We start from the raw sequence: 53,337 nt of genomic DNA on the forward strand, positions 1-53,337 counted from the left end.
CGCCCGCGTCACGAGGTCCTCGTAGGCGTCGTACACGTCCTCGTCCGCGACGCCGACCTTGACGCCGCCGATGTCCGACTTGTGCAGGATGTCCGGGCTCACGATCTTCATCACGACGTCGCCGTCGACGTCGGCCGCCGCCTCCTCGGCCGCCGTCGGCGAGTCGACGATGGCGCCCGCGGGCGTCTCGATGCCGTAGGCGTCGAGCAGCCCCATCGCCTCGACGCCGAGGCGGTTGTCGTCGCGGCCTCTCACGCTCTCGAGTACCTCGCGGGCGCGCTCGCGGTCGACGTCGAACGCCGTCGGCGCCTCGTACTCGCGCTCGCTGATCCCGCGGTACCGCCGCAGCGCGTCGAGCGCCCCGACGGCCCGCGCGGGGTCGAAATAGTTCGGAATCCCCGCCTCCCCGAGGATCTCGGCCGCGGGGGCGACCCGCTCGCCGCCCATGAAGCAGGCCGCGACGGGCTTGCCGTGCTTTTCGCGCATCTCGACCGTCGCCTCCGCGAGGTCCTCGTAGTCGAGGACCGCCGTCGGACACGAGAGCACGAGCGCCATGCCGACGTTCCCGTCGCCGAGGGCGACGTCGAGCGCGTCTCGGAACCGGTCGATGTCGGCGTCGCCGACGATGTCGACCGGGTTGTAGATGTTCCCCTCCTCGGGGAGTTTCTCCTCGAAGGCCGCGAGGGTCTCCTCGGAGAAGGAGGCCATCGAGAGGCCGGACTCGCCGACCGCGTCGGTCGACATCACGCCCGGTCCGCCGGCGTTCGTGATGACGGCGACGTCGTCGCCGTCGGGCAGCGGCTGGTTGGCGAGCATCTGCGCCGCGTCGAAGAGCTCCTGGACTGACTCGGCGCGGATGACGCCCGCCTGGTCGAGGCCCGCCTCGTAGGCCTGCTCACTTCCGGCGATCGTGCCGGTGTGCGAGGAGGCGGCCTGCGCCCCGGCGTCCGTGCGACCCGACTTGACGAGGACGATCGGCGTGTCCCCCGTCACCTCGCGGGCGGCGTCGATGAACTCCCGGCCGTGCTCGATCCCCTCGAGGTACCCGATGACGACGTCCGTGTCGGGGTCGTCGCCCCACTCCCGGACGAAGTCGGACTCGTCGAGGACGGCCTTGTTGCCCAGCGAGACGACGTCCTTGAAGCCGATCCCCTCGTCGTTCGCCCAGTCGAGGACGGCCGTGATGAACGCGCCCGACTGGCTCATGAACGACATCGACCCCGGCTCGGCGTTCTCGGGGCCGAACGTGGCGTTCATGCCGTTCGGCGTGCTCATGATTCCGAGGCTGTTCGGCCCGACGAGGTCGAGGTCGTACTCCGCCGCGACGTCGGTGAGCTCCCGCTCGCGGTTCGCGCCCTCGCTGCCGGTCTCGCCGAAGCCGGCCGTGATGACGACGGCGCTCCCCACGCCCGCCTCGCCGGCCTCGCGGACGGCGTCGACGGCGATGTGCGGGGGAACGACGACGACCGCGAGGTCGGCGTCCGCGTCGGCGACTTCGGGGACGCACGGCAACCCGAGCACCTCGTTGTAGTTGGGGTTGACCGGCACGACCTCGCCATCGAAGTCGGTGACGAGATTGTCCATGATGGCGCGGCCGACGGACCCCTCGCGCTCCGTCGCGCCGATGACGGCGATCCGCTCCGGCGCGAATAACTCGGCTAGCTCTCCCATCGGACGAGAGTTGCCGCCGTCTCCGCATAAAACTGGGCATGTGCGGCGTCTCACGGCACCTGTCACCACTTTTCAGCCGATCGAAAAATCGTTGCAGATGGACGGCGAGCGCGCGGTCCGCGGACGATCTTCGGACGGGCGGAGAGGGATCGGCGGTGAGTCGGGGACCGGTCGAGGAAAGCCGGTCGCGGCGGACCGGTGGCGAGTCGGCCGACCGGCCGATGCGCCTCACCCACTGGCGAGGAGGCGTCCGCCCCACGCGTACAGACCCAGCGCGACGAGCGCGGCGACCAGGTGGAGCTCGGACACCCAGTACGGCAGCGCGACCGCGTGTCTGAGTCCGGCGAGGAGCGTCGACAGGACCGGAACGTCCCGGCCGCCCGTCTCGTCCGGGTCGACGCCGTCCGAGGACGCGGGGTAGGGGTTTCTCGCGGACTCCTCGAAGGGGACGCGGTCGGCCTCGTAGGGCAGCGCTTCCACGGTGTAGCTCGCCACGACGCTCCCGTCGCGGCGGACCTCGACGATCCGGTTGTTCCGGCTGTCCGTGATCAGGGTGTTGCCGTTCGGCAGTCGATCGGCGTCCCGCGGCCAGTCGAACGCGATCCCGTCCGCCTCCGTGAGCACCCAGACCACCTCCCACTCGCCGTCGTCGTTTCGGTGGAGCTCGACGACCCGGTCGTTCTCGCTGTCGGCGACGACCACGGCCCCGTCGCCGAGCCACTGCGGGTTGTGCTGCTCGTACATGACGGACGGGTCGCGGTCCTCGTTGATCACCTCGACGACGCCCTTTCCTCGTTCAATAACGAGGAGCTGGTTCGTGTTGCGGACGGAGACGAGGTAGCGGTCCTCGCCGATGCGATCGACGTCGTTGATGTGGAGCCAGTCCTCCCGCGTGGGATCCTCGGGGGCCTCGTAGTAGCTGCTCGCGTTCCACGTCCACGTCCGCTCGCCGGTCGACATCTTCATCGTGAAGACGCTCTCGTACTCCATGTCGGCGACGAGCAGCTCGCCGGAGGGCGTGATCTCGGCGTCGTGGACCTCGCTGTCCTTGCGCGTCCGGACCGGGTAGGTCCACTCGTAGACGACGTGCGGTTCGGGCTGCGGTCGGATGATGCGCACGCCCGTCCGCTTGCACGGCGGTTCGTACGGTCCGCACTCCCGGTAGCCGCCGGCGGCGAACGTCGCCAGCACCGATCCGTTGTCCAGGTAGGTGACGTCCGTGTAGCCGATCGCGTTCCCGTGCGACCACGAGACGTTGCCGTCGCCGTCGAGCATGGTCACGTTTCCGCCCCGTGCGGGCCCCTGCACGCCGACGATCGTGCCGTTTTCGGTGTCCGCCTCGGAGGTGACGTTCGTCGTGTCGGCGGCGAGGACCCAGCTGCCGCCGAACGTCAGCACGACGAGCAGCGTGCCGGCGGCGACGAGGATCACCCCGCGCCTGCGGGGGTCTGTCAGCGCGCCCATGAACGGCGTGCGGGCCCGGGCTGTTCCGGACCGGAGGGCGATTCGGCGTCGGTCGTCGGAGCTGACGGATGCATCGTTCGGAGTGTCCGACCCGCCGACGCATAAATCTCAGCCCCCGGAACGGGGTCGAATCGACTCGCCCGGGCGAGAAAAATCAGATGAGGTCGTCCGGATCGTGCTTCGCTCGCATCCGCTCGGCCTCCGACGCGTACGCCTCCCGCGTCTCGGGATCGTCGACCCGCCCCAGGTTTCCCGGCTCCGCGTCGATCGCGGCCGTCGTGTCGCGGGCGTCGTCGAAGCTCGTCAGCGCGCGCTCCTTGCGGAGGTAGCGCGTCCCGTCGGGGGTCGCGTACACGAGGATGACGACGTTCTGCTCGTCGTCGGAGTAGGTGCGCTCGACGAGCCAGGCGCGGACCGCCTCGCTCTCGGCGGACGCGTCCCCGGTCATCCGATCACCCCGAACTCGAACATCGGCCCGAACAGCAGGTGGAGCCCGACGCCGACGACGAGCGCGGGGATCGTCGTGTAGATGCTGGCGACGACCGCGGCCCGCTTGTCGATGGCCAGGAGCGGGAACAGCGCGTCCCCATCCTGGCTGATGGCGTTCGCCACGAGCGCCGAGAAGGGGATCGCCCCCTGCGTGTACGCCGTTGCGAGGACGATCTGCGGCCCGCAGCCGGGGATCAGCCCGACGGCCGCCGCGCCGAGGGGCGCGAGCACGCCCGCGGCGGCGGCGAACGCCTGCATGTCGATACCGGTGAACACGATCCCGTACTCGTAGAGGAGGTACGCGGCGATGACCCAGACGGTGACGAACGACGTCTCCATCGCCGCGTGGGTCAGCGTCTCGTACACCGTGCCGAACGTGTCGCGGGCGCGCCCGACGTGGCCGTGGCCGATGTAGCGCCGGCCGACGAAGTACAGGTAGAACGACAGCACCGTGCCGGCGATGCCGAAGACGGTGAACGCGCCGGCGAAGCTGAGTCCCAACGCCAGAGGAACGTCCGGCGCGCCGATCGCGAGGAACACGACGCCGATCGCCAGCCCGCCGGCGGCGGCGAGCCACCAGAGGCCGAGCGCCGCCTCGCTCACTCTCGCCATGACCGGCGAGTCGCGCGTCGTCCCGACGCCGTCGTCGCACCCGCAGCCCTGCGCCTCCTCGTAGTGGTGGACCTGGCTGCCGATCGGCGGGGTGGCGAACCCGCCGTCGGTCGCGGCGCGGCCGATGCGGCCCACCGCGCGGTCGATGCGCCCCACGCCCATCCCGAACGCGTCGATCGCGTAGCCGAAGACGACGGCGGAGACGAACGCCAGGCCGTACGCGTACAGCGCCGCCTCGGGCGCGAGCACCAGGATGACGAACGCCGAGTCGCCCGCGGTCGCGACGAGCGTCGCCACGACCGTCCCGAAGCTCACGCTCCCGCGGACGTACAGCGGCATCATCACGATCGCGCCGCCGCACCCCGGCGTGAGCCCCATGAGCGCCCCGACGAGCGGCTGTATCCGTTTGCTCTTCTCCAAGCGCTTCACCAACCGCCCGTCCGTCCGGTACTGCAGGTAGCTGAACAGGAGCACCGTCACCGCGACGAACACGCTGACCTGAATAAAGCCGTCCCGTACGGACGTGACAAAGATATCAACTAGCTCTTGCATCTCTCCCCTCACTGATTTCGACTCATCTAAACTCTACTTTAGCTTGCTGGAACTTATTTGTTACTCCGGCTCCAACGCCGGCCGTCCGCGCCGAATCCCCCGATAGATCCCTCGGCCCGAGGCCACACGGGACCGTTCGGAACTGTCTTCGACGGTTCAGAGTCGGCGGCGCGGCCCGAGCGGGCTCTACCGCCTCGGCGTCGATCCGGCGCTCGGGGAGAACTCGTCCGTCGCGACGAGCAGTTCGCCCGGCGAGAGGAAATCGTTTGTGGCGACGATTCCGCGGCGAGAACGACTCCGACGGGGCCCGAAGCCGGCGTCGAACGCGCCGAGCGGCGCAAACGGCGCGTCTCGACGCGCCGAAAGCGAGCGCGCCGTCGGCGCGCTACTCGGCCACGTCCGCCGGATCGGCGTCCGCGAGCCGCGCGAGCGAGTCGGGATCGAGGGGAAAGACCGCGGTCGGCGTCCCTGCGGCCGCCCAGACCGTTCCGTACGCGGTCAGGGACTCGTCGAACAGCACGGGCGGATCCGCGGCGTGACAGAGCGGTGGCACCCCGCCGATGCTCCAGCCGGTGACTTCCCTGACGGTCTCCGCGTCGGCCATCGACACGCGTTCGGGGGCCGCTCCGAGCCGGGCCGCGAGCTTCTCCTCGCTCACGCGGTTCGCGCCGCTCGCGACGACGACGACCGGATCGCCGTCGACCTCGAAGACCAGGCTGCTCGCGATCTGGCCCGTCTCGCAGCCGACGGCCTCCGCGGCGGCCGCGGCCGTCTTCGTCCCCTCCGGAAACTCGCGGACCTCGATGTCGACGCCGTACTCCTCGCGGACGCGGGATGCGAACTCCTCGGCTCGCGGGTGCATGCCGGGTCGTATTCCCGCCGATCGGCATAGTTCCGACGGTCCGCCGGCCGCGCCGCGAAAGCCCGCGGGTCGCGCCGCGACGTCGCCTCGCCGTCCGCGATCCCGCGCTCGCCGCCGGGACGAAACGCCGGGAGAACGAATATGCCCGAAGGCCGCCTACGAGAAACGTGACCCGTCGACGAACCGACCCCGCAGGTCCTCCCGCCTCGCTCCGGCGATCCGAGCCGTCGAACCGGGCCGCGAGCGCGCGTGATCTCCGGTGACGCTCGCGCTCTCGGAGCTCGGGTTCGTGTTCATCGCGGGGCTGTTGACCGCGTGCGCGACGGGGATCGGCGCGCTCCCGTTCTTCTTCGTCGACGACCTGAACGTCCGCTGGAACGTCGCCCTCTGGGGCGTCGCCTCGGGCATCATGCTCTCCGCCTCCGTGTTCGGGCTGCTCTCGGAGGGGCTCGCGAACGGCGCGGCGGTCGATCTCGCCGTCGGCCTCGTCGCGGGCGTCCTGCTCGTGGTCGCGGCCCACGCGCTCATCGAGGGCTACGACGTCCACCCGCGGAAGTACGAGGAGGCGAGCTACCGGAAGCTGCTTTTGATCCTCGGGGTGCTGACCGTCCACAGCTTCCCCGAGGGCGTCGCCGTCGGGGTCTCTTTCGCCGAGTTCGGGCTGACCGGGGCCGACACCGTCCCCGTGCTCGGCGTCGGCGTGCCCGTCCTCGCGGCGTTCATGACGGTCGCCATCTCGATACACAACGTCCCCGAGGGCGTCGCGGTTTCGATCCCGCTGCGGTCGATGGGGGTGCCGAACTGGAAGCTCGTCTGGTGGGCCGTCTTCTCCAGCCTCCCGCAACCGATCGGCGCGGTCGTCGCCTTCTCCTTCGTCAGCGTCGCCCGCGACCTCGTCGCGGCCGGGTTCGGCTTCGCCGCCGGCGCGATGATCTACCTCGTCGTCTCGGAGTTCGTCCCGGAGGCGCTCGATCTCGGCAGATCGCTCCCCGGCCGCGGCCGGCGGGAACTGCTGTTCGGACTCGCCGTCGGCTTCGCGCTCATGATTCCGCTCGCGTTCGTCTGAACGGTCGGCCGTTCAGTGCTGGTGGCCGGTCGCCTCGGCGAACGAGACGCCGAACCGCTCTTCGAACAGCTCCTCGGCCCTCTCGTTGATCTCGCGCAGGTCCGCCGGGGCGTCGCCCTCGGCGTGGTGAACGATCGCGTGCGCGCGCTGGACGAACGAGAGGACCGCGACGTCGGCGACGACCGTCGCCCCCGACTCGCCCTGCTCGGAGAGCACGTCGACGAGGCCCGCCGGGAGGTCGAACGTGTCGGTGTCGCCGCTCGGGTCTTCGACCGTGTAGGTTTCCGTGTCGACCATACCCCTGCCTGGGTGACGGCGACGTAAGGATCTGTGGGTATGGGACGCCGTCGGTCGCCGGACGGGCAAGTGGCTGTCCGCGCCGCGATCGTGGCGACGGCGCGCGTGCCGGGCTACGCGAGCGCGACGGCGGGGGCGAGCTTGGACACCGCGTAGAGCGCGCCGACGAGCACGGTCGCGACGGTCACGACCCGCCACGCGACGCTCAGGAAGAGCCGGGCGACGGAGAGGACCACGCGGGCGACGACGACCGCGACCCCCGCGGCGAGCAGCAGCCAGAGCCACTGTTCGAGCGGCAACCCGAGGAGGCCGCCGATCTGGAGCGTCGGTGCGAGGGCGGTAGCGGAGGCGGACGGGAGACCCATACGGGGGTCCACGGGTCGCCGCTCCAAGGAGGTTACGACCGACTTCACGCCGCGAAGTCGCCGCGCCCGCCGTCTCACAGGGGGTATCGTAGCTGTTCATAGATTCGGCGACAGGGTTCGAACCGCGGTGTCGAGTCTCGTCGCCCTCCATGCACGGATGGCTACGATACCCCCTCTCAGTTCACCTGGACGAAAATCGTGCTTCCGCACTCGCCGCACTGCCGCTTGTTCGACCAGTACTCGCGTCCGCAGTGCTTGCAGCGCCAGTTCGCCCCGATGATCCGCGTGACGAGGCTCATACGGCCGATAGCGACCGAGCGTACTTACGGCTATCGTCGCCCGGCCGCGCGCCCCGGGGCGCGAGATCCGCTCAGTCGTCCGATTCGGCGGTCGCCGGCGCGTCCGCCCCGGAGTCCGCGCGTTCGAGGGATTCGAGGTACTCGTCCGCGTCGATCGCCGCCTTACAGCCCATGCCGCCGGCCGTCACCGCCTGCTGGTAGTGGAAGTCGACCACGTCGCCCGCGCCGAAGATGCCGGGGACGGCTGTCTCGGTGTGCCCGCCGCCGACGCCGCCCTTCGTCTCGATGTACCCCTCCTCGTCCATCTCGACGCCCGTTCCCGCCAGGTACTCCGTGTTCGGCGTGTGGCCGATGGCGTAGAACACGGCGCCGGCGTCGAAGTCGAACTCCTCGGTCTCGGGGTCGTCGAGCTTTTTCGTCGGGTGGCCCTCGGGGTGGCGGACCATGGTGACGCGGTCGACGCCCTCCTCCTGGGTGCCGTGGATCTCCGTCACCTCGGTGTTGAGCAGCAGTTCGATCTCGCCGTCGTCGACCTTCTCCATCACGCGGTCGATCCAGTAGTCCTCGGCGCGGAACTCCTCGCGCCGGTGGACGAGGTACACCTTCGAGGCGAAGCGCGTGAGGAACGAGGCCTCCTCCATCGCCGCGTCGCCGCCGCCGATCACCACGATCTTCTCGTCGCGGAAGAACGCCCCGTCGCAGGTCGCACACGTCGAGAGCCCGTAGCCCATGAGCGTCTCCTCGCCCGGGATGCCGAGGGTGCGGGCGCTCGCGCCGGAGGCCGCGATGACGGCGTCCGCCGTGTACGCGTCGCCGTTCGTGAGCTCGACGCGGAACGGCCGTCGATCGGCGTCGCCGGTACCGGGGGCGCTCCTGCCCGCGGTCGAACTCGGTTCGATCCGCTCGACGGACTCCAGGACGCCGTTTTCGATCTCGGCCCCGAAGCGCTCGGCCTGCTTTTTCATGTTGTTGATCAGCTCGGGTCCCGAGATGCCCTCGGGGAAGCCGGGGTAGTTGTCCACCTCGGTCGTCAGCGTGAGCTGTCCGCCGGGTTCGCCGCCCTCGAAGACGAGCGGCTCGTTGTTCGAGCGCGCGGCGTAGATGGCCGCCGTGAGGCCCGCGATCCCCGTCCCGGCGATGATGAGTTTCCGGTGCTCGACGCCGCCCTCGGCGTCGCTGGAAGAACTCTCGGTCATGTGCGACCGTTCGCGAGCGCGGTGTATTTAGCTTGCGCTGTCCCGCGAACGTGCCGCAATCCCGGAGGCGATCCGCCCGTCGCTTCCCGGCCCTCCCGACGACCCCCGCCGCTTCTCCCTGCTTCTCCCGCTGCTCCCCGCGTCCCACCCGCCGCTTCCTGCTCACCGCTCCCCGCCGATCCGCGGTCCGCCGGGCGGCCGACGACGCGGCCGCGTCGAAGCGCTTACCGACGGGCGGCTGGTTCGTTCGGACATGCCCGCCGACCTCGTCGAAAAGACCGACCGCTACGGAGAGATGCTCACCGACGCCCTGGCCGAGGCGGAAGCGGCCGTCCCTCCGGGGACTCCCCTGGGGAACGCGGCCGCCGAGTGCCGCAAGATGGCGGAGTCGTACCTCGACGACGGCCGGCACTTCCGCGAGGAGGGCGACCCCGTGAACGCGCTCGCCTCGTTCTCCTACGGCTACGGCTGGCTCGACGCCGGCGTCCGGATGGGCCTCTTCGAGGTTCCGGAGGACAGTCGCCTGTTCACGATGTGATCGACCGCTCGCGGTGCGACCGGTGGCGCGCTCGCGCGCCCGAAGGTGTCGGTGTAAATTGCCGGTATCGGGAGATCCGGGCGCGAAAAACGCGGTCGCTGTCGATGCGCTTACGTGATTTCGGCGAATCGTACGGGACGATGGAGGCCGTCCTCTGGTACGTGCTGACCGGAACGCGGGGCGGGAAGAACCGCGTTCGGGTCCTGCGGGCGCTCGACGAGCGCCCGCGGAACGCGAACCAGCTCGCGGGCGACCTCGATCTCGACTACAAGACCGTTCGCCATCACCTCGACGTGCTGATGGAGAACGACATGGTGCGGAACAGCGGCGACGGCTACGGGGCGGTGTACCTCCCGAGCGACCAGGTCCGCCACCACTGGGAGACGGTCGAAACGATCATGGAGCAGGTGGAGTGAGATGCGCCGTCCGACGCCCGAGACTATGGGAAGATTTGGGAAAGTGTATATGAACGCCCCGGGGAAATGGAGGATGAGATGAGCGTCTGGTTCGACGTGGCCCGAATCGCGACCGGGCTGAACGTTCTGTTCTTGCTGGCGCTCAGCTACGTCTGGGTGCGCAACTACGCCGAGTTCCGCTCGAAGCACACGCTCGGACTGCTCATGTTCTCGCTGTTTCTGCTCGCCGAGAACGCCTTCGCCCTCTACATCTACCTCGTCGATCCGACGCTGTCCGGCTGGTTCGCCAGCGAGGTTCCGGCCATCGCCTGGCGGGGGATGATGGCCCTGCACGTCCTGGAGACGGTCGGCGTCGGCTTCCTCCTGTGGGTGACCTGGGACTGACCGACCGCGCCTACGAGACCGCCGCCGGGCCGCGGACGTTCCCGACGATCAGAACCGGTACGTCGGGCCGTCGGCGCTGTCCTCGACTTCCACGCCCAGCTCCGCCAGCGCGTCGCGCAGCTCGTCCGCGCGGTCGTAGTTGCCGGCCTCGCGCTCCCGCTCGCGCAGGTCGAGGACCAGCTCGACCAGTTCGCCCGCCAGCCGGACGTCGCCGTCGGCCGCCTCCCCGCCGAACGTCAGGCCGAACACGCCGCCGCCGAGTTCGTCGAACGCCTCGATCGCCCGGCGGAGCCCGCGGTAGTCGTACTCCGCTCGACCCTCGCGGTGTCGGTTGACGGCCGAGGCCAGCTCCAGCAGGGCGGCCATCGCCTCGCGGGCGTTGAAGTCGTCGTTCATCGCGCGCGAGAACTCCCCGCGGGCCTCGTCGACCGCGGCCCGGAGATCCGGATCTTCGACCTTCGTCCGGGCGTCGACGCCGTCGCACGCCTCGACGGCGGCGTCGTAGGCGCGTTCGAGGCGCTCCCACCGCTCTCTCGCCTCCTCCATCGCCGCCTCGGAGAACGTCTGCTTCGACCCGTAGGCGGTCGAGAGGTAGAACGTCCGGATCACGTTCGGGCCGAACTCCTCCAGGGCGTTCGACACGGTGAAGAAGTTGCCGAGGCTCGAACTCATCTTCTCGCCCGCCGTCTCGAGCAGTCCCGTGTGCAGCCAGTAGCGGGCGAACCGCCGGTCCGTCGCCGCCTCGCTCTGGGCGATCTCGTTCTCGTGGTGCGGGAAGACGAGGTCGTGGCCTCCGACGTGGACGTCGATCGTCTCGTCGAGGTGCGTCATGCTCATCGCGGAGCACTCGATGTGCCAGCCGGGCCGCCCCTCGCCCCACGGCGAGTCCCACGTTTGGCCCGCCGGGGCGTCGGAGGTCTCGCGGCCGTCCTTCCGGTGCTCCGCGACGTCCTCGGCCGAGACGCCGCCGGCCTTCCAGAGCGCGAAGTCCGCGGGGTGGCGCTTTTCGCCCCGCTCCGACGCGTCGCCCTGCGACTCCATCTCCTCGACGCTCTGGTTCGAGAGCTTCCCGTAGTCCGGGAACTTCGTGACGTCGAAGTAGACGGAGCCGTTCGACTCGTAGGCGTACCCCCGCTCGATCAGCGTCTCGATGAGCGCCACGATCTCGGGGATGTGCTCCGAGACGCGGGGGTACACCTCCGCGCGCTCGAGGTTCAGCCCCCGCATGTCGTCGAGGACGGACGCGATGAAGTGCGCCGCGACCTCCGCCTCCGTCTCGCCGAGGTCGTCCTCGCCGATCCGGGCGACGATCTTCTCATTCACGTCTGTGAAGTTCTCGACGTGGCGCACGTCGTACCCCTCGTGCTCCAGCCACCTGTGCATCACGTCGGTGTGAACCCACACCCGCGCGTGCCCGAGGTGCGCGTCGTCCGAGACCGTGAGCCCGCAGACGTAGAGCAGGACCTCGTCTCCGCCTGGCTCGAACTCCTCGCGCTCGCCCGTCAGGGTGTTGGTCACGGACAGCGTCATCGGATTCGGCTAGCCGTGCGAGGGTCAAAAGGTTACTCAAGCGCGGTCGTCCGGCGACGACCGCGGACTCTCTCGTCCGACGGCCGACCTCCGCGGCCGCGACCGAGCCGTCAGTCGAGCCCGTCCGCGGTCTCCGTTCGGTCGGCGGCCGTCCGGTTCGCCCTCTCGGATCGGCCCGTTCCACTCGCCTCCGCGAGCTGATCGCTCAGCACGCGGTTCACCCGCTCCGGATCGGGCACGTCCTCCAGCACCAGGTCGACCGTCCCGGAGCCGGCGGTGTAGAGGGTCATGTCGCCGAACGAGAGCAGCCGCTGCAGCGTCGACTGGCTGTACGTCGCGTTCTGGATGCGGTCGATCCGCAGCCGCGTCACGTCCCTGGAGACGACGCCGCGCTTCCGGTAGATGCCGCTCGTCGTGATCACGTAGTGCGTGGTCGTCCACCGGAGGTAGGCCGCGAGGCCGACGAGCGCGGCGACGGCGACGAGCGCGAGCGGGAGCAGCGGCACCCACCACGGGAGGTCGGGAAGTGCGGTCCTCAGGGCCACCGCTATCGCCAGCCCGATCAGTCCGAGCGCGGCGAGCGGGACGAGATCCCGCGCGAGGACGTAGACGCTCGGGCGGTCGTGCCAGCGGACGCGCTCGTCCCGACCGAGCGAGAGCCAGTCGGCCGACTCGATGGGTCTGTCCACGGGTGACACGTAGTCGGAGCTGACGTTTATCGTTTTTGTCGGGTCGACGAGGGGTCCTCCGCTCGCTCATTCCGTCTCGCGGTTCACTCCGGAACCGCGGCCAGCGCCGCCTCGACGGCGCGAACCGCGGCCGCGCCGTCCCGCCGCGACACGATCACGGCCAGCGAGCCGTCCGTTTCCCCCGCGGCCGTCACTCCCGCGGCCGCCACCGCGACGTCGTTCGCCTCCAGCCGGCCGAGGACCGCCGCCAGCGCCGCCGGATCGACCGCGCCGGTCGCCAGCACGGCGGTCTCTCGGCCGGCGTCGGGCGCGAACCCGCGATCGCCGACGAAGAAAAGCGCCTCGTCGGGGTCGTCCGTCTTCCCGACCCCGCTCTTCATCGTCACCCGGGCCGCGCGGTCGTCCGCCGCGTAGGGCGGCAGATCGTCCGCGAATCGACGGAGCGCCGTCGAGACGGCCTCCGTCTCGCCGTCGAGGTCGAGAAACTCGGCGGCGGCCGCGTAGTTGACGACGCCGGCGCGCAGCGCCCGGAGGAGAAACGGGCGCTCGCGGACGGCTTCCCGCGTTTCGGCTGCCAGTGACGCCATGGTTCGGTCTCCGGCGGACGGAGCATAACTGTTCTGCGCCGGGCGCCGGCGCGCCGGGAAGCTTCATAGTTGCGGCGTGGTAACGTGGACCGATGCTCCGGGCGACTATCTACCTCGACCTCGACCGGGACTACGTCCTCAGCCGGATCAGCGAGCGGAGCGACAGGCCCTTTCTCGTGACGCAGTGCGAGGTCATCGACGACGAGTACATCAGGTTCGTGATCGACGCGGGCGATCACCGCGACGAGATCGAGGGCGCGCTCCTGGCGAGCGACGCGGTGCGCGACGTCGAACGGGTCGGCGACGGGGAACTGCTCATCACCAAGCGGTCCTCCGGCGCGCTGCCGATCATCCGCGAGAACCACGGGATGCTCCAGCGGATGAGCAAGTTCGAGGGGACCACGCGCGTGTTCGACGTCGTCGTCTTCAGGCGGGCGGACCTGAAGGCGATAATCGCGGACCTGCGCGCCCTCGGACGCGTCCGACTCGCCAAGCTCAAGCCGTTCTCGACGCCCGAGACGCCGCTGTCGCCGCGACAGACCGAGGTCCTCTCGCTTGCGCTGGAGGCCGGCTACTACGACTGGCCCCGGCGGACGGACGCGCAGACGCTCGCGGCGCGGCTGGGAATCAGCCACTCGACGCTCCTGGAACACCTCCGGAAGGCCGAAAAGAAGATGCTGTCGGAGGCGCTCGCCGGCGCCTCGGTCGCCGCTTCTCACGGGCCGGCCGCCCCGAACGTCGCCGGCGACGCGCGCTGATCGTCGATCCGGCGTCCGCCGTCCGCTATTTAACGGCCCGACACTTGTGGGGGGTGAAAGTACGTATGAGAATAGATAACAATCGTCCATGTCACGCGCGACAGGCTCGACATCGAAGCGGGGAGCAGCGACGCGCCGCCGTTTCCTCCGATCCGCCGGCGGGGCGGCGACGCTGGCGCTGGCCGGGTGTCTCGGCGGCGGGGGCGGTGGCGGCGGAAGCGGCGGGAGCGGCGACGGGACGACCGTCCGGTACCTCTCGGACCGCGGGGACTCGAAGCCGGTCATGGACCAGATCGTCTCGGAGTTCGAAGCGCAGTCGGACTACGCGGTGGAGGTGATCTACACCTCCAAGGGGACCTCGTCGGACCAGGAGATGCAGAAGATGGTCGCCGCCGGCAACCCGCCGGACATCATCTTCGACACCTCGACGGACGCCTACCGGCTCCAGCGCGACGGCGTCCTCGCGCCGGTCACCGCGGCCGTGCGGGACAACGACCTTCCCGACCCCGTCTCGGTCGACGGCGAGTCGTACTTCGCGGCGGCGATGGTCGAGCCGCTCATGGGGTGGTACCGAAACGACGTGTACGAGGAGAACCCCGAGACGTGGGAGAACTGGCTGTCGGAGGCGAAGCGAGTCACCGACGAGGGGGAGATGAACGGGTACGTCGTCCAGTCGGGGCAGACGAACAACGCCGACACGCAGATGACCCAGTACCTCTGGCAGAACGACGTCGAGATCTACCGCGGCCCGTCCGACGGGATCGAGGTGACCGTCGACCGGGGGGCGAACCGCGACGCCGCGGTCGAGACGTTCGAGTGGGTCGAGCGCATGGCGGAGTTCTCGCCGAACGGCAGCGGCTGGGAGTGGGGCGACGCCATCGGCGCGCTCCAGCAGGAGAACGCGGCGGCCATCGTCAGCGTCGGCGGCCTCCCCGTCCTGACGATTCAGGGGAACCGCCCCGACCTCGTCGAGAAGCTCAGCCCGATGCCGTTCCCGGTCCCCGCGGGCAAAAAGCAGGACCAGTGGTGGGCGTACATGGAAGGCCACCTGGTCAGAAACGACGGGCAGGCGACGGAGGGCGCCCAGGAGTTCGTGAAGTTCTTCAACGAGAGCGACCGCTTCTTCGACTTCGTCCTCTCGGCGCCGCTGTTCCAGTTCCCGCCGACGCGCGAACAGCTCGACAGCGACGCCGTCGAGAACAACGAGACGATACGGCAGTTCCCGGAAGTGCTGCAGATGGTCAAGGACAACTGGGACGTGTTCACCTCGGTGCTCGCGACGGGCGACGACGGCGCGCCCAACATCGTCGCCGCCGACGCCTACGGCAACCAGGTGTTCGGGCAGGCGGCCGATCAGCTGCTCGTCGGCGGGAAGTCGCCCGGGGAGACGGTCGACTGGCTCGGCGGGAAGCTCCGCGAACTCGGGCAATGAGCGCGGCGACCGGCGAGCGGGTCCGGGAGCGGTTCGACGGGGCGACGTGGCTCCTCGCCGCGTGTTTCCTCCCGCTCGTGGCGTTCTTCGCGGTCGTTTGGGTCGCGCCGATCCTCTACGCGCTGTGGATGAGCCTGTTCCGGGATCCGGTCAACCAGCCGACGTTCGTCGGGCTCGGGAACTACGTCGACCTCCTGACCGCGCCCCCGTTCTGGGGCTACCTCTGGAACAGCGTCGTCTACGCGGTCTCGACGACCGTCCTCAGTCTGCTCGTCGGGCTGGGGCTCGCGCTCGTCGTCAACCAGCGGGTCCGCGGCGGCGCGGCGCTGCGGACGATGATGATCTTCCCGTACCTGCTGCCCACGCTCGTCGTCATCTTCATGTGGAAGTTCATCCTCGATCCGAACATCGGCGTGCTCAACCAGGCGCTGGTGAGCGCGGGGCTCGTCGAGGAGCCGATCGCCTTCTTCTCGACGCTGGAGTGGGCGATGCCCGCCGTCGTCGTCACGAGCGTCTGGAAGTTCGGCTCGTTTTCCTTTTTCATCCTCCTCGCGCGCCTGCAGGCGATCGACTCCGACCTCTACGAGCGCGCTCGGGTCGAGGGCGCGACGACGTGGCAGGCGTTCCGCGACATCACGCTGCCGCACCTCCGGAGCGCGATCCTCATCATCCTGCTCGTCCGGGGCATCTGGATGTTCAACAAGTTCGACATCATCTTCCTGTCGACCCGCGGCGGCCCGCTGCAGAAGACGACGACGCTCCCCATCAGGATCTACCAGCTCGCGTTCAACGAGGTGAACTTCGGGCTGGCGACGGCGCTCGCCGGCATCATGTTCCTGCTGCTCGCGGCGGCGGCGGCGGTGTACTTCCGGGCGTTCGCGCCAGAGGAGGAGGTGAGCGGCTGATGGCGACCGCACCCCGGCGCGCACCGCGACTCTCGTACCGCGCGCAAAAGCGGCTCAAGCGCGCCGCGCTCTACCTCACCGCGCTGGTCGTCTCCGTGTTCGTCACGGTGCCGGTGTACCTGATGGTCGTCATCGCGATACAGTCGCCCGCCGCGACCTTCTCCGGCGGGCGGGTGAACCTCGTGCCGGCGGAGGTCACGCTGCGGAACTTCCGCGTCCTCCTGGAGACGACGAGCACCGTCCGCTACTTCGCGAACAGCCTCGTCGTCACGGCGAGTTCGACGGTCCTCTCGACGGCCATCGCGGTGGCGGCCGGGTACGGGCTCACCCGGTTCGAGTTCCGCGGCAAGCGCCTCGCCGCGCGGGCCGTCCTCTTTTCCTACATGTTCAGCCCGATCGTGCTCGCCATCCCGCTGTACGTCATCTTCTTCGCGCTCGGGCTGTTGAACAGCTACTTCGCGCTGACGCTCGCGCTGACCGCCATCTCCGCGCCGTTCACGATCTGGCTGATGTGGCAGTACTTCCAGACCGTCCCGATCGCGCTCGAAGAGTCCGCCTGGGTCCGCGGCGCGGGGCGCTGGCGCACCCTCCGGGACGTGGTGCTCCCCGTCGCCCGCCCCGGGTACATCTCCGCGGCCATCTTCGCGTTCGCGGTCGCGTGGAACGACTTCACGATGGCCCGCGTGGTGATGAGCCGGGACGAGATGTACACGATCACCGTCGGGGCCAGCCTCTTTCTGGACCGCGTGACGATCGGCTGGGGGGAGACGATGGCCGTCTCTCTTCTCATCGCCGTCCCCCCGTTCCTCATCGCGCTGTTCCTCCAGCAGTACCTGCTGCAGGGGTTCAGCGTCGGAGGGCTCGAATAACGATGTCCACGAGCATTCACCTCGAAGACCTCAGAAAGGAGTTCCGCACCCTCGGAAGCACCCACGTCGCCGTCGACGGCCTCACGCTCGACATCCCCGACGGGTCGTTCACGACGTTCGTCGGCCCCTCGGGCTGCGGGAAGACGACGACGCTCCGGATGCTGGCCGGGCTGGAGACGCCGACGTCGGGACGGATCCTGTTCGGCGACCGCGACGTGACGGACCTGCCGCCGCAGCGGCGGAACGCGGCGATGGTGTTCCAGTCGATCGCCCTCTACCCGCACATGACCGTCCGCGAGAACATCGGCTACGGCCTGAAGATCAGGGGCGTCTCGAAGGGCGAACGCGACGCCCGCATCGAGGAGGCCGCCGAGACGCTCCAGATCACGGAACAGCTGGAGAAGATGCCGGCCGAACTCTCCGGCGGGCAACAGCAGCGCGTCGCCCTCGGCGGCGCGTTCGTGCAGGACCCCGACGTGCTGCTCCTCGACGAGCCGATGAGCGACCTCGACGCGAAGCTGAAATCCGAGCTCCGCGTGGAGATCCAGCGGCTCCACCAGGAGCTCGAAACGACCGTCGTGTACGTGACGCACGACCAGACCGAGGCGATGACGATGAGCGACCAGGTCGTGCTGCTGCGCGAGGGAGAGCTCGCGCAGGCGGACCCGCCGCGCCGGCTCTTCGACCGACCGCGGTCGGAGTACGTCGCGCGGTTCATCGGGACGCCGTCGACGAACGTCCTCCCCTGCCGGGTCGACCGCGACGGGTCGACCGCGGCGCTCGTGGGGCACGGTTTCCGCGTTCCGCTCCCCGCAGACGCGCTGCCGGCGGCCGTCGGCGACGAGGTCCGGATCGGGATCCGCCCGCAGTTCCTCTCGCCCGACGCGGGAGAACACCGGTTCGAGCTGACCGTCGAGGTCGTCGAACCCATCGGGATCGAGTCGGTCGTCCACGGGCGGACCGACGACGGGACGCGGGTCGACGTCGTCGCCGCCGGCCTCGACTCGCTGCGGCCCGGCGATCGGATCGTCGTCGGGTTCGACCGCGAGCACGCGTTCGTGTTCGGCGCGGGGGGCGAATCGGTCCTCTTCGGCGAGGAGCTGGTCGACGGCCGGGGGCGGTCGATCCGATGAGCGACGGAACCGACGGCCCGCGGGTCGGCGACGGAGGGACCGCCGGACCGCGGGTTGGCAGCGGCGACCACCCGAGCGGCGGCGACCGCGGGGACGCCGCCGTCAGATCGGACGGCGGGACGACCGGTGGATCGGCGGACCGCGGAGCCGACCGTCCCCTGTCGGGGCTCACGGTGCTGGAACTCGGCCACATCGTCGCGGGGCCGTTCTGCGCCCTGTTGCTCGCCGACCTGGGCGCGGACGTGATCAAGGTGGAACACCCGGACGGCGGCGACGCCATCCGCGACTCCAGCCCGCTCGGCAACAGCTCGTTCAACTACGTGAACCGGGACAAGCGGAGCGTCACCGTCGACCTCAAATCCGCGGAGGGGAGGGCGGTGTTCGCCGACCTGGCGGCCGAGGCCGACGTCCTCGTCGAGAACTTCGCGCCGGGCACCGCCGAGCGGCTCGGCATCGGCTACGAGGACCTCCGGGAGGACCACCCCGAACTCGTCTACTGCTCGATCAAGGGGTTCAACCCCGGGCCGTACGAGCGGTACCCCGCGCTCGACCCGGTCGCCGAGGCGCTCTCGGGCGTGATGAGCGTGACGGGACACCCCGGTCAGCCGCCGGTCCGCTGCGGGACGAGCGTCGCCGACATGACGGCGTCGTTCTACGGGGCGATCGCCGTCCTCGGGGCGCTCCGACGGCGCGACGCGACCGGCGAGGGCGGGAAGGTGACCGCGCCGCTGTTCGAGAGCACGGTCGCGCTGATGGGGTACTGGCTCTCGTTCGCCCAGGCGTACGACGAGGTTCCGGGTCCGCTCGGGGCGAGCCACCCGAACTGGGCGCCGTACGACGTGTTTCGGGCGGGCGACGGCGAGTGGGTGTTCGTCGGGCCGTCGAGCCAGCGCCAGTGGGTGGCGATGTGCGAGGCGCTCGACCTCGATCTCCACCGCGACGAGCGCTTTGCGACCCTCGAAGATCGGCGGGAGCACGTCGAGGCCCTCACCGATCTGCTCGACGACGCGTTCGGCGAATCGGACGCGGAAACGCTCGTCGCGCGCCTCCGTGACGCGGGGGTGCCGGTCGCCCCGGTCAACGACGCGGCCGACGTCGCCGCCGACCCGCACCTGGCCGAGACGGACGCGCTCGCGGAAGTGACGACCGCCGAGGGGCGCAGGCGAACCGTCCGCGTTCCCCGGTTTCCGGTCCGCGCGAGCGGGTTCGAGCGCGTCGACTCCGACGACCCGCCCCGGCTGGGCGAACACACCGACGAGGTGCTCTCGTCGCTCGGCTACTCGGCCGAGGAGATCGAGGCGATGCGCGACCGGGGCGCGGTGTAGCCGGCGCGCCAGGCGGGGGCTCTTCGTCCCTCCCCCGCTCGCGGCCGGCTGAACTCGATTTCAGTAAGCGCCCCTACATAAATGTAATTCAGATTATACTTATGGCGGCCGCGAACGTCCGTTTACGTGTATGAGAGAGTCACCGTACAGCCCCAACCCGGTGTACAGTCCGCGGACGACCGTCGCGGGGACGCTGGTCTTCCTCGCGCTGAACGTCGCCCTCGTGTTCGCGCTCTCGGACCCGTACGCGGCCGCCGGTGCGATCGTCGTCGCCGCGGCGGTCGTCGGCGCGACGAAAGCGGCGCTCGCGGCGCGCCGCCGGGCCGGCAGTCAGCGCACCGTCTGCGTCCCCCGGACGGACATCTGCGTCACGGCCTGAGGCGGAGCGGGCCCGTTACGGCCCGAGGCGGGACGGCCGCATCGCGGGCCGGGCCGGCGACCGCGGCCCGAGGCGGGACGGTTGCTCCCCCTGCCCCGACCCGCCGAGTCGAAGTCCCTAAGGCCGTCCTTTCCCGAGTGGTACCCATGCAAGCGCTGGTTATCGTGGCGCACGGATCGCACCTGAACGCCGATTCGAGCGCGCCGACGCGCGACCACGCGGACACCATCCGCGCGGTCGGCGCGTTCGACGAGGTCAAAACCGGCTTCTGGAAGGAGGAACCCTCCCTCCGCGAGGTGCTCCGGACCGTCGAGAGCGACGAGATCTACGTCGTCCCCCTGTTCGTGAGCGAGGGCTACTTCACCGAGGAGGTCATCCCGCGGGAACTCCGCCTGGAGGGCTGGGACGTCTCGAAGTGGGACTCCGACGGCGTCGACGCCGACCACGTCTCGCTGACCGCGGCCGACGTGGGCAAGACCGTCCACTACTGCGGCCCCGTCGGCACGCACGAGTCGATGACGGACGTGATCATCCGGCGCGCCGAGTCGGTGACGGGCGACCCCGACGTGGGCGAGGGGTTCGGCCTCGTCGTCGTCGGCCACGGCACCGAGCGAAACGAGAACAGCGCCAAGGCGATCCACTACCACGCAGAGCGGATCCGAGACATGGATCGGTTCGACGAGGTGCGGGCGCTGTTCATGGACGAGGAGCCGGAGGTCGACGACGTGACCGACCACTTCGAGTCCGACGACGTCGTCGTGGTCCCCCTGTTCGTCGCCGACGGGTTCCACACGCAGGAGGACATCCCGGAGGACATGGGCCTGACCGACGACTACCGCGAGGGCTACGACGTCCCCGCCGAGGTCGACGGCCACCGCATCTGGTACGCGGGCGCGGTCGGCACCGAGGGCCTCATGGCCGACGTGATCCTCGAACGCGCGGCGGACGCGGGGGCGGAGATCGGCGAGGCGATCGAGGTCGTCCGCGAGCGCACCCGGAGCGCGCCCGCCGCGGGGGACTGAGATGGCGACCGACGCCGAGGTTCGCCCCGACCTCCCCGCCCGGCAGTTCGACGCCCTCCTCGACGCGGCGAACGAGGGGCCGGGCGTCCAGTTCGACGGGCTCTACGTCCACCGCGGGGCGGAGGACTACGACCGACTCGGCGGCTACACCCTCGGCACCCCGGAGGAGGAGCGGACGAACCTCTCGGAGTCCGAATTTCACGCCGCGGCCGCGGCCCGCGCCGAGTACGTCACAAACTGGTACTTCTGGCGGCACGTGGTCGGCGGCGCGGAGCGCCGCGGCGGCGTCGAGGGCGACGCGCCCCGCCACCACCGCCGGGCGTTCCTCCGGTGGGTCGAGCGCGCCGACGACGGCGACCAGACCGTCCCGGAGCGGTACGCCGCCCTCGCGGGGGGCGTCTCGCGGGAGTGGGGGCAGCTCCGGGTGACGGCGACGCTCGGCCCCGCGGGCGAACGGCGGTACGAGCTCCGCCACGTCGACGACGCCGACGCGTCGCTCGACGACCTCGACGCGTTCGACGACCCGCTCGCGGCCCGCGACGTCGCCACCTACGACGAGAAGGGGCGGTACCGGCCGCTGAAGACCGCGCCGACGCTCCGATCCGGGTGGGTCATCCGAAACCTCGACCAGCGGGCCGTCGTCCAGGCCGTCGACGCCTTCTACCCCGCGACGATCGCGAACTGGAACCTCGAACGCGCGGGCGAACTCGACGTGAGCCACTGGGACGAGACCGCGGAGAGACAGACGGGGATCTACGACGTCGTCGACGAACTCAGCGGGGACGCCGTCGATCGGATCGCCGAGTCGTGCTGCGTCGACTCGCAGTGTCTCAAACGCCGGATGTGGGACGAGAACGAGGAGACGGAACTCGGACCCGAGCGCGGGGAGGGGATCTTCCCCTGCCGGGAGCCGTGTTCGCTCGTGATCGCCGCGGCGCGCAAGTGGACGACACTCGAACGCGAGGAGCCGCGGACCTACGAGTTCGAACTCACGCCGAGCGAGAAGGAACAGCTAGAGGAGATCGTGGACGCCGTCGCCGACGGCCGGATCGACGAGATCCGCGAGGCCGACGTGTACGACGGCGCGAACCGCTACCGGGCGCGGTACCTGCGGGCCAAGCGGTTCGACGAGGAGGGGAACCTCTCCGGGACGCCGACCGAACCGGACGGGGCCGACGCGGGCGGTGGGAGCGGCGGTGACGCGAGCGAATCGGGCGAGGCGGACGGCGACGAAGCGGAACCGGCCGAGTAGGCCCCACCGACGCCGTCGACGACGGAGCCGCGGGGAGGCGCTCCCTTGGCCCTCGCTACCGCGAAAGCAGCAGGAGCGCGGCGAGCACGCCGCCGATGACGACGCCGACGCCGAGGAGGACCGCCGAACTGTTCACCAGCGACCCCACGCCGAGCGCGAGGACGACGGCGAGCAAGCCGAATCCGACGATGGAGAGCGTACCGGTCTCGGGGAGCGTCTCGCGCAGTCGCTCGCCGAGCGGTTCCGGGCCGGGATCGCGCCTCGGCGGACGGCTGAGGGTCTCGTCCACGTCCACGGGCTCTTTCTCGCGGGCGGGCGGAGCGATGGTCACTTCGACGTACACCGTCTCGGCCCCGTAGCCGGTGACGAGTTTGAGCTTTCCGGTCACCGGCTCGCGGACCGGATCGGCGTCGATCCGAACCTGGCGGGTCGAGCCGCGCTCGACGTAGTGGTTGCCGCCTTCGAGGCTCGCGACCCGCGACAGCGCGTCGTCGAGGTGGAGGTGGACGTGGACCGACTCGCCGTGGTTGACGAGGTCGACGACGAACGACTCGGCGGACGAGAATCGCTCGGCGACCCCGATCTGGTGCAGTCGATTTCGGTTTACGTCCACCGTCAACGAGTCGGGCACACCTCACCCGTTGCGCCGGTGGACGAAAAAGGTTCAGGACCCGCCTCAGTCGCGCATGTCCGGCGGGAGGAGGTTCGGGATGCCGTCCTCGATGGGATACCGCTCCCCGCACTCGGTGCAGACGAGCGTCCCCGCGAGCACCTCCTCGTCGTTCCGGTCGTCGACTTCCAGTTCGAGGTCGTGTTTGTCCATCGGGCAGCAGATGATGTCCATCAGCGACTCTTTCATTACCTGACGCGAAGGAGGGACCGCCCAAAAGCCTACGGGTTCTGTACGATTCGGCGGGTCCGTCCGATCCGTCGGATCGATCGGAAGGAACTTTCGTCCGGCGCGTCTACGCCGAAAAGATGTCGGAGGAAACGACGCTGTACGAGCGGCTCGGCGGCCGGGACGCGATCGCGGCCGTCGTCGACGAGTTCTACGACCGCGTGGTGACCGACGAGCGCGTCAACGGCTACTTCGAGGACATGGACATGACCGAACAGCGCGCCCACCAGACGCAGTTCCTCTCGGCGGTGGCGGGCGGCCCGGCCGACTACGACGGACGCGACATGCGCGAGGCCCACGCCGACCTCGGGATCGACGACCGCGACTTCGAGATCATCGCGGCGCACCTCGACGAGGCGCTGGCCGACTGCGGGGTTCGGGAGGCGGACCGCGAGGCCGTGATGGCCGAGGTCGAGTCGCTGCGGCCGGAGATCGTCGCGGCGTAGCGCTCGCCTTCTGGGGCGGCGTACTGCTCGCCTTTCGGGACGCCGTCGGTCGCCCGCGTCGTTCCCGCACCCGTTCGGGACGGTGACGCCGACCGAACGGGTGAGCGGCTCGCCTCGTCCGGTACCGAGCTCTCGCGCCGGTGGTCGCCCCTTTGGATCGGAATTCGTACCGGAACAATCAGGCTTCATATAATTCAATTTTATAGGAGTTAGGAATTATTTGCACTCCGATCGATACGCACAGTGATGGACGGAGGCAATCTTCGGCGGGGCCGATCGGAGCGCGGTTCCGCGGCGGATCGGCGCGTCTCCCGCCGGGAGTTCGTGAAGGCGGCGGGAGCGACCGGCGCGGCCGTCGGGGTAGCGGGGTGCACCGCACTCGGCAGCGGGACGGACGCGAACACGGTCCAGTGGCTCGCCGATTCGAACGTGACGGGGGCGGCGAGCGACGTGAGAGAGGGACTGTACGAGGCCGGTCTCTCGCGGGACGTCTCTCTCGAAATCCTCGCCGGGCCGAGCAGCACGGACGCCCGCCAGCAGCAGATTCAGCGGTGGCTCGACGCGGGCCTCTCGAACCCCGACCTCATCATGACCGACAGCGGCTGGACGATCCCCTTCATCGTCCGCCAGCAGCTCGTCAACTTCACCGGGAACCCGGCGGTCCCCGACCGCCTCGTCGAACGCATCGAGAACCAGTACTTCGAGTCGATCGTCCAGACCGCCAAACACCCGCAGACGGGCGATCTCTACGGGATGCCGCTGTTCCTCGACGTCCCGACGATGCTGTATCGGCGGGACCTGATCGAGGAGGCCGGCTACAGTCCGAAACGGGAAAACTGGGCGTCGGAGTCGATCCGCTGGAAGCGATTCGCCCGCGCGGTGCGGGACGCGCTGGACCGCAATCGGGACCTCCAGTACGGGTTCACGTTCCAGGCCGCCGCCTACGAGGGGCTTTCGTGCTGTGACTTCAACGAGTTCATGTCCTCGTTCGGCGGCGCGTACTTCGGCGGTCGAGACACCCTCTTCGGGCCGGTCGGCGAACGGCCGGTGACGGTGAACACGCAGCCGGTGATCGACTCGATCCGCATGATCCGGACGTTCATCGGCGGGCCGGACGATCCGCACGCGCTCGACGGCTACGCCGGCCCGATCTCGCCGCGGGCGGTGCTCTCGTGGATCGAGGACTCCTCGCTCGCACCCTTCACCAACGGGAACGCGGTCGCACACCGGAACTGGCCGTACGCGATCCCGATCAGCAGGGAGGCGCTCGGGAACAAGCTCGGGGTGATGCCCATTCCGTACGCCGTCACCGAACGGCAGTCCCGGTACCGGAACATCGGCGGGCCGGTGGCGTCGCTCGGCGGCTGGCACGTGACGATAAACCCGCACACCGAGAAGCTGGACCGGGCGGTCGAGGTCCTCCGGGCGATGGCGACGCGGAGCTTCAGGCTCACCCTCCTGAACGTGATCGGGTGGCTCCCGCCGGAGCCGAAGCTCCTCGACTCGCGGGCGTCGAGGGAGCTCCTCGGCGACGCCGTCGAACCGCTTCGGGTCGCCGGCGAGAACGCGATCCCGCGGCCCGTGACGGTCGTCTGGCCGCAGGAGTCGACGAAGATCGCACAGATCGTGAACGACACCTACGGCGGCGGCATCGCGCCGGCGGAGGCGATGCGGACGCTGCAGTCGCAGCTCGTCGAAATCGAGAACTACAACGGGTAACGATGTCATCAGAACAACAGACGGAATCGGATGTACAGCGGCGATCGGGGGCGTACGCCGGCGCGATCCGGTGGGCGGAGAACCTGAACGACACGCAGTTCGCCTACCTGCTGTTGCTCCCGTCGTTCCTCCTGCTTTTCGTGATCGCGATCGCGCCGCTCGTCATGACGTTCGACCTCTCGCTCCACAGCGACAGCCTCCGCGGCGCACAGCAGGTGGGGCGGTTCGTCGGGCTCGACAACTACGCCGCGCTCCTGACCGGCCGGCTCGACACCGTCGCGCTGCCGAACCCCTTCGTCGATCCGAGCGCCCCGTTCCAGAGCGCGCTGTTCGTGACGGCGATCTTCACGGTGGTGAGCATCCTGCTGGAGACGGTGATCGGGTTCGGGCAGGCGCTCGTGCTGGACCAGGACTTCCGCGGTCGACGGTGGGTCCGCGTCGCCATCATCCTCCCGTGGGCGGTTCCCATCGTCATCCAGGGGATGATCTTCTACCTCATCTTCACGCCCGGCATCGGCTTCGGCGTCGGCGTCGCCCAGGCGATCGGCTTCTCCGGGACGCCGCTCACCAACCCGGCGGAGGCGATCTGGCTCATCATCCTGGCGGACGTCTGGAAGACGTCGGCGTTCATGGCGCTTCTCATCCTCGCGGGGCTCCAGAGCATCGATCGGTCGCTGTACGACGTGGCGAAGGTGGCGGGCGCCTCGAAGTGGCAGCAGTTCAGGCTGGTGACCCTCCCCCTGGTGCTGCCGACGCTGCTCGTCGCGATGCTGTTTCGGACCCTCGACGCCGCGCGGATCTACGGGCTCGCCGAGACGATGGCCGGCTGCACGACGGTGCCGACGCTGTCGTGTCTCGTCGTCACGACGTTCAGCGTGCGCCGCTACGCGACCGCGGCGGCGGTCGCGTTCGTCACGGCGGCGATCATCGGTCTGATCGCGTCGATCTACATCGTTCGCTTCTACCGGAGCGAGGGGGGGATCTGAATGTCGTCGACGACGGGGGACTCCGAAACGTCGTCGGAGCCCGCGGAACGGGGCGGAGGGCGGGACGCCGACGACGCCGGCCCGTACACCCGGTGGGTCCGGCGGTCGATCGACGATCCGCGGCGGACGTACCGGGCGATGTTCTACGTCGTGACGATCTTCTTTCTCGTCACGACGCTGTTCCCGTTCTACTGGCTGCTGGTGGTCGCGCTGACGCCGGAGGACGCCCTGTCGAACATCGGGCTGACGCCCAACGGGTTCAACCCGGGTTCGTTCGTCGAGGTGTTCCAGGTGCTCCCGTTCCACGTGTACATGTTCAACAGCTTCGTCATCGCGCTCTCGACGACCGTCGTCGTGCTGGTCCTGGCCAGCTTCGCGGGGTACGTCTTCGGGCGGATCGACTTCCCGGGCCGAGCGCCGCTCATGCTGCTCCTCCTCGCCATCTCGTTTTTCCCGCCGGCGGGCTTCATCATCCCGCTGTTCCAGCTGTTCACCGGGAACGTCGAGGTGCTCGGCGTGAGCAGCCCGATGCTGTTCAACACGCCCTTCGCGATCATGCTCCCGGCGGGGGCGCTGTACATGCCGCTGTCGATCTTCATCCTCACGACGTTCTACGGGCAGATCCCCGACGGATTAGAGGACGCCGCCCGCGTCGAGGGCGCGACGCGGTTCGGCGCGCTGTTCCGCGTGATCGTCCCGCTGTCGGCGCCGGGCGTCGCGACCGCCGGCGTCCTCACGTTCATCTACGTGTACAACGAGTTCTTCTTCTCGTTCCTCATGACGAACGGGGAAGCCGAGAACTGGGCGCCGCTCGTCTGGGGCATCCTCGGGTACCAGACCCAGTACACGGCGCTGTACAACCTGATGGCCGCCTCGAGCATCATCGGCCTGCTGCCGGTCGCGATCCTCGTGGTGCTGGCCCAGGAGAAGATCATAAGCGGCCTCACGAGCGGCGCGCTCAAGGAGTGAGCGCCCGCGCGGCGGCCGTCACTCGTCCGAGACGACCCCCGCACAGCGCTTCGCGCGGGTCCACCCACCGAGCCGCTGTTGGATCGTCGCGGCCGACGGCCGCAGGTCGAGCGCCTCGTACTCGAGGATGGTCGGCGGGCGCCCCAGGCGCGCCGTCGCCGCTCGCAGCGCTTCGATGCAGTCCTCCCGCGTGAACTCGATCGGCCTCCCTCGCCGGTTTCTGATGCACATGTCTCTCGCCCCTCCGCCGGCTGCTCGGGTCTGCCGCGCTCCCGGATAACAGTTGGGTTTTCGACCGGACCGCGCCGCCGGGCGCGGTTTCGAACTCGGGTTTCAGGCCGACGGCTACGCGTCGAACGGGTTGACCAGTTCGACGGTCTGCGAGCGACCGGGGCCGACGCCGACGGCGTAGACCGGCGCGCCGACCTCCTGGCTCAGGTAGTCCAGGTACTCGCGCGCCGGCTCCGGGACGGCGTCGTAGCCCTCGGCGGCCACCTCGCCCCAGTCGACCTCGGGCCACGGTTCGAACTCCTTCAGCACCGGCTCGCACTCGGCCCAGCGCTCGGTGGTCGCGGGCACGGTCAGCCGCTCCTCGCCGTCGAGTTCGTAGGCGCGGCCGACCTTCACCTCGTCCAGTCCGGCGAGCACGTCGAGGTGGTTGATGGCGATGCCGGTGAAGCCGCTGACGCGGGCGGCGTGTCTGAGCATCGGCATGTCGAGCCACCCGATGCGACGCGGCCGCCCGGTGACGGTGCCGAACTCGCCGCCCTTCTCGCGGATGTAGTCGGCGAGCCCCTCGTCGCGCTCGTCGCCGTCCAACTCGGTCGGGAGCGGCCCCTCGCCGACCCGCGAGAGGTACGCCTTCACGATGCCGACGACCTCGCCGCGGCCGACGACCGTCGGGCCGACGCCGCTGCCGGTCGCCGCGCCGCCCGCCGTCGGGTTCGAGGAGGTGACGTACGGGTAGTTGCCGTGGTCGATGTCGATGAGCGTGCCCTGCGCGCCCTCGAACATGAGGTCGTCCCCCGCCTCTCGCCGGCGGTGGAGGAAGTCGCCGCAGCCGACGATCATGTCCTCCTCGGCGAGCCGGCGGCCGTACTCGGCGTACTCCTCGTGGAGGGCGTCGACGTCGCACTCCTCGCCGGCCTCCAGCCCGTACACCTCCTCGATGAGCGCCCGCTTCTGCGGGACGACGTACTCCAGCCGGTCGCGGAGCACCTCCGGGTCGAGGAGGTCGCCGACGCGGACGCCGCGGCGGCCGACCTTGTCCTCGTACGTCGGGCCGATGCCCCGGCCGGTCGTGCCCACCTTCACGCCCGAATCGGCCTTCGCGTCCTCTTCGATCCCGTCGAGCGCGCGGTGGTAGGGGAGGATGACGTGCGCGCGCTTTGCGACGCGCACGTCGGGGTCGAGCCCCCGCTCGCGGAGCGCGTCGATCTCGTCGAACAGCGTCCGCGGGTTGACGACGCAGCCGTTGCCGAGCACGCCGACCTTCCCCCGGACGGCCCCGCTCGGCACCAGAGACAGCTTGTACTCCTCGTCGCCCTCGACGACGGTGTGACCTGCGTTGTCGCCGCCCTGATACCGGACGACGACGTCGGCGTCGCCGCCCCAGAGGTCGACGAGCGCGCCCTTGCCCTCGTCGCCGAGCTGCGAGCCGACGATGGTGACAGTCATACTCGGCGATTCAGTCCGCCCCGCTAAACCGATTACGGTCCGAAGACGCGACCTGTGCACGAACGCGGACACCTCGTGCCGCCTCCGTCGAGAGTTAGGCAGTCCCGTGTATCCCTTTTAGGCGCAAACCAGAACTGTTAACTACTCGCACGAAGAAGATCTAACACTCGCCTCCCGGTTTCGCCGGTCGACAGCAACTTTTAAAAGCCTAAAAGACAAGTTAACAAATGGCATGATAGATCGACTTGAGAAGGAAGTGGACATGCTCGAACGACATTTGCAGGTGCTGAAGATGGTCATCGACAGCGAGCCGATCGGCATCGTGAAGATGTCCAACGAGACCGGCTACCCCCACCACAAGGTCCGGTACTCGCTTCGCGTCCTCGAAGAGGAGAACCTGATCGAGCCGTCCAGCCAGGGTGCGATCACGACCGAGCGAACGTCGGAGTTCGTCGACGAGCTCGACAGCAAGCTCGACGAGATCGTCGAGAAGCTCCGGTCGATGCGCATCGAAGACGCCGCCGAGATCGAACGGTAGGCTCGTCGAATCGCCCGCGCGGCGATTCCGGACGCGGAGAGGGAGAGGGAGCGTGGTACGCGGAGCGGTGCGGCTCAGAGCTCCGGGACGGTCACGTGGAAGTCCCCGCTCCGCGCCTCGACCAGACAGAGGTGGAATCCCCGTTTTCGCGAGAGCCTCACGAAGCTCTTGCGCCGCCCGCGGCTGAGCAGGCCGCCGCCCGTCGCGTCGGCCGCGGCCTCCAGCGCCTCGGGTTCGAAGAAGCTCGCGGTGACGAAGCACGCGCCGCCGAGCGACTTCGCGGACTCGCCGACCGCGCTGGCCCGCTCTATGAGCCCCGTCATCATCCCTTCCGTCGCGGGTTCCCGCGAGCCGTTGACGTTCGCCACCAGGAGCGGGTTCCCCATCCGGTCCCGGAGCACGACGTCGAAGGCCACCCGCTCGCGGCGCTCCTCGCCGTCCTCCCTGGACTCGATCGCCACGTCCCCGCGGAGTTCGGCGCGGTCGATCCGCGGGATCGCGTCGAACAGGTCCTCCAGGGCCACCTCGCTGTTCGTCTCCGCGATCTCGTACAGGAGGTCGCGGACGACCCACCGGACGAAGCGGTACTCGACCGTCCCCCGGAGGAACTCCTCGAACGACCGGCCGTCGACGCGGAGCCCCTCGTCGTCGAAGCTCGTGTGGTGCTCGACGCGCAGGTTCCCGTTCACCTCCTCGCGGGTCGCCTCGCCGGCGTGGGCCTTCTCCAGCGTCCCGCCGCCTTTCGTCCCGTAGCGGACGAAGAGGTTCGTCCCCTCCAGCGCCGCCTCCGGGTCCATCGTCCGCTCCGCCGTCGGCGCGCCGTCGCCACCGGCGAGCGCCTCCTCCAGCCGTTCCACCTCGGCTTCGAGCTCCCGGACGCGGGCGCGGAGGCGCTCGGCCTCCTCGCGCTGCCGGTCGCGCTCCGCCGCGAGCCGTTCTGCGCCCGATTCCGCGCCGTCGCGCTCTCCCGCCGCAGTCTCTCGGCGCCCCTCGGCGCTCTCGGCGCGGTCGGCCTCCGCCGGGCCGTCCGCGTCCCCGGCCGGCGCCGATCGCCGCGGATCGAGCGCGGGGATCGACTTGGCGTTCCGCCACTCCGCCTCCTCGGAGAAGACGTCGTTCGACCGGGACGCCGGCGCGGACGCCCCCCCGGTGGCATCGAGCGCGCCGGCTTCCGACGCACTCGACTCCGGCGCGGCGGCGTCCGGACCGTCCGAGGCGGGTTCCGCTTCCGGGGGCGTCGTCGGCTCTCGCTCCGTCGACGCACCCCGCGACGCGTCCCGCGTCGGCTCGGAGTCGTCCGGCTGCGCCGCCCCGTCTCCCGAGCCGGTTTCCGTCGGGACCGGCCCCCCGGTCGCCGAACCGTCTTCCGCCCCGGCGTCGTCCCCGTCGGACTTCGTCTCCGGTTCGGTCGGCCCGTCGGACGCCGCTCCGGCTGTCGATCCTTCGGACGCCGCTTCGGCGGTCGAGCGCGGCTCGGGAATCTCGACGATGTCGAGGTCCACCTCCGTGACCTCGTAGATGCCGACCTCGTCGGCCGCGCGCTCGAACGCCTCGTCGCCGGTCACGAGCGTTCCGCCGGAGCCGACGAACGCGACGCTCATCGACTTGCCGCCGTAGTAGACCACGTAGTAGTCGCCGGACAGCACGTTCTCGGACAGCTCGACATAGCCGGTGAAGTTGCCCGCCGAGAGCGTCGCGTCGGCCTCCGCGAGCGGCGTGTCGTTCGTGTAGTACCTCGCCCTCGGTTCCCCTCCCCGAAGCCGCATCGCGTACAGGAGCGGCAGGGACGGATCGGGCGCCGCGTAGGCAGTCCCGTCGGCGTCCTCGAACGCCTCGACGGAGCCGTCGAACACGCCGAGGAAGTGGCCGTTGAGCGCGAACGCCCACGCCGATCCCCCGCTGACCGCGCCGGTGAATCCCCGGTCGGCCAGATCGCGCAGCCCGGCGTAGCCGCCGGAAAACGGCCGCGAGTCCCACCCCGTAACCGCCTCGACTATCTCGCCCTTCATTCGCTCGTATGTCCCGCCAAGCCGAACAAATACTTTCCGGAGGTCCGACCGGGGCGGGTCCGGAAGCGCCGGCCGGCGCTCCGAAACGCGCCGGTCGGCTCCAGCCTGCTCGTACTGTCGCGCGAATAGAATTATGGGTGCCCGGACCGATTTGCGACCGTGAACGGTACCGATCGGCCCCCCGGCGGGAGCGCGCTCGCCAGCCTCCGTCGCCGAGCGGCGGCCGCCGCGGTCGCCGCTGTCTGCTCGACGCTCGGCGTCGCGGTCCTGGTCAGATCCGTCTCGGGGACGGGGGCGGCGATCCGGTGGTCCGCGACCGCGGGCGTCGTGCTCCTCCCCGTGTTCTGGCTGCTCGTCTCGCGTCTGGACGCCAACCGTCGCCCCGACGGCGCGAGGCTCCTCCCGCGGTTCGGCGTCGGCAACGCCCTGACGCTCGTCAGGGGGGTGTTACTCGCCTGGGTCGCCGGGTTCCTCCTCCTCGCCTGGCGCGGCGGCCCCCTCGCCTGGTGGCCCGCGGCCGCGTACGGGACCGCCGCCGGGCTCGACTACGTGGACGGGATCCTCGCCCGACGGTTCGGCCGCGAAACCGTCCTCGGCGCGCGACTCGACACGTCGTTCGACGCGCTCGGCCTGCTCGTCGCGCCCCTCGTCGGCGTCGCCGCCGGCGCGCTCCCGGCGTGGTACCTCTCCGCGAGCGCGGCCCGCTACGCGTTCGTCGCCGGGATCCGCCTCCGGGAGCGGCGGGGGCTGCCGGTGTACGAACTTCCGCCGCGGCGGAGCAGGCGCTTTCTCGCCGGCCTGCAGATGGCGTTCGTCGCCGCCGCGCTCTCGCCCGCGCTCCGGGGCGCGGCGGTGACCGCCGGCGCGGCGCTCTTCGGCGGCGCGTTCCTGCTCGGGTTCGCGCGGGACTGGCTCGCGGTGACCGGGCGACTCGGTTCGTCGGGGCGCTCGGAGCGCGACGAGCAGCCCGCCGACTGACCGCGCCGCCCTTCGGGTCAGGGAACCCGCCCGAGCAGGTCGATCTGCCGCGTTTCGTACCGCAGCTCCCCGCGCTCGACGGCGGCGTGCCGGTCGTCCGCCCACGCGCGCAGGTCGCCCCTGTCGATCCCGGCGGCGTCTCCGGCGTCGATGGCGTCCGCGACCGCGCCCTCGACGGTGTCGACGATGTGGTGCAGGAAGTACGCCTCGTCGGCCGGATACGGCGGTTCGACGACCCAGTCCGACCGACCGGACGCGAGCACCTCGCCCCCGCAGTCCCCGACGGCGGACGGCAGCTTCCGGCCGGTCTCGCTGCACCCGGGGCGGTCCGGCGCGTCCATCGTGGCGTGGTAGGCGTCCGTCAGCTTCCGCTCGAAGGCGGGGTCCGGGACCGGTTCGAACCGCGTCTCGCCGTCGAAGGTGATCGGGAAGTAACAGCGGCCGCCGGGGGAAACGAGCGGGAACAGCGCCGAGAGCGCCGGCCGGAGGTCGACCAGGTCGAGGAACGCGCAGGCGACGAGCGCGTCCCACTCGCGGTCGCCGTCGACCCGGGCGGCGAAGTCGAACGCGTCGGCGGCGACGAACTCGACCGCGACCGTCGCGCCGTCCCGGCGGAGCCGAAACCCGCCGTCGGCGGGGGCGGTCCGGTAGCCCCGTTCGCGCGCCCAGTCGGCGAGCCGCTCGCGCGCGGCGTCGATCAGTCCGGGGTCGAGGTCGACCGCCGTGTAGGCGACGTCGTCGGGGAGGCGGTTCCACGAGAGGAGCCGCCGGAGCATGGTTCCGATCCCGGCTCCGACTTCGAGAACCGAGATCGGGCCGTCGGACTCGGCCGCCCGCTCCGCGAGCCCCGCCGACAGGCGGTCGAGCGTCGGTCGGTGGAGCGCGCGGTCGTCGACGGTCCGCTTCGCCGCGAGGTAGCGCTCGAACGAGTACGCGTCGGGGCGTGACACGCACGAGCGTACGGGCGCGAGCCCAAAACCGTATCGGCGGCCACGGCGTCAGCCGGCGAGTTCGTTGAACCGGTTGATGTCGGCGTCGGTTCCGGCGACGACGAGCGAGTCACCCGATCGGACGACGAAGTCGGGGCCGACGTCGGTCACGATCTCGCCGTCGCGCTCCGCGGCGATGACGGTGCAGTTCGTCCGCGCGCGCACGTCGGCGTCCGCGAGGCTGCGGCCGGCCAGCCGCGGCGCCTCGGTGCGGACGATCTCGATCTGCGCGTCCGGGGCGATGACCTCCTCGTCGAGGAGGTCGGACGCGAGGATGCGGCCGCTCACGGTCGCGAGCGCCAGGACGTACTCCGCGCCGGCGCGGTACAGCTTCGCGACGTTATCGGCGTCGTTCGCGCGGGCGATCACCTCGACCTCCGGCGCGATCTGCTTCGCCACGAGCGTCGCGAAGATCGTCTCCGTGTCGTCCGCCAGCGCGAAAACGACGCTCCGGGCGCTGTCGATCCCGGCGGCCTCCAGCGTCCGCGGGTCGGTCGCGTCGCCGACGACGTCGACGCCGGGTTTGTCCTCGCGGTCCACCACCACGCTCGTCGCGTCCGCCGCGGCGAGCGCCTCGGCGACCGTCGAGCCGACCTCGCCGTACCCCGCGACGAGCACCCTCCCGCGGCGGCGGCGGCGCGTCTCCGAGAGCGTCAGCTCCTTCAGCCGTTCGAGCTGCGCCTCCGGTCCGGTCACGAGCAGGATGGTGTGCTCGTCGATGACGTCGTCGGGCGCGGGCGGCGTGACGAACTCGCCGCGGAACCACGCGCCGATGACGTTCGTCCCGCGGAGTTCGCCCACGCCGCTGTCGGCGATCCGCTTCCCCTCCAGGGGACTGCCCCGGTGGACGAGCAGTTCGGCGATCTCCAGGTCCTCGCCGATCTCGACCGCGCCGCCGACCTCGGCGGAGACCGCGGTCGTCGCCTTGCTCGCCAGCCGCTCGCCGAGCAGGCGGCGGGGGGAGACGACCGCGTCCGCGCCGGCGTACCGGTGGTAGTCGGCGACGTCGGGGCTCTCGATGAGGCTGATCACGCGCGAGTCGGGGGCCGCCTGCTTCGCCGAGAGGATAACGCTCGCGTTCGTCTCGTCGTCCGCGTCGGCGACGATCGCGCGCGCGTCCCCGACGCACGCGCCTTCGAGAACTTCGACGGATTCGGGGTCGCCGAAGATGACGTCCCACCCGCCCTCGTAGAGCTGCCGCGCCCGCTCGCGGTCCGGCTCGACGAACAGGTACGACACGTCCACGGCGTCGAGTTCCTGCACCAGCGTCTCCCCCCGCGGCGTGTGCGAGCAGATGACGACGTGGTCCCGGTACCCGTCGACCGAGGTCGGGACCGTCGTCGAGAGCGACTCCTCCAGGAGGGGGAAGACGAACACCGGCAGCGCCATGAAGATGAGGATCACCCCGGTCAGGTCCATCACGATGACGAGGAGGTTCATCTCGGGCGACTGCCACGGCGCGTCCGATCCGAACCCGGTCGTGGTGAACGTCTCGACGACGACCTGCAGCGAGTGGAGGAAGGACTGCTCCCGCCCCTCGAAGGCGGCCATGGCCTCGTGGTAGAGGACGGCGTAGACGAGCATCACGGCCGCGAGCGTGAGCAGATAGGACGCCGTCTGCCGCTTCCACTTGTTCATGCGTTCGACACTCCGCGCGGGGACGGGTATAAGGTTCGGACGCCGAGCCCGGGTCCGACTCGTCCGTCGGCCGGCGTCGCCGATCGGCGCGCCGAACCCCGAACCCCGTCAAGACTAACCCGCCGACGCCCGTTTCCCGGACATGGCGCGCGAAGTCACGCACACCGAACGGGGGCCGCTCATCGTCGGCCCCGAGGACATCGACGAGGAGAAGGGGGACGTCGCGATCTGCCTGTGCGGGCTGAGCGACGACTACCCGTTCTGCGACGGCTCGCACCGCGCGACCGAGTCGGAGGAGGAGGGAGTCCGCTACAGGTACGAGGGCGGAGAGCGGCGCGAGATCGCGCGGATCGAGTACGCGGAGGAGGGGGACGGCTCCGTCGAGGGGGACGAAAACGCCGACGGCCGGGAGAGCGACGAACGCGCCGGTGACGGCGTCGACAGCGCCCTCGACCGCGAGCGGTGACGCCGGGGGAAACCGGAGCCGAGCTTCGGCTCGCGGCCGGCGGAATCACCGCGACGAGAAGGAGGTCGGACCGATCCGCGTCAGGCCGCGCCGACCGCTGCGCCGACGTACAGCACGACGACGAGGAAGATCCACACCACGTCGACGAAGTGCCAGTACATCGAGACGGTGCTGACCGAGACGTGCCGCTCGGCCGAGTACTGTCCGGCGAGCGCCCGGACGAGCACGATGGCGAGGAGCACCGCGCCGAGGCTGACGTGCAGCCCGTGCAGGCCGGTCAGCCCGAAGAACGCCGAGGCGAAGATGCCGCTCGTGATGGTGAAGCCCTCGTGGACGATGAACTCGAAGTACTCCAGCACCTGGCCGGCGATGAACACCGTCCCGAGCACCAGCGTCACGAAGAGGCCGAGGACGAACTGCCGGCGGTTCTCCCGCCGGATCCCCACGTGCGCCCAGTGGAGAGTGAAACTCGACGCCACAAGGAGCGCCGTGTTGGCGAGCACGAGCGAGTTGAGAAGCGGCGGTAGTGCCGCGCCCTGCGGCGGCCACGCGCCCGCCCGGATGAAGAAGTAGTAGGTGAACACGGCGCCGAACGTCGCCAGCTCGGAGCCGAGGAAGGCGATCATCCCCCAGCGGAGCGCCGCCTCGCTCTCCTCGTCCGCGCCGCGCGACCAGAAGTGGCTGACGAACGCGTGGTAGAGCCAGCCGTAGAGCCCGACGAGGAACAGCCCGACGCTGGCGACGATGACCGCGGGCCCGGCGATCGGGCTCACGATCTGGTTGTTTCCGCTGCCCATGATGTAGAGGCCGGCCCCGAAGTAGATGCCCGCGCCGCCCAGCGCGGTGACGAAGGGCCACCAGCTGGCCTCGCCGAAGCCCCGCGGCCAGTCCTGCACGGCCGGGAGGTGGTGACCGTGGTCCTCGTGAGAGTCTTCGGTACTCATAGGCGTGCGTTGCCGGCCGACTACTAAAAAACCTCCCAAGCGCGTCGGCGGGTACCCGTGGTTCGACCCTCGCACGGCGGCGCGGTTTCGGAAGGTACTCCCGTGGGACGGTCCTACGGTCCACGATGTCGTTTCGTCGCCGGACACGTCGACTTCGGCTCGTCGGCGGCCTCCTCCTCCTCGTCGCGGCCGCGCTCGCCGCGGTCTCGGGGACCGCGCTGGCGCACACCGGCGGGCTCCGGGGAGCCTCCTCGGGGGCGCTCGACGTGCCGACGTGGCTCTTTCTCACGACCGGCGGGGGCGTCGTCGGCGCGTCGTTCCTCCTGGCGAGCTTCGTGACCGACCGCGCGTACATCAGTTCGATCCACGACTGGGGCGGGACGCTCCCCGCGCCCGGTCGCGCCGCGCGCGCCGCCGCCCGGCTCGGCGGCCTCGCGCTCCTCCTCGTCACGGTGTACGTCGGGTTCGTCGGCCCCGTGACCGGGATCCGTAACCTCGCGATCCTCGTCGTCTGGGTGGTCTGGTGGGGCGCGTACGTCGCCTCGACGTACCTCGTCGCGAACACGTGGCCGGCGCTCAACCCCTTCCGCACCCTCGCCGAGCCGCTCCCCTCGCTCGACCTCGAGTACCCGGCGCGATTCGGCGCGTGGCCGAGCGTCGTCGGCCTCCTGGCGCTGATCTGGATCGAGATCGTGACGCCCATCGCCGACGATCCGCGCGCGCTGGCGGCGCTGATCGTCGCCTACGCCGCCGTCTCCGTCGTCGGATCGGTCGCCTTCGGGACTGACGCCTGGTTCTCGAACGTCGACCCCGTATCACGCGCGTTCCGGTACTACGGGCAGGTCGCCCCGATCGGACGCGACGAGTCCGGAACCCTCCGGTTCCGACTTCCCGGGGCCGCACTCACCGACTCCCGGCTCGTCACCGGCCGCGACGAGGTGGCGTTCGTCGTCGCGCTGCTGTTCGTGACGACGTTCGACGGCTTCGTCGGCACGGAACCGTGGTCGGCGTTCGCGCGGACCGCCGTCGGCCTCGGCGCGCCGCCCCTGGCCGTCTACCTCGTCTCGTACCTCGCCGGGTTCGGGCTGTTCTACGGCGCGTACGTCTGGGCGGTGCGCGCCGCCCGGTCGTACGGCGAAACGTACCTCACGGCGGACTACCTCGCGCGGCGCTTCGCGCCGTCGCTCCTCGCGATCGCCGCCGGCTACCACCTGGCGCACAACCTGACGTCCGTGCTGACGCTGTTCCCGACCGTCGTCTCCGTCGCGGCCGCGCCGCTGTCGCCGCCGCAGAACCCCCCGGTGCTCGCGTCGGTTCCGGGGTGGACGAGCGGCCTGGAGATGGCGTTCGTCATCGTCGGCCACCTCGTCGCCGTCTGGGTCGCCCACGCGACGGCCTACGAGCTGTTTCCGGGTCGCCTCCAGGCGATCCGCAGCCAGTACGGCGTGACGCTGGCGATGGTACTCTACACCATGGTGAGCCTCTGGATCGTCACCGAACCGTTCGTCGAGCCGCCGTTCCTGTGACCGTCCCGTGACAATGACCGAAGCCACACCCACCGCGACAGATCAGTCCCGAACCCCGAACGAGGCGGCGACCGCCGCGACCGCCGCGGAGACCGCCGTCCCGGAGGGAGAACAGCCTCACGAGTGCCCGCACTGCGGCCGACCGTTCAAGCGCGAGCGGTACCTCGTGCTCCACCGCGGGATCGACCACTACGAGTCGCTGACGGAGGCGGAGCGGGAGGCGTTCTTCGAGACCTACGACGCCGAGGCGGCCGACATCCGGCGCTTCCGAATTCTCGCGCTCGGGGCGCTCGTGCTGATCTACTTCGGGTTCCTGTTCGCGTACGCGGTGTTCGCGTGAGCGAAGCCCGGAACGAGAACGGGGGTGGTCGACGCGCGGGAGCGCGGGCCCGCGTCGCGGTTTCCCGGCGAGTCACTCTCTCCTGACGACGTCACTCCACCGTCACTCGACCTGCGTCGCGGCCCGGTGGAACGGCTGGGCGAAGATCGCCTCCCGGAGGTCCGCGAGCGACTCGCGGCCGTCGGTCGTCGTCGCCGCGATCACCGCGAACACCTCCTGTCTGGATATCTTGACGCCGCGCTCCGAGAGGGCGTCCTCCGGCCGGCTCAGAAGCTCGCGGAGCGTCCCGACCGCGAGCAGAAACGGGATCGCCCACGCGGCCAGGGTGTTGCCGTCCGTCGTCGGTACCGTCTCCAGGTACGTCTGGGCGTCGTCGAGGAACGACCGCGCGTGCTGGGCCGTCCGCCGGACCACCGCCGCCGTTCCGGTCGCGTTCCTCGGCTCGACGAGCGCCTCCTGGGGGACGCCTTCCGCCGCGAGCCACTCGGCGGGGAGGTAGACGTTGTTCTCGGCCGTGTAGTCGTCGTACACGTCCTTCGAGATGTTGACGAGCTGGAGCAGCAGGCCGAACTCCTCGGCCGTGTCGTACAGCCGGTTTCGCCGCTCGCGGTCGATGTCGCCCCGAGTCACCAGATTCGTGATGAGGTTGCCGACCGTCCCGGCCGCGTAGTAACAGTACTCCTCGAGCTCCTCGCGCGACTGGATCCGGAGGCCGCCGGTGTCCGCGTACCGCTCGACGAACATCGCCATCCCCTGGACGAGTTCGCGCGCGGGCGGCGTCACCGCCTCGCGCACGTCGGCGGGGAGCGACTCGAACGTGCGGACGATCCGGGGGGCGTTGGCGACGACGTCCCAGTCGTCCGACCGCTCCTCGGCGGGGGGGACGTACGGCGCCGCGGCCGCGGCGAACTCCTCGATGGTCGTCTCGTCGTCCGGATCGAGCGCGCGGTCGTACAGCCGGAGCAGGCGGGCCTGTTCGTTCGGGGGGATGTCCTCGGCGTCCTCGACGGTGTCCGCGATGCGGCAGACGAGGTAGCCGAGGCAGATGTACGACGCCATCGGTTCTTCGAGCACGTCGACGGTCAGCGCGAAGGTGCGCGAGACACCTTGTACCGCCTCGTGGCACCACTCGAGGTCGGCGTCGGCGCCGGGCGGTCGGGAAGCAGCGTCTCTAGACATTCAAGTACGCACGGTTAGGGAGGCGACCATAAAAAGTCTCTTGGGCAGACCGGATTCTGACGCCGTCGAGGCGCGAAATTCGCAGCGAACGGCCGGCGGGTCCTAAACGAAGGACCATGTGGAAAACCTAATGCGCCGACGGCCGAAGGGCGAGGTATGGACTTCCAGCTGACGACGGAGCAAAAGCAGATCCGCGACATGGTCGCCGAGTTCGTCGACGAGGAGATCAAACCGGCGGCCGCCGAGATCGACGAGACCGACGAGTTCCCGCGCGACCTGATCGACGAGATGGCCGAGCTCGGCCTCATGGGGATGCCGTTCCCGGAGGAGTACGGCGGGGCCGGGCTGGACTACCACTCCTACGCCATCGGCCTGGAGGAGATCAGCCGCGGCAGCGGCGGCCTCGGAACCGTCGTCGCCGCCCACACCAGCCTCGCGGGGAACATGCTCTACGAGTTCGGCGACGAGGAGCAAAAGGAGGAGTACCTCACGCCGCTCAACCTCGGCGAGGACATCGGCGCGTTCGCGCTCTCGGAGGCGGGCGCGGGCAGCGACGTGCCCGCGATGGAGACGACCGCGATCAGGGACGGCGACGAGTACGTGATAAACGGGGGGAAGCTGTGGATCTCGAACGGCTCCGTCGCCGACACGGTCACGCTGTTCGCCAAGACGGACCCGGAGGCGGGCAACAGGGGGATCTCCTCGTTCGTCGTCCGCCCCGGGGAGGACGACGGCTTCGTCGTCGAGGGGACGGAGCACAAGCTCGGCGACAAGGGCTGTCCGACCGCCGAGCTCCGGTTCGACGACATGCGGATCCCCGAATCGCGCCTGATCGGCGAGGAGGGCGAGGGGTTCGTCCAGGCGCTGAAGACGCTCAACGGCGGGCGGATCACCATCGCCGCCCGCGGCGTCGGCATCGCCCGCGCCGCGCTCGAAGACGCGCTCCGGTACTCCCAGGAGCGAGAGCAGTTCGACCAGCCCATCGCGCGGTTCCAGGCGATCCAGCACAAGCTGGCGGACATGGACACGAAGGTGCAGGCCGCGAAGCTCCTGATGCACCGGGCGGCGGACAGGAAGATACGCGGCGAGAGCTACATCAAGGAGGCCGCGCAGGCGAAGCTCTACGCGAGCGAGATCAGCCGCGAGGTCGCCAACGAGGCGATCCAGATCCACGGCGGCTACGGCTACACGAGGGACTTCCCGGTCGAGCGCTACTACCGCGACGCGAAGCTGAACGAGATCTACGAGGGGACGAGCGAGGTCCTGCGGAACACGATCGCCCGCCAGCTTCTCGACTGAGCGCCGGCCGGGGGATCGCCGGCCGTGCGGACCCGGCGGCTGTCGGTCTCGACCGCCGACCCCGTCGGCCTCGTCGGCCCCGTCGGCCCCGTCGGAACCTCGTCGACCCCGTCGGAACCTCGTCGACCCCGTCGGAACCTCGTCGGCCGCGTCCCGCCCTCCCGACAGAGGGCCCCCGACGCCGCCCGGCTACGCGCCGACCTCCCCCGCGAGGTCGGCGTAGTCCACGTGGTCGGTCCGCGACTGGTACTCCCGCGCGACGTCGAGCACGGTGAGGTCGGCGTACGCCCGCCCGACGAACTCGACGGCGGTCGGGAGCCCCCGCTCGCCGAACCCGTTCGGGACGGCGACGCCCGGCAGGCCGGCCACGTTGGAGGCCGCGCCCATCGGCGTGGTGCTGTACTCGGAGAAGTACTCCACGAACGACCCCTCCAGCGGGCTGGCGACCGACGCCCGCGCCGGCACGAGCACGGCGTCGTACCCGACGAGCGCCTCGTCGAGGGCGCGCTGCATCTTCGTCCGCACGCGCATCGCGTCGATGTAGTCCTTGGCGAGGACGACCTGCTGCGCGTAGCCGCCGACGCGGGACGCCTCGTTCGACAGCTCCAGCGCCTCGCCGCTCTCGACGAGGTTCTCGAACGCCGATCCGGCCTCGGCGTCGATGATCAGTCCGGCGACCGACGCGTACGGGAGGTCGGGCAGGGCGATCTCCTCGACGGCGGCGAACTCCCGCACGATCTCGACCGACCGGCGGTAGTTCTCCCGGACGCTCTCCTGTTCGCCCTCACCCGCGCCTTCGAGGACGGCGATCCGGGGTCGCTCTCGGGTCCCCGGCGCGGGCGCGCACGCCGGGCGGTCGGCGGTCGTCGGGTCCCGTTCGTCCGGGCCGGCGACGGCGCGGTACACGTGCTCGCAGCCGGCGGCCGACCGGCACATCGGGCCGAGCTTGTCCATCGTGTACGACAGCGCCATCGCGCCGTGGCGGCTCACCCGGCCGTAGGTCGGGCGGAAGCCGACGGCCCCGCTGAACGCGGCGGGGCAGACGATCGAGCCCCACGTCTCGCTCCCGACGGCGAAGCCGACGAGGCCGGCGGGCACCGCCGCGCCGGGGCCGCTGGAGGACCCGCAGGTCCACGCGTCGCCGTTCCACGGGTTCCGGGTGGGGCCGGTGAACGAGGCGTCGGCGGCGTCGTAGCCGAACCCGCCCGCGAGTTCGATCATCGCCAGCTTCGCGACGAGCACGCCGCCGGCGGCGTCGAGCCGCTCTATCACCGTCGCGTCGTAGTCGAACTGCTGGTCCCGAAAGGGGGCGGCCCCCCACGTCGTCGGGTAGTCCCGCGTGGCGAGCAGGTCCTTCACGCCGTAGGGTATCCCGTGGAGCGGTCCGCGGTCCTCCCCGGCGGCCAGTTCCGCGTCCATCCGGTCGGCGGCTTCGAGCGCGCGCTCCTCGGTGACCGTGACGACGGCGTTCAGCTCCCCGCCGATCGTCCGCAGCCGGTCGATGGAGGCCTCCGTCAGCTCGCGGGAGGTGAACTCGCCGTCGCGGAGGCCCGCCGCGAGCTCGTCGACGGTGCCGAAGAGGACCGACTCGTCGACCATCACTCCCCACCCCGGTACGGGCGGAATTCGAACGCCGGCCCGACGGTGTAATCCAGCTCCACGTCGTCCACCGCCGCGGCGGCGCGGAGGTCGGCGGCGACGTCCGCCCGGATCGCGTCGAGCCGCTCGTCGCTCAGCCGGTCGCCGTAGTTCACCTCGACGTACGCGAGCAGCGCGTCCGTCCCGGGCGGGGCGTCGTCGTCGGCCGCGAGAGACGGTGACTCGTCGGTCGCGGCGGACGCGTCCGCCCCCGTCGGTCCGGTCAGCGCGCCCGCCGCCCCCGCGGCGGCCAGCGCGCCCAGCACCGTTCGGCGGGCGACGGAGACCGCCACCGATCCGGGCGATTCGGGGGCGTCTCCGGGAGTATCTCGGGCGTCACACGCTTCACGGCCTTCACGGTCGCTTTCGTTCGCGCTGTGTGTCATGCCAGAGAATATTTCACGCTGACCGTCTAATTCTTTCTCACACCAGTCGGACAATTGATCACTCCCGTCGCGGACGCCTCGGACGAGGGGCGCGGAACGTCGTCTGCGGACGAACAGACGGGCGTCGCGGACGTACCGCCCCGACCGTATCAACCGCCGCTCGGACTGTTTCTCCCCGGCGAATTTCTCCGTTTTGTCTGATAATGTTTATCCTCGTACAAAGGTAACGAAATCGCAAGCCGCGGCAGGTCGTCGGAGTCGACCGCTCCCGGTTCGTGACCGTCGACGGAGGAATTCCGGCCGGCGGCCACCCAGACGCGGACGGGAACACAAACTATGGTCAGTTACGAACTCGCGCTGACGGTCCTGATGGGGCTGTTCCTCGTCGGCATCGTCTTCTGGCTCGCCAGGATGGAAAACTGGTTCAGCACGACGACTACTCTCGGAGGCGGCGGGACCGTGGCCGAGCGGGAACGAGTGTACGAGGAGAAGCCCTCGGGGCTCATCCGGTGGCTCACGACGGTCGACCACAAGGACATCGGCCTCATGTACTTCGGCCTCTCCACGGTCACGCTGTTCTGGGCGGGCGCGTCGGTGCTCCTGATGCGGGCGGAGCTTTTCGATCCGGAGATGACGCTCCTCACGAATCAACTCTACAACGGGCTGCTCACGTCGCACGGGATCACGATGCTGTTTCTGTACGCGACGCCCGTGCTCGCGGCCTTCGGCAACTACCTCGTGCCGATCATCGTCGGCGCGGACGACATGGCGTTCCCGCGGATCAACGCCATCGCCTTCTGGCTCCTCCCGCCCGCGACGATCCTCATCTGGGCCGGGTTCTTCTTCCTCCCGATGGGCGGCGACGTCGGTCCGGCGCAGACGGCGTGGACGATGTACACCCCGCTTTCGATCGGCACCGGGGGCGACCCGGTCGGCGGGCTCAGCGTCGACCTGATGCTGTTGGGGCTGCACCTGTCGGGGCTGAGCGCGACGATGGGCGCGATCAACTTCATCGTCACCATCTTCACGGAGCGCGCCGAGGAAGTGACCTGGGCCAACCTCGACATCTTCTCGTGGACGATGCTGACCCAGTCCGGCCTCATCCTCTTTGCCTTCCCGGCCCTCGGCAGCGCCATCCTCATGCTGCTCATGGACCGCAACCTCGGGACGACGTTCTTCACCGTCGAGGGGGGGTCGCCGCTCCTGTGGCAGCACCTGTTCTGGTTCTTCGGCCACCCCGAGGTGTACATCATCGTCCTGCCCCCGATGGGTATCGTGAGCCTGGTGCTGCCGCGGTTTTCGGGGCGGCGGCTGTTCGGGTTCAAGTTCGTCGTCTACTCGACGCTCGCGATCGGCGTGCTCTCGTTCGGCGTGTGGGCCCACCACATGTTCGCCACCGGCATCGATCCGCGGCTGCGAGCCTCGTTCATGGCCGTCTCGCTCGCCATCGCGATCCCGAGCGCCGTCAAAACGTTCAACTGGATCACGACGATGTGGAACGGAAGCATCCGACTGACCGCGCCGATGCTGTTCTGCATCGGCTTCGTCGCCAACTTCATCGTCGGCGGCGTCACCGGCGTGTTCGTCGCCTCCATCCCGGTCGACCTGGTGGTCCACGACACCTACTACGTCGTGGCGCATTTCCACTGGATCGTCTCCGGCGCGATCTCCTTCGCCGCGTTCGCGGCGTCGTACTACTGGTTCCCGCTCGTGACCGGCCGGATGTACCAGCGGACGCTCGCGAAGTGGCACTTCTGGCTGTCGATGGTCGGGACGAACGTCGCGTTCTTCGCGATGCTGCTTCTCGGGTACGGCGGCATGCCCCGCCGGTACGCCACCTACCTCCCGCAGTTCACTGACCTCCACCAGGTCGCGACCGTCGGCGCGTTCCTGATCGGCCTCGGGAACTTCCTCTGGCTCGGCAACATGGTCATCTCCTGGTCGGAGGGGCGGCGGGTCGAGGACGAGGACCCCTGGAACATCGAGCGGTACGGGCTGCTCACGAGGGAGTGGAACTGGCTCCGGCAGAAACAGCGGACGGCGCTCTCCGACGGGGGAGAGCGGCCGCCGGGGGTGTCGGAGGGTGACGAAACGGAGTAACGGGAGAGATGCGGGAAGCGAGGGGGAGAGGCGGGAAGCGAGGGGGAGAGACCAGAGCCTCGGCGGCGCGGCCGATCGGCCGATCAGTCGTCCGCCGGGTTGGCGAGCCGATCGAGACCGGCCACGTCGATCGTCCCCGAGAGCGCGCGGTTCGGGTAGGGGATGTCGATGCCCTCGGCGTCGAACCGCTCTTTCACCGCGGTGACGTACTCGCCGCGCGTCTTCACGAAGTCCGCGCGGCTGGGGTTGCCGATCCAGATGCGCGACTGGAGGACGACGCTCGAATCCCCGAGTTCGGTCAGCCGGACCGACGGCTCGGGGTTGTCGAGGATGCCCCCGTGCTTTTCGGCCTCCTCGACGATGATGTCGGTCGCCCGGTGGATGTCGTCGCCGTAGCCGATGCCGAACGGCACCTTGAGCCGGAGCTTGTTCTTCGCGACCGGGTTCTTGATGACGCCGTCCGTGAGCTGGGAGTTCGGGACCGTGAGGAGCTCGTTGTCGAACGTTCGCACGCGCGTGACGCGGAAGCTGATGTCCTCGACGATGCCCGAGTTGTCGTCCCACTCGATCCAGTCGCCGATGCGGAACGGCCTGTCGGTGAAGATGAAGATGCCCGCGACGAAGTTGGCGATCACGTCCTGCATCGCGAAGCCGACCGCGAGCGTGGCGGCCGCGGCGACCGTGGCGAGCGCCTGGAGGAAGTTCCCGAACTTCGCGAATCCGAACGCGACGGCGACCGCGACGAAGACGATGAGGACGCCCGCGATCTTCTTCAGCGGCTTTCGCGCGTGCGCTTCGAGCCCGCGGGAGTCGAGCACGCGGTCGAGGAGCGGGAGGGCGACGAGCCGTCCGGCGAAGTAGACCGCGACGAACGCGAGCGCGAACGAGAGGGCGGCGCCGATCGGCTCCGCCCCCGGAACGCCCTGGCTCTGGAGGAGCCTCCCGATCGCGGTGCTGGGATCCTGCTGTAACAGAACCGTCACCGGTAGAACACCGCCGTGTTCCCGCGCGTCTCGACGAGTTCGGCGTCGACCTTCTCGGCCAGTTCCTCGGCCAGCTCCTCCGTCGGCGTGCGCCCGCGGGCGGCGCGGAGGAACTTCGCCTTCACCAGGTCGCGGTCTCCGAGCTGGTCGTCCAGCTCCTCCGTCACGGCGTCGACGCCGCTCTTTCCGACCCAGACGGTCACGTCGAGGTCGTGCACCTCCTTGCGCAGCTCCTGTCTGTTCATGACGAACGCCCGTAGCGTGCGAACGGCATTGAACGTTTATGGTCGGGACCGGGGTCCCCGCCCGCCGGTCACTCGTAGGGGTACCTCGCCGTCTCGCCGCAGTCGAGACAGCGGATCACGACGTGACCCGGCTGGAGCCGGACGCGGGTGTTCGCGCCGGGTCGGAGGTACGCGTCGCAGGCGTCGCAGGTGAAGCGCTTGAACTCGCGGGGGAGCCCGCAGCGGTTGCGCTCGGCGATGCGCCGCGCGAGGCGGACGTACTCGCGGGCGCGGTCGAACTCGCGCTCCGCGGCGGCCTCCCTCGCCAGCGCGTGCAGGCGGTCGATGCGCTCCTCCGCGATGCTCGGCATGGTCGAGGTCTGTCGGGAGGGGGCGCGGGACGGATAAAGTCGTTGCGACAGCCGGACGAGGAGCGACCGGCGGGGCGATATTTCTGTATAGATATTCGGAAATATCTCTGGATGTACGGAGTGGTCCCCGGATATATCGACGATCGGGGGACGGGGACGAGTCGGTAACCTAATGAAATCGCGACGGAAACCGCCGGTCAGTGCGCGTCCTGAACTACCTCGAACTCGCGTCCCAGCTCCGCCGGAGCGGCATCGGCACCGCGACCGACCAGCAGCGGGCCGCGCTGGCGACGACGGACGTCGAGGTCGTCACGACGCCCTGGCGGGGGGGCACTCCGCCGCGCGCGGTCGCCTCCGCGCTCCGCGGTCGGGGCGCGTTCGTCGACTACGACCTCGCCCACTGCAACCTCATCGGCCCCGGCAGCGTCGCCGTCGCCCGGCACGCCACGCGCGCCGGCCGGCCGCTCGTCCTCCACGCGCACGTGACCCGCGAGGACTTCGCCGAGAGCTTCCGCGGGTCCGAGGCGGTCGGCCCCGCGCTCGGTCGCTACCTCCGGTGGTTCTACTCGCAGGCGGACCTCGTGCTCTGCCCGAGCGAGTACACGAAGCGCGTGCTCGAATCGTACCCCGTCGACGCGCCGATCCGCCCGATGAGCAACGGGGTCGACGTCGACTCGCTCGCCGGGGCCGACGAGCTGCGCGAGGAGTACCGCGCGAAGTACGACCTGGAGGGGATGGTCGTCTTCGCCGTGGGCAGCGTCTTCGAGCGCAAGGGGCTCACGACCTTCTGCCGGCTCGCGCGGGAGACCGACTACGACTTCGCCTGGTTCGGCACCTACGACACGGGGCCGCACGCCTCGAAGGCCGTCCGGTACTGGACGCGGAACCCGCCGGAGAACGTCACGTTCACCGGCTGGATCGACGACAAGCGGGGCGCGTTCGGCGCGGGCGACGTGCTCCTCTTCCCGACGAAGGTCGAAAACCAGGGGCTCGTCGTCCTCGAAGCGATGGCCTGCGGTAAGGCGGTCGTCCTCCGGGACATCCCGGTGTTCAGGGAGTTCTACACGGACGGCCACGATTGTCTCACGTGCGCCACCCGCGCGGAGTTCCGCGACGCGCTCGACCGACTCGCCGCCGACCCCGACCTGCGGGCGCGGCTCGGCGCGAACGCCAGGAGGACCGCCGCCGAACACGATCTGGACCGGGTCGGCGAGCGGCTCGTGGACGCGTACGCCGAAGTCACAAGGGATTAAATCCGGCTCCGCGAAGGCGGGACCGATGGACGCGGTCGTCGCCTTCACCGACACGTACCTCCCGACGGTCAACGGCGTCACGTACACCGTGCAGACGTGGCGGGACCGCTGGCGGGCGCGCGGCGGGCGGATGGACGTGGTGTACCCGGCCGCCGACGGGTACGAGCCGGCCGAGGGGGAGTACCCCATCCGGAGCCTCCCCTTTCCCTTCTACGAGGGGTTCCGCTTCGGCCTGCCGAAGGTGCCGGAGAGCGTCCGCGACGCCGATATCGTTCACGCGCACACGCCGTTCGCACTCGGGCTCGGCGCGATGCGGCTCGCCCGCCGGGAGCGCCGGCCGCTCGTGGCCTCGTACCACACGCCCACGGGGGAGTACGCCTCGTACCTCACCTCCCGGGAGCGGCTCGAAGACCGGATCGAGGGGCTGAGCGAGCGGTACGAGCGCTGGTTCTTCGACCGCGCCGACGCCGTCATCGCGCCGAGCGGGACGGCCCGTCGGAGCCTCCTCGACGCGGTCGGCGTCGAGACGGACGTGACGGTCGTCCCCAACGGGGTCGACGTCGAGCGGTTCCGCCCCGTCGACGCCGCGGCGTTCCGCGAGCGGCACGACCTCGGAGGCGGACCGCTCGTCGGCTACACCGGGCGGCACGGGTTCGAAAAGCGGCTCTCGGACGCCGTCGACGCCGTCGCCGGGGCCGACATCGACGCGACGCTCGTCTTCGGCGGCGACGGCCCCGCGCGACCGCACCTCGCCGCCCGCGCCGAGAACCGCGGCGTCGACGCGCGCTTCCTCGGCTTCCTCGAACGCGAGGAGCTCCCGGCGTTTTACTCGGCGCTCGACGCCTTTCTCTTCCCCAGCCCGGTCGAGACGCAGGGGCTGGTCGCGCTGGAGGCGAACGCCTGCGGAACGCCCGTCGTCGGCGTGAACCGCGGCGCGCTCGCCGACACGATCGTCGAGGGCGTCACGGGCTACCACTTCGAGCCGGGCGACGTCGAGGGGTTCGCCGCCGCGATCGAGCGGACGCTCGACGAGCGCGAGCGGCTGCGCGACGGCTGTCTCGACCGGCGGGACGGGGTCAGCGTCGAGCACGCGGTCGACAGGCTGGCCGAGGTGTACGCGTCGGTGCGAAAAACGAAACCGTAGGGACGCGGGGTCGCCGACCGGGCTATCCGGTCACTCGTTGCCGTCTTCGAGCGCCTGCGCGATCCGCTGGAGCTGCCGCGTCGCGTCCCGGACCTCGTCGCGGAGCTGACGGACCTCGCGCACCAGCTCCTCGTTGCCGACGTCGCCCTCGCCGGGACCGCCGGCCGCGCCCGGCGGGCCGCCGCCCATCGCTCCGGGACCGCCGCCGGGGCCGCCGCCGCCCATCATGCCGCTCATCATCTGGGCGAAGGGGTTGCCGCCCATCCCGGGGCCGCCGCCGGGACCGCCCATCACGTCCTCGGGGCTCGGCGGCTCGTCGCCCTCCTCGCGCTCCTTCGCGCGCCGCTCGCGGATCTCCTCGACCCGCTCGCGGAACGACTTCTCCTCGTCGCCTCCGGACTCGGACTCGGCCTCCGCCTCGGGTTCGGACTCGGGAGCCTCGTCGCCGGGTTCGTCTTCTGCCATAGCTACGCGTTCGCAAGCCAGCCCGAAAAGGGTTGTCGTATCCGTCACCCGGAGGCGGCGCGGAAGCGCGCGACGCACTCGACGCGCGTCCCGTCCAGGCCCTAGCCGAACGCGCCGAGGCTCGACTGGAGGTCGCGCCCGTCGCGACCGGGTTCGACCTCGTAGCCGACGAGGTCGCGCATGTCCACCGCGTAGGCGCTCCCGGCGCGGTCGAGGACGAGCAGGCGGCCCTTCGTGCCCCGGACCGTCCCGGCGGCGATCGTCTCGGCCACCGGCCGCGCCGCCAGGTCGAGCCCGTAGTCGAACGAGAACGTCTCGATCGGATCGAACTCGGCGAGCAGGGCGTCCCAGGCGCCGTCGTCGACCGACCGGTGGAGCCCGCGCCGCTTCTCCGGGACGCGGACGCGATCGGGGATCTCGCGGGCGATCCCCGCCTCGATCTCGCGGGCGATCCGCCCGTCCTCCGCGGTGCGGATGTGCGCCCCGCGGTCCGCGCCCTGCTCGCGGAGGCGCGTCTCCAGCCGCCAGAGCTTCGTCACCCCGACCTTGAAGCGGTCCGGCGCGAAGGCGGCGAGGTACACCGCGTGGTCGTCGAAGCAGTCCATCTCGTCCTTCAGGCACGTCCCGGTGCACCGGGCGCAGACCCACGTGCTCCGGTGGTCGCGGCAGTACGGCGCGTCGGCGGCGTCGCAGGCGACGTGCTCCCCGTCGTGGAGGGTCCCCGCGCAGTGTCGCTCGCCGAGGGCGTAGGAGAGCGCGGTCCCCTCGTCGAGCGCGACGTAGTCGACCCCGTCGCCGCCGCTCAGGAGGAGGCCGCCGTCGAGCGCGTCGTAGCCGACGATCTGCACGCAGACCGGTAACGCGCCCGCGGCTAAATGCGTGTCCTTCGACCGCCGCGCCCGCGAGCGACAACTCCGATTTATCGGACAGGAGTTTATAATAAAATCTGAACATTAACTAGTAGTAATATTTAATGTGAGTTGCTAATTCATATCTATCGCAATGTTGCACGGAGACGGACAGGCGACGCGGCGCAACGTGTTGAAAGCGGTCGGCGGAACGGTGGGGTCGACGGGGATCGTCGGCCTGGCCTCGGCGTCGGAGGGTGCGACGATCGAAGTGAACGTCGGATACGCGGGAAAGAGCGGCAGGCGGGCGGCGAGAAGCGAGGCGCGGTCGATCCGGCGGGAGTTCGCGTTCGACGCGCTGACGATCACGGTGAACGAGAACGCGATCCCGGGGCTTCGCAGACGAAAGGACGTGCGGTACGTCGAGGAGAACGGCAGCGTGTACGCGCTCCGGCCCGGGAAGGGCGGAACCGACGTCGACGGCAGCAGCACCGGACAGACCTTGCCGTGGGGGATCGATCGCGTCGACGCCGAGGTCGCGCACGGCGGCGGCTACACCGGTGCGGGGGCGGACGTCGCCATCATCGACACCGGCATCGACTCCGACCATCCGGATCTCCAGGCCAACCTCGGCGAGGGTAAGGCGTTCGTCAGCTGCCGCGGGGGAACGTGCAACGAGCCGTGGGACGACGACAACGACCACGGCACCCACTGCGCCGGCACCGCCGACGCGGTCGACAACGACGAGGGCGTCGTCGGGGTCAGCACGGAGGCGACGCTGCACGCGGTCAAGGTGCTCGACAAGCGCGGCAGCGGCACCTTCTCCGACGTGGCCGCGGGCGTCGAGTGGACCGCGGACCAGGGCTACGACGTCGGGAGCATGAGCCTCGGCGCGAGTTCGGGGTCCCAGACGCTCAAGGACGCCTGCTCCTACGCGTACGAGCGGGGCGTTCTGCTCGTCGCGGCCGCGGGCAACTCCGGTCCCTGCTCGGACTGCGTCGGCTATCCGGCCGCCTACGACGAGTGTATCGCCGTGAGCGCGACGAGCGAGGACGACTCGCTGGCGAGCTTCTCCTCGACGGGCCCCGAGGTCGAGCTCGCCGCGCCCGGTGAGGACGTCTACTCGACGGTGCCGGGCGGCTACGACACGTTCTCGGGCACGTCGATGGCCTGCCCGCACGTCGCCGGAGCGGGCGCGCTGCTCATGGCCGAGGGGTACACGAACGCGGAGGCGCGCCAGCGGCTCCGCGACACCGCCGAAGACCTCGGCCTCGCGAGCAACGAGCAGGGGTACGGCCTGCTCGACGCCGCCGCCGCGCTCGGACTCGATTCGAGCGACAACTGAGCCGCCGTAAAACCGGCGGGAGCGGACGCCGATATATATTTCTTACCTTCCACTACAATATTTAATTTCTTCCTTTTCAATAATTATTAGTTAACGGAGCGATCACAGGTTATCGTAATGTCCAGAACAAACGACATTATCTCGCGCCGAAAAGTGCTACAGCTGACGGGCGGTTCGGTCTCCCTCGCGGCGACGACTGGCCTGGCGAGCGCCGAGTCGTCGGAGACGGTCGAGGTGAACGTCGGCTACGCCGCCGAAAGCGGCCGACGTGCGGCGAAACGAGAGGCGAAGCGGGTCGTCCGCGAGTTCGCCTCCATCGACGCCGTCACCGTCGAGGTGAACCGGAACGCCCTGTCGGGGCTCCGAAAGCGGAACGACGTCCGCTACGCCGAGGAGAACGGGCGGATGCACGCCATCGCGCAGACGCTGCCGTGGGGCGTCGACCGCGTCGACGGCGACGTCGCCGAAGCGTACGGGTACACCGGGTCGGGGGCGGACGTCGCCATCATCGACACCGGCATCGACTCCGACCACCCCGATCTCGTCGACAACCTCGGCAGCGGAGCGTACGCGGTCGCCTGCTCCGGTTCGGGCTGCAACTACGGGTGGGACGACGACAACGGCCACGGCACCCACTGCGCCGGCATCGCGGCCGCCGTGGACAACAGTCGGGGCGTCGTCGGCGTGGCGACGAACCCGACGCTGCACGCGGTCAAGGTGCTCGACAGCCGGGGCGGCGGCTCGTACTCGGACATCGCGGCCGGCATCGAGTACGTCGCCGACCAGGGGTGGGACGTCGCCAGCCTCAGCCTCGGCGGAGGGAAGTCCTACACCGTCGAGGACGCGGTCGAGTACGCGTACTCCCGCGGCGTGCTGCTCGTCGCGGCCGCGGGCAACTCCGGCCCCTGCTCGGACTGTGTCGGCTACCCGGCGGCCGAACCGGAGTGCATCGCGGTGAGCGCGACCACCTCCTCCGACTCGCTGGCGAGCTTCTCCTCGACCGGCCCGGAGGTCGAACTCGCCGCGCCCGGCCAGGACATCTACTCGACCTACGTCGGCGGCGGGTACACCTCGCTCGACGGCACGTCGATGGCCTGCCCGCACGTCTCGGGCGTCGGCGGGTTGCTCATGGCCGAGGGCTACGCGAACACGGAGGCGCGCCAGCGGATGCGCGACACCGCCGAGGACGTCGGGCTGTCGAGCAACGAGCAGGGGTACGGGCTCGTCGACGCGGCCGCCGCGCTCGGCCTCTGAGAGGGAGTCGCCCGAACGATCGCCCGCGGGGCGTCGATTCGGGCGCTCGCGGGCGGCGTCGGTCCGCTTGCGCGACATCGGTCTGACCCCCCACGCGAGACCGGTTCCGCTCCGCGTTTTTGTGTCAACGATCGACCGCGAGAACTATACGCCGTCGATCCGTTGGACCGGCCATGCTCGACGCGATCCTGTCGGTCACGCCGTCGGACGACCGGGTGGAGTTCGCGCTCGCCGTCGAAAACGCCGGCGACGAACCGGTGACCCTCTCCTTCCGCGACGGTCAGCGGGCCGACTTCGCCGTCTACGAGGACGGCGTCGAGGTCTGGCGCTGGAGCGAGGGCCGGATGTTCACGATGGCGCTCGGGTCCGAGACGCTCGACCCCGGCGAGCGGGTCAGCTACGGCGGCACGTGGGAGGAGCCGTCGCCCGGAACGTACACCGCCCTCGGGACGCTCGCGGCCGACGGCGTCGACGTCGAAGCGAAGACGGACTTCTCGGTCTAGGCCCGCTCGGCTTTGAGTTCGGCGGCGAGGTCGCGGGCGGCGCGGCGGACCGCCTCGTCGCTCTCTGTCTCTGGTTCCCACCCGAGCGCCGCCAGTTTCTCGATCGACAGCCGCATTTTCGGCACGTCGC

General features: G+C 70.0%; 57 protein-coding genes and 1 pseudogene (1 of these 58 only partly in view). 29 read left to right on the forward strand and 29 right to left on the reverse strand.

The window, feature by feature from the left end; genetic code table 11:
• The 5 genes from CNO20_RS13670 to CNO20_RS13690 all read right to left on the reverse strand — a co-directional run.
• Positions 1–1,671: the 5' portion of an acetate--CoA ligase family protein gene (locus CNO20_RS13670; protein WP_101296668.1), read on the reverse strand. 423 nt of this gene lie to the left of the window's left edge; 1,671 of the gene's 2,094 nt are visible here — the first part of the coding sequence; its start codon is at positions 1,669–1,671; the stop codon falls past the left edge of the window.
• 228 nt (positions 1,672–1,899) lie between these two features.
• Positions 1,900–3,135, reverse strand: a complete 1,236-nt coding sequence (locus CNO20_RS13675) for a hypothetical protein (protein WP_101296669.1) — start codon at positions 3,133–3,135, stop codon at positions 1,900–1,902.
• Positions 3,136–3,289: 154 nt separating this feature from the next.
• Positions 3,290–3,583 carry a DUF7967 family protein gene (locus tag CNO20_RS13680; protein ID WP_101296670.1) on the reverse strand — a complete coding sequence of 98 codons (294 nt, stop codon included), beginning with the start codon at positions 3,581–3,583 and terminating at the stop codon, positions 3,290–3,292.
• Positions 3,580–4,788 carry a putative manganese transporter gene (locus CNO20_RS13685; protein ID WP_101296671.1) on the reverse strand — a complete coding sequence of 403 codons (1,209 nt, stop codon included), beginning with the start codon at positions 4,786–4,788 and terminating at the stop codon, positions 3,580–3,582. Before CNO20_RS13685 ends, CNO20_RS13680 begins: the two co-directional genes overlap by 4 nt.
• Before the next feature lie 385 nt (positions 4,789–5,173).
• Positions 5,174–5,650: a YbaK/EbsC family protein gene (locus tag CNO20_RS13690; protein WP_101296672.1), complete on the reverse strand. Its 477-nt coding sequence runs from the start codon at positions 5,648–5,650 to the stop codon at positions 5,174–5,176.
• 259 nt (positions 5,651–5,909) lie between these two features.
• Between CNO20_RS13690 and CNO20_RS13695 the strand changes: the two genes are divergently transcribed.
• Entirely contained in the window at positions 5,910–6,716 is an 807-nt protein-coding gene (locus CNO20_RS13695) for a ZIP family metal transporter (protein WP_101296673.1), read from the forward strand.
• Positions 6,717–6,728: 12 nt separating this feature from the next.
• On the opposite strand, the gene CNO20_RS13700 is transcribed toward CNO20_RS13695, so the two are convergent.
• From CNO20_RS13700 to CNO20_RS13710, 4 genes are all read right to left on the reverse strand, one after another.
• On the reverse strand, positions 6,729–7,013 hold the full coding sequence (locus tag CNO20_RS13700; protein WP_101296674.1) for a DUF7545 family protein: 285 nt from the start codon (positions 7,011–7,013) through the stop codon (positions 6,729–6,731).
• A 113-nt stretch (positions 7,014–7,126) separates the two neighbouring features.
• Positions 7,127–7,378: a DUF8029 family protein gene (locus tag CNO20_RS13705; protein ID WP_101296675.1), complete on the reverse strand. Its 252-nt coding sequence runs from the start codon at positions 7,376–7,378 to the stop codon at positions 7,127–7,129.
• A gap of 176 nt (positions 7,379–7,554) precedes the next feature.
• Positions 7,555–7,677 (reverse strand): hypothetical protein, encoded by a 123-nt coding sequence (locus tag CNO20_RS24115; RefSeq protein WP_269844145.1) that lies wholly within the window; start codon positions 7,675–7,677, stop codon positions 7,555–7,557.
• Between the two features lie 71 nt (positions 7,678–7,748).
• On the reverse strand, positions 7,749–8,873 hold the full coding sequence (locus CNO20_RS13710) for an NAD(P)/FAD-dependent oxidoreductase (RefSeq protein ID WP_101296676.1): 1,125 nt from the start codon (positions 8,871–8,873) through the stop codon (positions 7,749–7,751).
• Positions 8,874–9,126: 253 nt separating this feature from the next.
• Between CNO20_RS13710 and CNO20_RS13715 the strand changes: the two genes are divergently transcribed.
• The 3 genes from CNO20_RS13715 (at position 9,127) to CNO20_RS13725 (ending at position 10,211) form a co-directional block, all read left to right on the forward strand.
• On the forward strand, positions 9,127–9,411 hold the full coding sequence (locus CNO20_RS13715; RefSeq protein WP_101296677.1) for a DUF357 domain-containing protein: 285 nt from the start codon (positions 9,127–9,129) through the stop codon (positions 9,409–9,411).
• A 140-nt stretch (positions 9,412–9,551) separates the two neighbouring features.
• Positions 9,552–9,827, forward strand: coding sequence for an ArsR/SmtB family transcription factor (locus CNO20_RS13720; RefSeq protein WP_101296678.1), 276 nt, complete (start codon positions 9,552–9,554; stop codon positions 9,825–9,827).
• Positions 9,828–9,905: 78 nt separating this feature from the next.
• Positions 9,906–10,211 carry a DUF8036 family membrane protein gene (locus tag CNO20_RS13725; protein ID WP_101296751.1) on the forward strand — a complete coding sequence of 102 codons (306 nt, stop codon included), beginning with the start codon at positions 9,906–9,908 and terminating at the stop codon, positions 10,209–10,211.
• A 48-nt stretch (positions 10,212–10,259) separates the two neighbouring features.
• Here the strand turns inward: CNO20_RS13725 and cysS are convergent, their stop codons facing one another.
• The 3 genes from cysS to CNO20_RS13740 form a co-directional block, all read right to left on the reverse strand.
• A complete protein-coding gene (cysS, locus tag CNO20_RS13730; protein WP_101296679.1) occupies positions 10,260–11,741 on the reverse strand; it encodes a cysteine--tRNA ligase in 1,482 nt (493 codons plus the stop codon).
• A gap of 110 nt (positions 11,742–11,851) precedes the next feature.
• Entirely contained in the window at positions 11,852–12,430 is a 579-nt protein-coding gene (locus CNO20_RS13735; RefSeq protein ID WP_158237415.1) for a PH domain-containing protein, read from the reverse strand.
• A gap of 83 nt (positions 12,431–12,513) precedes the next feature.
• Positions 12,514–13,017 carry a DUF7523 family protein gene (locus CNO20_RS13740; protein ID WP_101296681.1) on the reverse strand — a complete coding sequence of 168 codons (504 nt, stop codon included), beginning with the start codon at positions 13,015–13,017 and terminating at the stop codon, positions 12,514–12,516.
• 92 nt (positions 13,018–13,109) lie between these two features.
• On the opposite strand from CNO20_RS13740, the gene CNO20_RS13745 reads away from it, so the two are divergent.
• From CNO20_RS13745 to CNO20_RS13785, 9 genes are all read left to right on the forward strand, one after another.
• Positions 13,110–13,775 carry a helix-turn-helix domain-containing protein gene (locus tag CNO20_RS13745; protein ID WP_101296682.1) on the forward strand — a complete coding sequence of 222 codons (666 nt, stop codon included), beginning with the start codon at positions 13,110–13,112 and terminating at the stop codon, positions 13,773–13,775.
• 172 nt (positions 13,776–13,947) lie between these two features.
• On the forward strand, positions 13,948–15,207 hold the full coding sequence (locus CNO20_RS13750) for an ABC transporter substrate-binding protein (protein ID WP_233204201.1): 1,260 nt from the start codon (positions 13,948–13,950) through the stop codon (positions 15,205–15,207).
• A complete protein-coding gene (locus CNO20_RS13755; RefSeq protein WP_101296684.1) occupies positions 15,204–16,112 on the forward strand; it encodes a carbohydrate ABC transporter permease in 909 nt (302 codons plus the stop codon). The genes CNO20_RS13750 and CNO20_RS13755 overlap by 4 nt, the downstream gene beginning before the upstream one ends.
• The gene (locus tag CNO20_RS13760) at positions 16,112–16,981 is read left to right on the forward strand and encodes a carbohydrate ABC transporter permease (RefSeq protein ID WP_101296685.1); all 870 of its coding nucleotides are present in this window, start codon (positions 16,112–16,114) and stop codon (positions 16,979–16,981) included. The genes CNO20_RS13755 and CNO20_RS13760 overlap by 1 nt, the downstream gene beginning before the upstream one ends.
• A gap of 2 nt (positions 16,982–16,983) precedes the next feature.
• Positions 16,984–18,114: an ABC transporter ATP-binding protein gene (locus CNO20_RS13765; RefSeq protein WP_101296686.1), complete on the forward strand. Its 1,131-nt coding sequence runs from the start codon at positions 16,984–16,986 to the stop codon at positions 18,112–18,114.
• Positions 18,111–19,439, forward strand: coding sequence for a CaiB/BaiF CoA transferase family protein (locus tag CNO20_RS13770; protein WP_101296687.1), 1,329 nt, complete (start codon positions 18,111–18,113; stop codon positions 19,437–19,439). Before CNO20_RS13765 ends, CNO20_RS13770 begins: the two co-directional genes overlap by 4 nt.
• Positions 19,440–19,569: 130 nt before the next feature.
• Entirely contained in the window at positions 19,570–19,818 is a 249-nt protein-coding gene (locus tag CNO20_RS13775) for a hypothetical protein (protein ID WP_101296688.1), read from the forward strand.
• A gap of 146 nt (positions 19,819–19,964) precedes the next feature.
• Entirely contained in the window at positions 19,965–20,840 is an 876-nt protein-coding gene (locus CNO20_RS13780; RefSeq protein WP_101296689.1) for a CbiX/SirB N-terminal domain-containing protein, read from the forward strand.
• 1 nt (position 20,841) lies between these two features.
• On the forward strand, positions 20,842–22,092 hold the full coding sequence (locus tag CNO20_RS13785; protein WP_101296690.1) for a DR2241 family protein: 1,251 nt from the start codon (positions 20,842–20,844) through the stop codon (positions 22,090–22,092).
• 55 nt (positions 22,093–22,147) lie between these two features.
• Here CNO20_RS13785 and CNO20_RS13790 read toward each other — a convergent pair whose 3' ends face one another.
• The gene (locus CNO20_RS13790) at positions 22,148–22,723 is read right to left on the reverse strand and encodes a DUF7524 family protein (protein WP_101296691.1); all 576 of its coding nucleotides are present in this window, start codon (positions 22,721–22,723) and stop codon (positions 22,148–22,150) included.
• A gap of 45 nt (positions 22,724–22,768) precedes the next feature.
• A complete protein-coding gene (locus CNO20_RS13795; RefSeq protein ID WP_101296692.1) occupies positions 22,769–22,951 on the reverse strand; it encodes a methytransferase partner Trm112 in 183 nt (60 codons plus the stop codon).
• Between the two features lie 119 nt (positions 22,952–23,070).
• Between CNO20_RS13795 and CNO20_RS13800 the strand changes: the two genes are divergently transcribed.
• The 4 genes from CNO20_RS13800 (at position 23,071) to CNO20_RS13815 (ending at position 27,110) form a co-directional block, all read left to right on the forward strand.
• Entirely contained in the window at positions 23,071–23,436 is a 366-nt protein-coding gene (locus CNO20_RS13800) for a group I truncated hemoglobin (RefSeq protein ID WP_101296693.1), read from the forward strand.
• 246 nt (positions 23,437–23,682) lie between these two features.
• Positions 23,683–25,155, forward strand: a complete 1,473-nt coding sequence (locus CNO20_RS13805) for an extracellular solute-binding protein (protein ID WP_101296694.1) — start codon at positions 23,683–23,685, stop codon at positions 25,153–25,155.
• A gap of 2 nt (positions 25,156–25,157) precedes the next feature.
• Complete coding sequence (locus tag CNO20_RS13810) at positions 25,158–26,141, forward strand: carbohydrate ABC transporter permease (RefSeq protein WP_101296695.1); 984 nt, start codon at positions 25,158–25,160, stop codon at positions 26,139–26,141.
• Positions 26,142–27,110: a carbohydrate ABC transporter permease gene (locus CNO20_RS13815; RefSeq protein ID WP_101296696.1), complete on the forward strand. Its 969-nt coding sequence runs from the start codon at positions 26,142–26,144 to the stop codon at positions 27,108–27,110.
• 18 nt (positions 27,111–27,128) lie between these two features.
• Here CNO20_RS13815 and CNO20_RS13820 read toward each other — a convergent pair whose 3' ends face one another.
• Both CNO20_RS13820 and CNO20_RS13825 read right to left on the reverse strand, forming a co-directional pair.
• Positions 27,129–27,341, reverse strand: a complete 213-nt coding sequence (locus CNO20_RS13820) for a homing endonuclease associated repeat-containing protein (RefSeq protein WP_101296697.1) — start codon at positions 27,339–27,341, stop codon at positions 27,129–27,131.
• Between the two features lie 114 nt (positions 27,342–27,455).
• Positions 27,456–28,787 carry an adenylosuccinate synthase gene (locus tag CNO20_RS13825; protein WP_101296698.1) on the reverse strand — a complete coding sequence of 444 codons (1,332 nt, stop codon included), beginning with the start codon at positions 28,785–28,787 and terminating at the stop codon, positions 27,456–27,458.
• Positions 28,788–29,019: 232 nt separating this feature from the next.
• On the opposite strand from CNO20_RS13825, the gene CNO20_RS13830 reads away from it, so the two are divergent.
• Positions 29,020–29,325: a hypothetical protein gene (locus CNO20_RS13830; RefSeq protein ID WP_101296699.1), complete on the forward strand. Its 306-nt coding sequence runs from the start codon at positions 29,020–29,022 to the stop codon at positions 29,323–29,325.
• Positions 29,326–29,399: 74 nt separating this feature from the next.
• Here the strand turns inward: CNO20_RS13830 and CNO20_RS13835 are convergent, their stop codons facing one another.
• The gene (locus tag CNO20_RS13835) at positions 29,400–31,334 is read right to left on the reverse strand and encodes a DUF7527 domain-containing protein (RefSeq protein ID WP_101296700.1); all 1,935 of its coding nucleotides are present in this window, start codon (positions 31,332–31,334) and stop codon (positions 29,400–29,402) included.
• Positions 31,335–31,493: 159 nt separating this feature from the next.
• Here CNO20_RS13835 and CNO20_RS13840 point away from each other — a divergent pair, with 159 nt between their 5' ends.
• On the forward strand, positions 31,494–32,312 hold the full coding sequence (locus CNO20_RS13840; protein WP_101296701.1) for a CDP-alcohol phosphatidyltransferase family protein: 819 nt from the start codon (positions 31,494–31,496) through the stop codon (positions 32,310–32,312).
• A 17-nt stretch (positions 32,313–32,329) separates the two neighbouring features.
• Here CNO20_RS13840 and CNO20_RS13845 read toward each other — a convergent pair whose 3' ends face one another.
• The gene (locus CNO20_RS13845) at positions 32,330–33,262 is read right to left on the reverse strand and encodes a class I SAM-dependent methyltransferase (RefSeq protein WP_101296702.1); all 933 of its coding nucleotides are present in this window, start codon (positions 33,260–33,262) and stop codon (positions 32,330–32,332) included.
• A 48-nt stretch (positions 33,263–33,310) separates the two neighbouring features.
• A complete protein-coding gene (locus CNO20_RS13850) occupies positions 33,311–34,939 on the reverse strand; it encodes a potassium channel family protein (RefSeq protein WP_101296703.1) in 1,629 nt (542 codons plus the stop codon).
• 142 nt (positions 34,940–35,081) lie between these two features.
• Here CNO20_RS13850 and CNO20_RS13855 point away from each other — a divergent pair, with 142 nt between their 5' ends.
• Positions 35,082–35,405, forward strand: coding sequence for a CDGSH iron-sulfur domain-containing protein (locus tag CNO20_RS13855; protein WP_101296704.1), 324 nt, complete (start codon positions 35,082–35,084; stop codon positions 35,403–35,405).
• Between the two features lie 80 nt (positions 35,406–35,485).
• Here CNO20_RS13855 and CNO20_RS13860 read toward each other — a convergent pair whose 3' ends face one another.
• The gene (locus CNO20_RS13860; RefSeq protein WP_101296705.1) at positions 35,486–36,349 is read right to left on the reverse strand and encodes a cytochrome c oxidase subunit 3; all 864 of its coding nucleotides are present in this window, start codon (positions 36,347–36,349) and stop codon (positions 35,486–35,488) included.
• A 125-nt stretch (positions 36,350–36,474) separates the two neighbouring features.
• On the opposite strand from CNO20_RS13860, the gene CNO20_RS13865 reads away from it, so the two are divergent.
• Positions 36,475–37,875, forward strand: a complete 1,401-nt coding sequence (locus CNO20_RS13865; RefSeq protein WP_101296706.1) for a hypothetical protein — start codon at positions 36,475–36,477, stop codon at positions 37,873–37,875.
• 13 nt (positions 37,876–37,888) lie between these two features.
• Positions 37,889–38,215, forward strand: a complete 327-nt coding sequence (locus CNO20_RS13870; RefSeq protein WP_101296707.1) for a DUF7410 domain-containing protein — start codon at positions 37,889–37,891, stop codon at positions 38,213–38,215.
• A gap of 102 nt (positions 38,216–38,317) precedes the next feature.
• On the opposite strand, the gene CNO20_RS13875 is transcribed toward CNO20_RS13870, so the two are convergent.
• A complete protein-coding gene (locus CNO20_RS13875; protein ID WP_101296708.1) occupies positions 38,318–39,394 on the reverse strand; it encodes a phytoene/squalene synthase family protein in 1,077 nt (358 codons plus the stop codon).
• Between the two features lie 156 nt (positions 39,395–39,550).
• On the opposite strand from CNO20_RS13875, the gene CNO20_RS13880 reads away from it, so the two are divergent.
• Positions 39,551–40,693 (forward strand): acyl-CoA dehydrogenase, encoded by a 1,143-nt coding sequence (locus CNO20_RS13880; protein WP_101296709.1) that lies wholly within the window; start codon positions 39,551–39,553, stop codon positions 40,691–40,693.
• Between the two features lie 189 nt (positions 40,694–40,882).
• Here the strand turns inward: CNO20_RS13880 and CNO20_RS13885 are convergent, their stop codons facing one another.
• Positions 40,883–42,292: an amidase gene (locus CNO20_RS13885; protein ID WP_199174846.1), complete on the reverse strand. Its 1,410-nt coding sequence runs from the start codon at positions 42,290–42,292 to the stop codon at positions 40,883–40,885.
• A complete protein-coding gene (locus CNO20_RS13890) occupies positions 42,292–42,717 on the reverse strand; it encodes a hypothetical protein (RefSeq protein WP_143423215.1) in 426 nt (141 codons plus the stop codon). Before CNO20_RS13890 ends, CNO20_RS13885 begins: the two co-directional genes overlap by 1 nt.
• A gap of 369 nt (positions 42,718–43,086) precedes the next feature.
• Here CNO20_RS13890 and CNO20_RS13895 point away from each other — a divergent pair, with 369 nt between their 5' ends.
• The gene (locus CNO20_RS13895) at positions 43,087–44,817 is read left to right on the forward strand and encodes a cbb3-type cytochrome c oxidase subunit I (protein WP_101296752.1); all 1,731 of its coding nucleotides are present in this window, start codon (positions 43,087–43,089) and stop codon (positions 44,815–44,817) included.
• Positions 44,818–44,900: 83 nt separating this feature from the next.
• Here CNO20_RS13895 and CNO20_RS13900 read toward each other — a convergent pair whose 3' ends face one another.
• The 3 genes from CNO20_RS13900 to CNO20_RS13910 all read right to left on the reverse strand — a co-directional run bounded on the left by CNO20_RS13900 (position 44,901) and on the right by CNO20_RS13910 (position 46,395).
• The gene (locus CNO20_RS13900) at positions 44,901–45,800 is read right to left on the reverse strand and encodes a mechanosensitive ion channel family protein (protein ID WP_101296712.1); all 900 of its coding nucleotides are present in this window, start codon (positions 45,798–45,800) and stop codon (positions 44,901–44,903) included.
• Positions 45,797–46,045, reverse strand: a complete 249-nt coding sequence (locus CNO20_RS13905; protein WP_101296713.1) for a YhbY family RNA-binding protein — start codon at positions 46,043–46,045, stop codon at positions 45,797–45,799. Before CNO20_RS13905 ends, CNO20_RS13900 begins: the two co-directional genes overlap by 4 nt.
• 68 nt (positions 46,046–46,113) lie before the next feature.
• Positions 46,114–46,395, reverse strand: coding sequence for a ribonuclease P protein component 4 (locus CNO20_RS13910; protein WP_101296714.1), 282 nt, complete (start codon positions 46,393–46,395; stop codon positions 46,114–46,116).
• Positions 46,396–46,595: 200 nt separating this feature from the next.
• Between CNO20_RS13910 and CNO20_RS13915 the strand changes: the two genes are divergently transcribed.
• Both CNO20_RS13915 and CNO20_RS13920 read left to right on the forward strand, forming a co-directional pair.
• Positions 46,596–47,648 carry a glycosyltransferase family 4 protein gene (locus CNO20_RS13915; protein WP_101296715.1) on the forward strand — a complete coding sequence of 351 codons (1,053 nt, stop codon included), beginning with the start codon at positions 46,596–46,598 and terminating at the stop codon, positions 47,646–47,648.
• A gap of 25 nt (positions 47,649–47,673) precedes the next feature.
• Positions 47,674–48,792 (forward strand): glycosyltransferase, encoded by a 1,119-nt coding sequence (locus tag CNO20_RS13920; RefSeq protein WP_101296716.1) that lies wholly within the window; start codon positions 47,674–47,676, stop codon positions 48,790–48,792.
• A 30-nt stretch (positions 48,793–48,822) separates the two neighbouring features.
• On the opposite strand, the gene CNO20_RS13925 is transcribed toward CNO20_RS13920, so the two are convergent.
• Positions 48,823–49,257, reverse strand: coding sequence for a hypothetical protein (locus CNO20_RS13925; RefSeq protein ID WP_101296717.1), 435 nt, complete (start codon positions 49,255–49,257; stop codon positions 48,823–48,825).
• 101 nt (positions 49,258–49,358) lie between these two features.
• The gene (locus CNO20_RS13930; protein ID WP_101296718.1) at positions 49,359–50,105 is read right to left on the reverse strand and encodes a DUF2797 domain-containing protein; all 747 of its coding nucleotides are present in this window, start codon (positions 50,103–50,105) and stop codon (positions 49,359–49,361) included.
• A gap of 154 nt (positions 50,106–50,259) precedes the next feature.
• Between CNO20_RS13930 and CNO20_RS13935 the strand changes: the two genes are divergently transcribed.
• From CNO20_RS13935 to CNO20_RS13945, 3 genes are all read left to right on the forward strand, one after another.
• The gene (locus CNO20_RS13935) at positions 50,260–51,450 is read left to right on the forward strand and encodes a S8 family peptidase (RefSeq protein WP_101296719.1); all 1,191 of its coding nucleotides are present in this window, start codon (positions 50,260–50,262) and stop codon (positions 51,448–51,450) included.
• Positions 51,451–51,567: 117 nt separating this feature from the next.
• Positions 51,568–52,704, forward strand: a complete 1,137-nt coding sequence (locus CNO20_RS13940) for a S8 family peptidase (RefSeq protein WP_101296720.1) — start codon at positions 51,568–51,570, stop codon at positions 52,702–52,704.
• A 173-nt stretch (positions 52,705–52,877) separates the two neighbouring features.
• Complete coding sequence (locus CNO20_RS13945) at positions 52,878–53,207, forward strand: BsuPI-related putative proteinase inhibitor (protein ID WP_101296721.1); 330 nt, start codon at positions 52,878–52,880, stop codon at positions 53,205–53,207.
• Here the strand turns inward: CNO20_RS13945 and CNO20_RS13950 are convergent.
• Positions 53,204–53,337 (reverse strand): annotated as a pseudogene (locus CNO20_RS13950) (UDP-glucose 4-epimerase); the annotation flags it as partial. The gene CNO20_RS13945 and the pseudogene CNO20_RS13950 sit on opposite strands and share 4 nt — an antisense overlap.

Origin of the sequence: Halegenticoccus soli, from assembly GCF_002844195.1 — an archaeon.
GTDB classification, from domain to species: domain Archaea; phylum Halobacteriota; class Halobacteria; order Halobacteriales; family Haloferacaceae; genus Halegenticoccus; species Halegenticoccus soli.

Coding starts and splice junctions, on each gene's coding strand:
- CNO20_RS13675 (WP_101296669.1), bottom strand. CDS start 3,135: ATGGGCGCGCTGACAGACCCCCGCAGGCGCGGGGTGATCCTCGTCGCC.
- CNO20_RS13680 (WP_101296670.1), bottom strand. CDS start 3,583: ATGACCGGGGACGCGTCCGCCGAGAGCGAGGCGGTCCGCGCCTGGCTC.
- CNO20_RS13685 (WP_101296671.1), bottom strand. CDS start 4,788: ATGCAAGAGCTAGTTGATATCTTTGTCACGTCCGTACGGGACGGCTTT.
- CNO20_RS13690 (WP_101296672.1), bottom strand. CDS start 5,650: ATGCACCCGCGAGCCGAGGAGTTCGCATCCCGCGTCCGCGAGGAGTAC.
- CNO20_RS13700 (WP_101296674.1), bottom strand. CDS start 7,013: ATGGTCGACACGGAAACCTACACGGTCGAAGACCCGAGCGGCGACACC.
- CNO20_RS13705 (WP_101296675.1), bottom strand. CDS start 7,378: ATGGGTCTCCCGTCCGCCTCCGCTACCGCCCTCGCACCGACGCTCCAG.
- CNO20_RS24115 (WP_269844145.1), bottom strand. CDS start 7,677: ATGAGCCTCGTCACGCGGATCATCGGGGCGAACTGGCGCTGCAAGCAC.
- CNO20_RS13710 (WP_101296676.1), bottom strand. CDS start 8,873: ATGACCGAGAGTTCTTCCAGCGACGCCGAGGGCGGCGTCGAGCACCGG.
- CNO20_RS13715 (WP_101296677.1), top strand. CDS start 9,127: ATGCCCGCCGACCTCGTCGAAAAGACCGACCGCTACGGAGAGATGCTC.
- CNO20_RS13720 (WP_101296678.1), top strand. CDS start 9,552: ATGGAGGCCGTCCTCTGGTACGTGCTGACCGGAACGCGGGGCGGGAAG.
- CNO20_RS13725 (WP_101296751.1), top strand. CDS start 9,906: ATGAGCGTCTGGTTCGACGTGGCCCGAATCGCGACCGGGCTGAACGTT.
- cysS (WP_101296679.1), bottom strand. CDS start 11,741: ATGACGCTGTCCGTGACCAACACCCTGACGGGCGAGCGCGAGGAGTTC.
- CNO20_RS13740 (WP_101296681.1), bottom strand. CDS start 13,017: ATGGCGTCACTGGCAGCCGAAACGCGGGAAGCCGTCCGCGAGCGCCCG.
- CNO20_RS13745 (WP_101296682.1), top strand. CDS start 13,110: ATGCTCCGGGCGACTATCTACCTCGACCTCGACCGGGACTACGTCCTC.
- CNO20_RS13755 (WP_101296684.1), top strand. CDS start 15,204: ATGAGCGCGGCGACCGGCGAGCGGGTCCGGGAGCGGTTCGACGGGGCG.
- CNO20_RS13760 (WP_101296685.1), top strand. CDS start 16,112: ATGGCGACCGCACCCCGGCGCGCACCGCGACTCTCGTACCGCGCGCAA.
- CNO20_RS13765 (WP_101296686.1), top strand. CDS start 16,984: ATGTCCACGAGCATTCACCTCGAAGACCTCAGAAAGGAGTTCCGCACC.
- CNO20_RS13770 (WP_101296687.1), top strand. CDS start 18,111: ATGAGCGACGGAACCGACGGCCCGCGGGTCGGCGACGGAGGGACCGCC.
- CNO20_RS13775 (WP_101296688.1), top strand. CDS start 19,570: ATGAGAGAGTCACCGTACAGCCCCAACCCGGTGTACAGTCCGCGGACG.
- CNO20_RS13780 (WP_101296689.1), top strand. CDS start 19,965: ATGCAAGCGCTGGTTATCGTGGCGCACGGATCGCACCTGAACGCCGAT.
- CNO20_RS13785 (WP_101296690.1), top strand. CDS start 20,842: ATGGCGACCGACGCCGAGGTTCGCCCCGACCTCCCCGCCCGGCAGTTC.
- CNO20_RS13795 (WP_101296692.1), bottom strand. CDS start 22,951: ATGAAAGAGTCGCTGATGGACATCATCTGCTGCCCGATGGACAAACAC.
- CNO20_RS13800 (WP_101296693.1), top strand. CDS start 23,071: ATGTCGGAGGAAACGACGCTGTACGAGCGGCTCGGCGGCCGGGACGCG.
- CNO20_RS13805 (WP_101296694.1), top strand. CDS start 23,683: ATGGACGGAGGCAATCTTCGGCGGGGCCGATCGGAGCGCGGTTCCGCG.
- CNO20_RS13810 (WP_101296695.1), top strand. CDS start 25,158: ATGTCATCAGAACAACAGACGGAATCGGATGTACAGCGGCGATCGGGG.
- CNO20_RS13815 (WP_101296696.1), top strand. CDS start 26,142: ATGTCGTCGACGACGGGGGACTCCGAAACGTCGTCGGAGCCCGCGGAA.
- CNO20_RS13820 (WP_101296697.1), bottom strand. CDS start 27,341: ATGTGCATCAGAAACCGGCGAGGGAGGCCGATCGAGTTCACGCGGGAG.
- CNO20_RS13825 (WP_101296698.1), bottom strand. CDS start 28,787: ATGACTGTCACCATCGTCGGCTCGCAGCTCGGCGACGAGGGCAAGGGC.
- CNO20_RS13830 (WP_101296699.1), top strand. CDS start 29,020: ATGATAGATCGACTTGAGAAGGAAGTGGACATGCTCGAACGACATTTG.
- CNO20_RS13835 (WP_101296700.1), bottom strand. CDS start 31,334: ATGAAGGGCGAGATAGTCGAGGCGGTTACGGGGTGGGACTCGCGGCCG.
- CNO20_RS13850 (WP_101296703.1), bottom strand. CDS start 34,939: ATGAACAAGTGGAAGCGGCAGACGGCGTCCTATCTGCTCACGCTCGCG.
- CNO20_RS13855 (WP_101296704.1), top strand. CDS start 35,082: ATGGCGCGCGAAGTCACGCACACCGAACGGGGGCCGCTCATCGTCGGC.
- CNO20_RS13860 (WP_101296705.1), bottom strand. CDS start 36,349: ATGAGTACCGAAGACTCTCACGAGGACCACGGTCACCACCTCCCGGCC.
- CNO20_RS13865 (WP_101296706.1), top strand. CDS start 36,475: ATGTCGTTTCGTCGCCGGACACGTCGACTTCGGCTCGTCGGCGGCCTC.
- CNO20_RS13870 (WP_101296707.1), top strand. CDS start 37,889: ATGACCGAAGCCACACCCACCGCGACAGATCAGTCCCGAACCCCGAAC.
- CNO20_RS13875 (WP_101296708.1), bottom strand. CDS start 39,394: ATGTCTAGAGACGCTGCTTCCCGACCGCCCGGCGCCGACGCCGACCTC.
- CNO20_RS13880 (WP_101296709.1), top strand. CDS start 39,551: ATGGACTTCCAGCTGACGACGGAGCAAAAGCAGATCCGCGACATGGTC.
- CNO20_RS13885 (WP_199174846.1), bottom strand. CDS start 42,292: ATGGTCGACGAGTCGGTCCTCTTCGGCACCGTCGACGAGCTCGCGGCG.
- CNO20_RS13890 (WP_143423215.1), bottom strand. CDS start 42,717: ATGACACACAGCGCGAACGAAAGCGACCGTGAAGGCCGTGAAGCGTGT.
- CNO20_RS13895 (WP_101296752.1), top strand. CDS start 43,087: ATGGGGCTGTTCCTCGTCGGCATCGTCTTCTGGCTCGCCAGGATGGAA.
- CNO20_RS13905 (WP_101296713.1), bottom strand. CDS start 46,045: ATGAACAGACAGGAGCTGCGCAAGGAGGTGCACGACCTCGACGTGACC.
- CNO20_RS13910 (WP_101296714.1), bottom strand. CDS start 46,395: ATGCCGAGCATCGCGGAGGAGCGCATCGACCGCCTGCACGCGCTGGCG.
- CNO20_RS13920 (WP_101296716.1), top strand. CDS start 47,674: ATGGACGCGGTCGTCGCCTTCACCGACACGTACCTCCCGACGGTCAAC.
- CNO20_RS13925 (WP_101296717.1), bottom strand. CDS start 49,257: ATGGCAGAAGACGAACCCGGCGACGAGGCTCCCGAGTCCGAACCCGAG.
- CNO20_RS13935 (WP_101296719.1), top strand. CDS start 50,260: ATGTTGCACGGAGACGGACAGGCGACGCGGCGCAACGTGTTGAAAGCG.
- CNO20_RS13940 (WP_101296720.1), top strand. CDS start 51,568: ATGTCCAGAACAAACGACATTATCTCGCGCCGAAAAGTGCTACAGCTG.
- CNO20_RS13945 (WP_101296721.1), top strand. CDS start 52,878: ATGCTCGACGCGATCCTGTCGGTCACGCCGTCGGACGACCGGGTGGAG.